Source organism: Streptococcus sp. P25B114, assembly GCF_053010325.1.
On record NZ_JBRKNW010000015.1, the window covers coordinates 1 to 47774 of the forward strand.

Genomic DNA, 47774 nt, shown 5'->3' on the forward strand with positions numbered 1-47774 from the left:
GTATTTAGGACGTTAAATGAGGTAATCGATAAACTTGAAGAGGTTATTCAAACCTTAACTGCTTATCAACTAAAATCAATTGTACATAGAGACTGGACTTCCGCTATTTTTGATTTTAACTGAGTATAAATATGCTATACTAGAGTAGTGTATTCTGCACAATCTATCAAAACAAAAGGAGAAATAATATGAAAAAGATTGATTGGATTGAATATTTTGAAGCTATCAATGGTCGTTCGCCAGAAGCTCATGAGATTGAAGCTGCTCTTGTCGCTGGAGAATTTGAAGAGGATGACCTTCAAAATGTACCTACAGAAGAAGTTGTTCAAGAAGAAAAAGTTGATGCAGAGTCTACTGTAGAGCCTGTTTCAGCTCCAGAAGACATTCCTGCCCAGCAACCAGTTCAGGAACCAGCTCAAGCCTTCGCTCAGCAAACCAATGCTCAAGCGCAACAAGCACAGCCACAGCCAATGGTACAGCAGGTAAATCCGCAGGCCTTACAACAAGCGCCAGCTGCACCATCAGCATTCGGTCTCTTCTTCAAGCAGTTTAGAGAGTGGATTGTGTCTGCTTGGAAGAAACCAACTTCAATTGCCAGCCATACCCACAAATATAACGGTTTGACCTCTCTCTTGCTCATCGCCTTTTTCGCAGCCCTGACGATTTATTTCCCAATGGTTAAGGCGGCAAACAGTGTCAATAGCTTTACAAATAGTCTGACTTCAGAACTCGGTGGTCTGTTTGAGGGCGCTAATGGCTACGATGCTTATGGTTCTTCCGCATCTGCAGTAAGTGTTGGACTGGATATCTTGTTTAAGACCTTTATCGGAATTGCTCTGATTATTTTTTCAATTGTCCTGGCAGGATTTGTGGTGAAACGTTTTATCTACAAAGAACAGCAATATACATTTGCCTACACTCTTGAATATTATGGTCGTTTGTTTGCGGTAAACGTATTGCTTTATGCAATTGCGGCCTTGTCAGCTGTTTTGGGAATTTTCTCTCTGGTTGGTGTTGCGACCTCTTTAGCCCTCTTTGCTGTGGGTTCAGCCAGCGTCTATGCCCTTGCTAACTTTACTAATACATCACAGATGGACTCTTTGTATCGCTACTTTATTGCTATTTTGGTAAATGGTCTGATTATCTTTGTATCAGGAATTATTGCAGCCTCTATCGTAGGACAAATGTTCTGGTCAAGCCTCTTTTAATCAAATAGGAGTTGAAACATGGCAACGAAAGAAAAATGGATCGATTTATTTGAAAAGGTTGTTGGTAGAAAGCCAACCCCTGCTGAATTTGTTAAGGCCAAGGAAGTTGACTTTGACTTAAAGCAAATCAAGGCCATAGCAGGATTGGACAGCGACCAACAAGTAGCTGCAGAGACTGTGGCAGAAGCAGTTCAAGCAGCCCAGCCTGTACAGCCAGTAGCGGAAGTAGTGCCTGTAGCGCCAGCCCAGCCTGTTCAAGAGGTGGAGCAGGTCCTTGTGGAACAACCTGTCTTTACCACTTATCAAACCAAGCCACAGAGCAAGAAAAAGAAGATTCTCTTTGGCTTGGGTGCTGTGGCCCTACTTGCACTCGGCGCGGGCTACTACTATATGGATTCTGTGACTGGAATGGACATCGCTGTTGATGAATTCCAAACAGCAGTTGACAGCAATGATTACGACCAGATTGCGACCCTCCTATCTTCTAATGATGACAAGTGGTCCAAGTCAGAGGCTAAGGATTTTATCCAATATTTGAACTATGAAGGCGTCGATATCAAGAGTGAGCTAGATGCCATTGAAGCATCTGGCGGAAAAAATACTTTTAACGACCAACGTGGAAATAAGTTGCTCGGATTACGTGAAAAAGGACGTAAATTGGGTCTTTTTCCAGTATACCAAGTGACCAGTTATCCGGTTGAAATTCTTGTCAATAGTGACCTGTCTGAATTATCTATTGATGACCAAAAGATTGAAGCCAACAAAGAAACATCTTTGGGTGAACATCATTTTGCCAATAAAGAATTCAAGGCTAAGGGCAAAACCAAATCTGGAGACTTTGAAACCAGCTTGCAGCCGAATCTCAGCCAAGCTGAAGAAAACAGGATTGTCATGACTCTATCGCCTGTTCAGAAAACGCTCAACCTACACCTGCCGGTCGATAACGGCTCTATCAAGGACATCAAGGTCTTCTCTGGTGATAAGGAAATTGCCAAATCACTGTCAGACAGCGTTGAAGTTCTAGACAATCAACATCTTGATTTGAAGGTTAGCTTTAATTTTGAGGGCGCAACATTTACAACGGAATCTACCAAGGTTCTGGTCGATCCAGCAGTTGGTGAAATCTATGCGGATTTGACCATGTCTTCTGAGGAAAGCAAGAAGTTAACGGACGCTCAAAAAGCTAAGGAAAGCAAGGAAGCTCAGGCCAAAGAGGAGCAGGAAACCAAGGAAAAAATCCAGACCTTCATGAATGACTATATCGAGTCAATGCGGTCTTCTATTACCCACCGTACCGTTCAGTTTGACAGATATTTCGATACCTCAAGTGAGGTATATCGTATATATGTAAACTATATTGAGGGTGGCGGTGTTGCCAGAGCCAATATTGATTACCAAACGACGATTGATTATACTGTGACGGATGTCAAGAAAGATGGAGACAATTACGTCGTGACCGTTCATAATCAATTTAGAGAAGTTTATCTCAATGGTAAATCGAGTACCTTGACGAAAAAACAAGTCTTTAATCTGAGACAAAATGGTGATTCGTTCTTGATTTATGGAGTAAGTGAAACGTGAGGCAAATAATGATGAATAAAAAAAGCTTGAGTTTTCTCTTGCTCTCCGCTCTGCTCTTAACAGCATGCGGCCAATCAGAAAGCAAGGTAGAATCAAGTAAATCAAATGACACCAGTCATTCAAGCAAGACAGCGCAAACCAAGACTGAAGTGTCATCAGAAACCAGCGAAACTGCTGAAGGGTCAGAAAACAGTAGCGATGCTAGTTCGTCGTCTGAACAGGCCGAGGAGACCATTGCTACAGATGCAAACTACAACGGCTCTTATTACAGTGTCCAAGGGAAATACGGACCAGTTGTCATTGCCAATAAAAAGCATCCTCTGGCAGCTTCCTACGCTCCAGGTGAGGACCCGCAAGCTTTGGTAGCCTTCCAGAGCCTGATTGCAGACATGCAGGCACAAGGGTTCGCTGTATCGCATTCCTATAGTGGTTTCCGTTCTTACGAGACCCAGGCTGGGCTCTATCAGTCCTATGTCAATCGTGATGGTCAGGTTGCTGCCGATACCTATTCAGCCCGTCCAGGCTATAGTGAGCATCAGACAGGCTTAGCATTTGACCTCATGGACAGCGCTGGCAATCTCTTAGAAGAGCCGACCGCAGCCAACTGGGTAGCTAAAAACGCCCACAACTATGGCTTTATCGTTCGGTATCAGCCTGGAAAAGAAGCCATCACAGGCTACATGGCTGAAGCCTGGCACCTGCGTTATATTGGCCAAGAAGCGACTGACATTTACAATTCTGGCCTGACCTTGGAAGAGTATTTCGGCGTTGCTGGCGGCGGTTATCAATAATAGAAAAAAGTATTTGACCATACAAATCAGATGTGATATGATGGTTTATCTTATAAAGTCGTTTAGTTTACTTTTAGTACTTGCATCAACAGTCTGGGAGACTGTTGATGGGTATAATGATACAGCAGATGTATTCTGCGTCAATAGTCGCAGGCATAACTGAAGTTAGGCAAGACGAGTTAACGAAGTAATAAAAGATAAACCATATGACGATAATTGGAGGAACATAATGTTTAAAGCAATGGAAGTATATTTGGTAACCAATGGTAACGGATTGGAAGCCATCGAATTTTACAAAAACTCCCTCGGTGCAACAGTTGAGCAAGTAAATTTGTTCAAGGATTTCTTGCCAGATTGTCCAGCTGAATTGGAAAATCATGTGATGAATGCACAATTCCGCTTGCCAAACGGTCAACGTTTCATGCTTTCTGATAACAATCCAGAAATGCCTTACTCAGTAGGCGACAACATCACCGTTGCCCTTATCACTGATGATGCTGAAACAGCTAAGGATTTCTACGACAAATTGTCAATAGATGCTAAAGCCATCAACATGGAGTTGCAGGCAGTGCCATGGTCACCAGCCTACGGAAATGTTACGGACAAATTCGGCATCACGTGGCAATTCAACGCAGAAGTTGAAGGCTATGGGGCGGAATACTACGCAGAAGAAAACTAAACACACAAAAAGTTCGGAGCAAATGTTCCGAATTTTTTTGGTTTATATATTATCAATAACTAGCGATTAACCATAACTGGTTGAGTATAATGTTCATGTAGAGTCCTGCCAGCTTGCTCAATAAACTCATCAAGGTAGGACGGTGATTGGATAGTTGGGTTTCGATAAAAGACAAATTCAATAGTGAAGGATGGCTCAGCAATTTCATAAATGCTGCATTTGTTAAAGTTACTAGGTATAGTTACAACCTTTGGTAGAAATATATTCCCAATTCCTTTTTTGACCATGCCAATTGCAGTGTACGTATTTGAGGTTTCATGGATACAATTGATTGATATATTTTCTTGAAAATACGCAGTATCAATAATTTTTCTAAAAACATAATGTTCATTCAATAATATGACAGGCAAGTTATGAAGTTGTTTCATATCCAATGAATTTTTTAGTAGCTCGCGCTGTCTAGTTGGTTGGAAGAGAGAGGATGATTCGGAAGCGATGAGACACATGCTGGAGTCAAAAACGTGGATTGTTTCAAAGTTGCTGTCCTCATTTCCGATACCAAATAGGAGGTCTAAATCGCCTTCATTTAGCATATTTAGAAGGACTTTTGAAGTATTTTCAACGAATTTAAATTCTACCTTGTCCATTGTATTTGTAACGATAGGATAAATAGCTGGTAGAAAAATAGGAGATAACATGGGGTTGATGCCGATACGCAACAGTCCCTTTTTTTCTTTGGCAATAGAGGATAATTGATCCAACATAACGCTGTGAAGTACGTCCACTTTTTCTAAGAAGGCTAAATAAATTTCACCAGCCTGAGTTAATTTCATTTCACGATAGCGGCGTTCAAATAGTTTAGCTCCTAACTCCTCTTCAATTTCTTTTAATATTCTCGAAATATAGGGCTGTGTTACATAGAGTGATTCGGCAGCAGCAGTGATACTTCCTAAGGAAATGATGGATTCAATGATACTTTTTTTAGAAATACTCGACATTTATATACCTCCATTTTTGTAATTGTTTTAAAATATATTAACATTTTACCATAATGATTTTGTTATGGAAAGCATTCTGTTTTGGCATTTCACAAAGTTACTATATCGTATTATAATTTGTCTATAAAGTAAATGAAGCGCTTCCAAAAAAATAAGAATTCACAAACTAACAATTATAGAAACGTATAAACTTATTTTTTAGAACATGGAGGAAATCAATGGATCCTGGACTTATTAGTCTGATAGGGGTTCTCCTATCGTTAAGTCTTCTTATTTACCTTGCTTATAAGGGCTTTCCAATACTTTTTCTAAGTATTATCAGTATGTTGCCGATGATTCTTTTATCTGGCGGAAATATAAACGAGCTGATACAGGAAAATTATATGACTGGCTTTGCAAATTTTGCTCAGCGAAACTGGCTCATTTTCTTCTTCTCAGCAGTATTCGGTCAGATGATGGGAGATTCTGGAGCAGCAAAAGTGATTGCTTATACATTTGCAGGATTTGCTCGGAAATTTCCAGGTAAGGAGCAACTAGTTGCAATTTTGACCCTGATTTTTATTTCATCGACCTTATCATATGGTGGCATCTCGGTCTATGTCTTGGTCTTTACAATGGTGGCTATTTCTAAGGAAATATTTCAAGAGCTAGATATCCCTTGGCACATGTACACTTGTAATGGATTAGCTGCTGGAGTTATTACTATGTCGATGATACCTGGAACACCCTCGATTCAAAATATTATGCCTACGGAGTATCTGGGGACTACGACGATGGCCGCCCCTATACTTGGCTTAATTCTTGCCGTCTTGGCTTTGATAATGGGTGTCGGCTATATCGAATTTCGTTTGAGGCAGGCTCAAAAAAGGGGAGAAGGATTTTATAAGACTGGTTATAGGATTGCAGAGTCAGATATCAAAACTGAGACAGATATTCCTAATATTCCATTATGGCTTTGTTTCTTGCCTTCGATTGTCTTGTTCCTTTTTATGAATATCTTGAAATTCTCGCCACCTATTAGTCTACTCATTACTATTACAGTGACTTACCTGCTGTTCTACAAGCACTTGAAAGGAATTTTTGCTACTATTCAAAAAGCGACCACAAACACTTTGAATGCAGTAGGAGCTACTTGTTCAGTGGTTGGTTTTGGTACAGTGGTGGCGGCTCTACCGGCCTTTCAGTACATCATTTCCGGTCTGGATAAGATTCCTGGTCCGCCTGTAGTCCGGTTGGTCATTGCAGTTAACATTGCTTCCGCAATTACCGGATCATCAGCAGGTGGATTGGGAGTTGGCTTGCAGGTCTTTGGTCAGCGCTTTCTTGATCAGGGAATTCCGGCTCCGGTCATTCATCGCCTAGCAGTTGTCTCTGCTGGTGGCCTAGATTCTTTACCGCATAACGGAGTTGTTATCAATTCCTTAGCTGTTATGCGCTTGACTCACAAGGAATCTTATCTAAATACCTTTGTAACATCAGTTGTGATTCCAATTATTTGTGCCTTTGTTGGTGCAATACTTTATCAAATGGGTATATGGTAACTTTTACCAAATTATTTAGACATTCAGAGAAACTTGAAGGGTGTGAAAATACCTTCCAATCTTTAGGAGGAAAATAAAAATGAGTGAAATTAAACGTGTTGCTGTCATCGGTTCAGGCTTAATGGGGCGTCAAATTGCCCTGAATTCAGCCCTCTATGGCTATACAGTCTTTTTGAATGATAAGAATGAAGAAGCTTTAGAAAAAGCAAAAGAGTGGACAGTCGATTATCTTAATGGACGCATTGCCAAAGGGAAGTTAACCCAAGAGCATATCGATGATGTCAATAAGGTTTTATTCTTTGAACCAGATATAAAATTAGCAGTAGAGGATGTAGATTTAGTCATTGAAGCCATTATTGAGGATCGCCAGATTAAGTTTGATTTCTTCAAAGAAGTGACTGAATTGGTAAAACCAGGTACTATTCTTGCTACAAACTCTAGTTTCATGGTGTCTTCCTTGTTCAAAGATGCTGTTAGAGAACCAGAATTGTTGGCTAATTTCCATTACTTTAATCCAGCTTTGGTAATGAAATTGGTTGAAGTAGTCAAAGGCGAACACACTTCTATGGAAACTGTTGAACGATTAATGGATTTTGCCCGCAATACTGGTAAGGACCCTGTCTTTGTTATGAAAGAAAATGATGGATTCTTAGCGAACTCAGTACTCCGTGCTGTTTCTCGTAAAGCCATGGAACTCTATGATGAAGGCATCGCATCATATCAAGATATTGATACAGCTGTCGAAAAAGGTCTCAATTATCCGATGGGCCCATTCCGCCTGATGGACTTGACCGGTATTGACCTAGCCTATCTAGCTGCCAAACGTCAGCAAGATGAAACTGGAGAGCGTCGTCCAGGTATTGAGTTGTTGGAGAAAATGTACAATGAGAAAAAATGGGGCCGTAAAACAGGCGAAGGTTTCTATAAATATACTAAATAAAATTTAAAAAATATATTTTAAAAATGGAGGAACATATTCATGTCTCAACAAGAAGTAGTGATTGTTGCCTATGGTCGCTCAGCTGTTGCTAAAGCGGGAAAGAAGGGGTTCTTGCGCCTACAACATCCGGTTGATTTTGCCGGCAAGGTTTTGGAAGGGGTGTTAGCAAAAGTACCGAATCTTCCAAAGGAAGAAATCTATGACGTTGTTGTCGGAACAGCCAAACCAGAAGCGGAACAAGGGAACAACGTCGCTCGTCTCATTGCTCTGAGAGCTGGTTTACCGTACAGTGTATCTGCTCAAACGATTAACCGTTTCTGTTCATCAGGTCTACAATCGGTTTCTACAGCAGCAAATATGATTTGGTCCGGTGAGGCAGATGTAGTAGTAGCTGGTGGTGTGGAATCCATGTCCAAACTGCCAATGGCAGGAAATCCTGCTACCCGTGATCAATGGATTTCAGATAATGAACCTGGTCTTTATACGCCAATGGGAATTACAGCAGAAAATGTAGCAGAAAAATATGGTGTGACCCGTGAACAAATGGATGCTTTCGCTGTTGAAAGTCACCACCGTGCAGAGGCTGCTCAAAAAGCTGGTAAGTTTGTTGACGAAATTATCCCAGTGATTGGAAATGACCTAGAGGGCAATGAGTTTGAATTCAAAGATGACCAAGGTATTCGTTATGGTTCGACCATTGAAGCTTTAGGTGCTTTGAATCCTGTCTTTAAAGAAAATGGTACTGTAACAGCTGGACAGGCATCGCAAGTTTCAGACGGTGCAGGATTTGTAGTTCTTATGTCTCGTAAGCGGGCAGAGGAATTAAACATTAAACCGGTTGCCAAATTCCTTGGTTTCAATGTTGCAGGGGTAGATCCAAATATCATGGGAATTGGTCCAATAGAGGCAGTACCACGTTTGTTAAATCGCTTGGATGTCAAAGTAGACGATATTGATGTTATTGAATTGAACGAAGCCTTCGCAGCTCAAGCCCTTCCAATCATCGATACTCTGGGCTTTGATCCAGCTAAGGTCAATCCTAATGGTGGAGCAATCGCCCTTGGTCACCCACTTGGTGCAACAGGTGCTATCTTGATTTCAAAAACAATTTCAGAATTGAAACGAACAAAAGGCAAACTTGGATTGATTACCATGTGTATCGGTGGCGGAATGGGCGCTGCTGGTCTGATTGAACTAATCGAAGATGAGACCTAGTTTCTAGAAAGTGTGTGTGCTATGGAACTAATCAGTCTTATCGGAATGCTGTTTGGGATTGGATTCTTCATTTTCTTATGTGTGAAAGGATTTAATCTAGTACTATCAGCACTACTCTCCGCTTTTATCATTATTCTGACATCAGGCTTACCTATGTTGGAATTGCTCAAAACTGCCTGGGCACCAGGGTTTGCTTCCTTTATTCAAAACTTCTTTCTTATTTTTGCCGCTGGTGCCATTTTTGGTCGTTTGCTCAATGACGGTGGAGCATCAAAGTCTATCGCTATGGGCATCTACAGAGCTATCTCTAAATTGAAGAAGAATCAAAAGTTCTGGGCAGTTGCGTTTGTACCTGTTATGTATGCCATCCTATCCTATGTTGGAGTTTCAGGCTTAGTCATTGTCTATACGGTCATTGACGTATCGGCAGAACTGTTCAAGAAATTTAATATTCCTTGGAGGCTTTATACCAATGGTGGATCGGCTGTTATTGGCGCTCTCTTTATCGGTGGGTCTCTCCAATTGACCAATATTACACCCTCTCAATTTACAGGTCAGCCTATTACAGCTGGTATGGGACTTTCCCTAATCTGTGCACTAGTTTTCTATGCCTATCAAGCTTTCTTTATCGTTTATGATTTAAAAGTTGCGGAGAAGCGTGGTGAAGGATTTGATGAAACTGGTGCTAATTTCTATGCAGGACTTGGAAATAGCAGTGCGGATGAAGATTTACCTTCTGTATCGTTGTCAATTCTTCCAATTGTTGTCATGATTGCTTTGGCGGGTTTCCTTAAAGTTGATGTACTGTATTCGATTACAGCTGGCTGTATCCTTTGTGTCATTCTTTTCTTCAAGCGTTATAAAGCCTTGGATAAGACAATTACAGGAGCTCTATCGTCCGCCTACGCACCAATTTTTGGTGTCGCTGCAACGTCAGCTATAGGTTCAGTTATCAAAGTTGTTCCTGGATTTGCCTTGGTAACTGCTGGCTTGGATATCTTTTCTCCAATGACAAAGGGTGTGCTTCTAATCTCGCTAGTATCCTTTATTACAGCAACAGGAGCAGGTGCTATCAACTCTTTTGGTGCAGAGGTAAATGCTATGTTTACTGAGCAAGCTGGTCTGACGGCAGCAACCTCCCATCGTCTTATGGCCATAGCGGCATCTACATCTATTTCGGCTCATTCGCCAGGTGTAAATAATGCCATGGAATTAGCAAAATTAGAATATCGCAAAGGGATTGTAGTCTACCTTAGGACAGGGCTTCTGGGTGGTGTTATCTCTATTATCGTCGCAATGATTCTTATCAAATTAGGAATATTTGTCTGATGTTAAATAACATTGGAAAAAGCTTGACATGTAATTGTGCAGGTCTGTCGATATTTCTACATTCGACAGGATAAAAAAATGTATTGAAAGGAGTACATATAATGAGTTTGAAAAAACCTTTAGAGGGTATAAAAGTCGTTGAATTAGGAACGTTTATAGCCGTTCCTACGGCAACCAGATGGCTGGCTGACTGGGGTGCAGAAGTTATCAAAATTGAGGGTTTGCAAGGAGATGATTGGCGTCACATAGGTCCAGGTTTCCGAACACCAAAAGCTGATGATGAAAACCCACTTTTTACCGTTCAAAACGCAAACAAAAAACTCTTGGCTTTGAATTTGAAAACCAAGGAAGGTCTGAAAATTCTATTTGATTTGATTAAAGAAGCAGATGTTTTCATTACGAATGTTCGTTTGAAATCTCTTGAGAAAATGAACATTTCTTATGAAACAGTAAAAGCAGTCAATGAAAAGATTATTTATGCTCATTTCACAGGATATGGTTATGAAGGGCCAGCAGCAAGCAGACCAGGTTTTGATATGGCAGCCTTTTGGGCAAGAACGGGTGCAATGGTTGACTGGGGCTCAAAAGGCGACTTTCCTATTAAGCCTTTAGGCGGCTTTGGAGATTCAACGGTCGCATCTGTTATCGCCCTGGGAATCATGGGTGCTTTGTATGGAAGAACTGTTAGTGGCAAAGGAACATTCTTAACATCTTCCTTGTACGGTACAGGTATTTGGTACAATGCTACAGGTGTTGTGGCCACACAAGAGCGGTATGGCGCAGAGTATCCAAAACATAAAATGGCCCCAGGTTCCCCTACGAATCATATCTATCAATCTTCAGATGATCAGTGGGTTATCATTACCCTCGGTAATTATGAACGTCAGGCCCCTGACTTCTACCGTTTGCTAGGATTAGATGAGTACGCAGAGCATCCAGATACAGAGACGATTGCTATCTTGCAAGCTCATCCGGATACCCTGAAGGAATTGATGGAAAAACTTTATCAAGTCTTTAGAACCAAGACAATGGCTGAATGGACTGCTTTATTTGATGAGGCAGATATTGTTTACGAAGTATTGAAACACAATGCAGATGTTTCTAAAGATGAACAAGCCTGGGCTAATAATTATCTTCGTGAAGTTACCTTTGAATCGGGAAATACAGCTGTTATGCCTAATCTTCCAGTATCATTCTCAGAATATGATACCTTTGATTCTTATCAACCGACTGGTCGGATTGGTCGTGATTCAGAAGAAATACTGAAAGCTTTGGGATATTCTGATGAAGAATTCAAAGCCTTTATTGATTCAAATGTAACACTTTAGGAGGGTAAGAACTATGTCTAAACCACAATTAGAATATTTACTATTGGAAGAAAAAGGCAATACAGCTATTGTGACTATCAATCGTCCAGAGGCTATGAATGCCTTGTCTACAGAAGTTTGGAGAGAGCTAAAAGCAACTGTAGATTATCTCAATAATCAAGAAGACATTCGTGCTGTCATCTTGACAGGGGCAGGGGATAAGGCCTTTGCAGCAGGCGCAGATGTAAAAAATCTCTTGGTTAAAAAAGGGAAGGAAAATCTTTCATCCTTTGCTCGCGACTTCTTATTGGGAATGCAAAATTCACGCCTAGTCTTCATTGCAGCCATCAATGGCTATGCCTTTGGTGGAGGTTTAGAATTGTCAATGTTCTGTGATATCCGCATTGCTTCTACAACTGCCTTGCTCGGTTTGCCAGAAACTAACTTGGGACTTTTACCAGGTGCTGGTGGTACACAAAAATTGGTGCGCTTGACCAATGAATCGATTGCAAAACAGGTTATTTTGGGAGGGCGAATTCTTTCAGCCGAAGAAGGTGTGGCAAGTGGATTGATTATGCAAGTAGCTGATCCTGCAGAATTATTGACTGTAACTGAAAAAGTAGCAAAACGGGTAACGGCTAAGGGACCAATTGCGGTTATGCTGGCTAAACGTGTCATCAACTCCGCAAATGATGTGGATATTCATTCAGGTTTGTTATTTGAAAATTTAGCTTTCTCTGTCCTACTTGATACCAATGATAAGGTTGAAGGTATCAATGCCTTTCTTGAAAAACGTAAAGCAGAATTTAAATCAGAATAAAAGGAGTAATCACTATGGCAACTAAAGAAGAACGGTTAAAAAAACTATTTCCAGAAGATGTATTGCGCATCTCAGAAGATTTGAGTGAAGGTGAACTGACAATTTTGGAAAACCTTTATGAACTCTTGGAGTCTAAATACCGTAAGGATTTGAATACCCATTGGTCGAATTGTACAGTACCAGAAGGATTTTTCGAAGATATGGGAACACTGGAATACAAATATAGTCCACTATTGTATGAAGGCCGCGAGGGTGCAGATACTCCAAGTCTCATCTTCCAATTCTTCTTCGCCTATACGATGGCCCGTTTCGACCCATCCCTTGCAACGCTAAACGGTGTTCACTCAGGGCTTGGTTTCTACTCATTCCTTTACGGTGGAGACGATGCCCAAAAAGAAAAATATATTAAGAAATTGGCCAACCATGAACTGAGAACCTGTTTTGCCCTCACAGAGCCTGACCATGGTTCTGATGTTGCTTGGGGATTGCAAACAACTGCTCGTCGCGAGGGAGACAAGTGGATTATCAATGGCGCTAAACGCTGGATTGGTGGTGCAAATGTGGCAGATGTCATTCCAGTCTATGCGCGTGATGTTGAGACTGGTAAGCCAAAAGCCTTTATTGTTCGCAGAGACCAACCAGGTGTAGAAGTTTCTGTCATCCAAAATAAAATTGCCTTGCGCATTGTACCAAACTGCGATATTACTTTGACAGATGTTGTGGTGGAAGAGAGTGAACGTCTACAAAAAATCAATTCATTCAAAGATATCGCTCGTATTCTTTATACGACTAGAGCTGGAGTATCCTTCATGGCGACGGGTGCAATTGCGGGTGCCCTAGAAGCTACCTTGAAATATGTCAATGGTCGCACGCAATTTGGCAAGAAGTTGTCTCAATTTCAATTGACTCAACAAAAGCTAGCTAAGATGAAATCCAACCTTACGACAGCAATGGCACTTTGTGCATCGATTGTTCGCCTGCAAGAAAAAGGTGATTACAATGAAGTGGCAACCTCTATCGGTAAATTGAATAATGCTGAAATGTTGCGCGAAGCCGTTGCACTTGGTCGTTCAGCTTGCGGTGGTAATGGTATTGTAGCTGATTACGATATTGCCCGCTTCTTTGCAGACGCTGAAGCAATCTATACTTATGAAGGTACGCATGAAATGAACTCTTTGATTGTCGGACGTTCACTGACAGGCGAAGCTGCCTTCAACTAATCCTATCAATTGGATACCAAGATTATTTCTCCTTCATTTACAAAGTCTAGTTATTGGTCTACCTCTTCATCACTAACTACCATTTTTCTAAATCAATAACTAGTCGGAGGTTGGTTCTGCCAGCCTCCTGTTTATATAATATTAGGTTAGAAAGGTTAAAATATGTATAAAACTATAGAATTAGACATTCATGATTCTATTGCGACAATCTCGCTGAATCGACCGGAATTCGGTAATTCATTTGATAAAACAATGTTTGAAGAGACAATCCAAACATTTCATAATTTGGCAGACGATGAAAGAGTGAAAATCATCATCTTACGCGCAAATGGAAAAATTTTTTCCGGTGGAGGTGACATAAACAAATTTAATAAGCTACTTGAAACTCGGGAGCCGTTTGACTTGAATCACACTCTGAATCCTGGTCGACTAGTTATGGCAATCCGTAATAATCCTAAGCCTGTTATTGCTGTCGTACAAGGTTCAGCGGCTGGAGCAGGATTTGGGCTAGCGATGGCTTGTGACTACCGTATCATTGGAAAGAAAACCAAGTTAGTTCCAGCCTTTAATGGTATCGGTTTACCCGGAGATAATGGGCTATTTTATCTCTTGGGCAAACAAATAGGACCATCAAAACTATTTCAATATTTTACAACGAATCAGATTATCCGTGCAGAAGAAGCTATGGATTTAGGAATTATCACTAAATCTGTAGATGATGAGCATTTGGATAAAGAAGCACTAGATTTTGCTAACTTCCTATTGAATACGCCTCTTAAAGTCCTTTCAATTCAAAAAGATTGGCTCAATCGATTCTTCTATCCTGATTTGGAAGCTGCTCTCGAATTAGAAGCTATGCAGACCCATTTGTCTTCTAAGGAACAGGCCCTGTTTGAAGCAGTAGGAGCCTTTTTACGCAAGGAAAAACCAGATTTTACAAGGGTCAATTAAACAAGGAAAAAGAGTTTGGAACTGTTTTCCAAACTCTTTACTTTTATATCATAATTTCTTCCAGTAGACCTTATAGAGGTAATACTGCAAGCTAGCAGCTAAGACCAGAACGAGTGTGAATATTCCTGAGCTAACATAGATTGGACCGATAGTGTTCGTCAGGATTGTTGCAATCACAAAGAGAATGGTCCCCAGAATCATGGTTGCAAAAATTGAGCCTGCAATCAACCACTGGCCAGCGCCGCGACCGAAGAGCTGATTAGAATTTTGCCAGTTAAGCATGAGGAGTCGCTGATCCCGCCAATAGAAAATCTGTCCAACTAAAATTGCTGTTACTAGGTTACCAATTGTAAAGGAGAGGGCCAAAATTGGGTTTACCTTGAGCAATGCGATTGCCAGGACCAAATAGAGCAAGGCAGGTGGCAGAAATTGGACTGCCGAGACAACCCAGAATTTCTGAATAGTAAACTGCTTAAAGTTGATAGGTAGTGTCTTGATAAAGTGATAATTTTCCTTTTCCAGCGACATGGCCACACCAATAAAGGTTGTAGCCCCTGCAAACATACTGCCCAGAATAGCTCCAGCCAGCAGAAAAATACCGAAATAATCTACTCCGAATTGACTAAAGGAATCACCATCCATAAATTGTGAGAAACTTGGAAAGAGGGCCACACCCATGATAATTGGCTGCAGGAAGGATTGAACCAGGAGATTGCTGTCGTTAAGTGTAGCCAGGTGGTGTTTAACCAGGGCCTGCTTGAGATTGCTAGGAAGTTTGCCAGATTTTTTCCTGCTCTTCTTGCTGGAAATGGTATCAATGACCAGCATTTGATTGAAATAATTAGGAATAACTGTCTTGGTCGCATAGTAAATCAGACCTAACATGACCAAGATTGGAAGAGCAAAATGTAGGAGCGTATCCAGCGACAAGGTCTTGCTGACTAGATAGTGGAAACCAACAAAAACAGGAATGGTCGGAAATTCCACAAAGCCATCTGTATCAAACGACCGTACTTGTTGGCTTTGGATGTACATCATGGCCCCAACAGAAATCAGGGACGCTCCAGTTGTCAAGATGGTTGAAATCAAGGTCTTACGAGGACTTTTTGTCAGAATAGTTCCAATAAAATGTACCATGATTAGGTTGACCACATTGACCAGTAGCCAGAGGATGGCAAAGGAAAGCAGGGCAAGTGGCAGCAGGGTCAGTCCTCCGATTTGATAATAGGTCACACCCAGTAGAGTCAGGTTGGGCATGAGGAAGGGCAGAACCATTCCTTGAGCCGACAGAACCTTGGCTACAAAAACCTCACTGGCTTTGACAGGTAGAGCCAGATAGAGTTTGGTGTCCTTGCTGTCATAGAAGACGGAGAAAAAACCTGTAAATCCATAAAGGATAGCCATGACCGTAAAGATTCCCAGCTGCATAGAGAAGAAACCAACCGAGCGACTATAGTCAATTCCAAGGAAAAAGACAGTGTAGAGGACGGCAAAGCCCACTACCATAAATCCCTGTTGCCAGAGGATACTCTTGTAGGCTGAAAAGGAGGCATCCTTGCGCTTGCTTTGCTTTTTCTTGACCTGGGCCAGCAATTGCGGATTGGAGTTGAGGATATTGATTTTCACCAATTCCCAGATGATAGACTTGTTCATGCCTCCTCACCTACCTTTTCCTGCTGGCGGCCAGCCAATTCCAGGTAGATAGTTTCCAGGTCCTTATCAGGATACTGGGATTTTAATTCTTCCAGGCTACCTACGAAAATCAGACGACCCTTTCTCAGAATGCCAATGCGGTCACACAGTTGCTCAGCAACGGACAAAACGTGCGTTGAAAAGAGAACCGTATTGCCACCTCTGGCATGTTCCTTCATCATCTGCTTGAGGTCAAAGGAGGCTTGCGGATCCAGTCCAGTCAAGGGCTCATCCAAAATCCAAATATCTGGATTGGGTATCAGAGCGCCAATGATAATGGTCTTCTGCCGCATACCGTGGGAGAAACTATCGATAGGTTCATGCTGGCGGGCGGTCATGTCGAAAAGAGTTGACAGGGTCCCGATGCGCTGGTCTACGTCCTCCTTCGGCACATCATAGACCTTACCGAGGAAGTGCCAGTATTCAAATGCTGTCAGATTGAGGAAGATATCTGGCGAGTCTGGAACGTAGGCAATCCGCTTTTTAATCTCATCCCGATGCTCAGCCAGAGTGAGATTGTCCACCAAAATATGACCTTCCGTCGCCTCAATAATGGAGGTCAGCAGGCTAATGGTCGTGGTTTTTCCGGCACCGTTGTGGCCAATCAACCCAAAAATCTCACCCGATTCAATGGTCAAATTTAAGTCATCCAAGGCAAGATTGTCACCGTAAGCCTTGGTAATGTGGTCGAATGTAATCATAAGTTCCTCCTTAATCGTTCAAATAATATATAGACTTATTATACTGCTGTCTTAGGACAAAAACAAGAGTTTCTAGAGGAAAAATGTAAAAAAAATCACATTTTTCCTTTATGAAATTTTTGGTCAAAACTGCTATACTAGACCTATGAACGATACCATTAAACACAAGTTGGAGCTGCTTCCGGACAGTCCGGGTTGCTACCTCCACAAAAACAAGTACGGAAAGATTATCTATGTGGGCAAGGCCAAAAACCTGCGCAATCGGGTTCGGTCTTATTTTCGTGGTGCCCATGATACCAAGACAGAGGCTCTCGTAGCGGAAATTGCTGACTTCGAGTTCATCGTGACAGATTCCAATATCGAGGCCCTCTTGTTGGAAATTAATCTGATTCAGGAAAACAAGCCTCGCTATAACATCATGCTCAAGGACGACAAGTCCTATCCTTTTATCAAGATCACCAAGGAACGTCATCCAAGGCTGATCATTACTCGGCAGATTAAGAAGGATGGCGGTCAGTATTTTGGTCCCTATCCAGATGTGGGTGCGGCCAATCAGACCCTCAAGTTGTTGGATCGACTCTATCCATTTCGCAAGTGTAAATTACCTGAAAATCAGTTCTGTCTCTATTATCATTTGGGACAATGTTTGGCGCATGGCGACAATATGCCAAGTATTGCTGACTATGATAGGATGGCCAAGGAAGTAGCCCAGTTCTTGACAGGGCATGATGATAAGATTGTCACTGATTTGCAGGAAAAGATGAAGGTGGCGGCTGGTAATCTGGAATTCGAGCGGGCTGCGGAATACCGAGATGTCCTTCAATCCATTTCCACCCTGAGGACCAAGCAACGTGTGATGGCTCATGACTTGCAAAATCGAGATGTCTTTGGCTACTATGTGGACAAGGGCTGGATGTGTGTGCAGGTTTTCTTTGTTCGGCAGGGGAAACTGATTGAGCGGAATGTCAATCTCTTTCCTTACTATAATGATGCGGATGAGGATTTCTTGACCTATATCGGCCAGTTTTACAGGGACCAGCAACATTTAATACCGTCTGAGGTTTTGATACCGCAGGATATTGACCAAGAAGCAGTCGAAGCTTTGGTCGCCACAAAGGTCATCAAGCCCCAGCGTGGTGAGAAGAAGCAGCTGGTGAATTTGGCGACGAAAAATGCGCGTGTCAGTCTGGAGCAGAAGTTTAATCTGCTGGAGAAAAATCTGGAGAAAACCTACGGTGCTATTGAGAACATTGGCCAGCTTTTGGGGATTCCGACGCCGGTTCGTATCGAGGCTTTTGATAACTCCAACATCATGGGAACCAGTCCTGTGTCGGCCATGGTGGTCTTTGAAAATGGGGTGCCCAATAAGAAGGAGTACCGCAAGTACAAGATTAAGACAGTTGAGGGGCCGGATGACTATGCCTCTATGCGGGAAGTCTTGCGCCGCCGTTATAGTCGCGTCCTCAGAGAAGGCTTGGTGCCACCCGATTTGATTATCATTGACGGTGGTCAGGGACAGGTCAATGTGGCCAAGGAGATTATCGAGCATGAGTTGGGTATGACCATTCCGATTGCGGGCTTGCAGAAGAATGACAAGCACCAGACCCACGAATTGCTGTTTGGAAATCCGCTTGAAGTGGTTGAACTGCCTCGTAACTCGCAAGAATTTTTCCTCCTGCAACGCATTCAGGACGAGGTACACCGCTTTGCCATTGAGTTTCACCGTCAGGTTCGTTCGAAAAATTCTTTCTCATCAAAATTGGATGGTATTGAGGGCTTAGGACCAAAGCGCAAGCAGGCTCTGATGAAACATTTCAAATCCATTGGCAATATCCAAGCAGCAAACCTACAAGAAATCGCCGAAGCAGGTGTGCCTTATAAGGTAGCGGAGAAGGTCAAGGAGAAGTTGAACAATGAAAATTGAACGCTCTGCCATTTTATGGTAAAATAAAGGATAATGACTGTAGAAGGAGAAAGCAATGGCTTTTGGAGAAGAAAAACACAAGAAAACTTTATTTGAACGCTTTACATTATTGATTGTTATTATTATGGTGGTTGCCACGATCGCTGGTTTAATTTTCCCTGCAATCAATGCATTGATGAACTAAAAAGGCGCTTTTTAGCGTCTTTTTCAGAGAAAGATTAGGTAGATTATGAGTATGTTTTTAGATACTGCCAAGATTAAGGTCAAGGCAGGTAAGGGTGGCGACGGGATGGTTGCCTTCCGTCGTGAAAAATACGTTCCCAACGGCGGTCCGTGGGGTGGTGACGGTGGTCATGGCGGTCACGTTATTTTCAAGGTAGACGAAGGCTTACGTACCCTCATGGATTTTCGTTACAACCGCATTTTCAAGGCGGATGCCGGTGAAAAAGGTATGACCAAGGGCATGCACGGTCGTGGTGCGGAAGATTTGATTGTGCGCGTGCCGCAGGGAACAACCGTTCGTGATGCGGAGACTGGCAAGGTCATCACCGACTTGGTGGAGCACGGTCAGGAGTTCGTCATTGCCCACGGTGGTCGTGGTGGCCGTGGAAATATCCGCTTTGCCACGCCGAAAAATCCTGCGCCTGAAATTGCTGAGAATGGTGAACCTGGTGAGGAACGCAATCTGGAGTTAGAACTAAAAGTTCTGGCGGACGTTGGTCTGGTTGGTTTCCCATCTGTTGGGAAATCCACTCTCCTCAGCGTTATTACAGCTGCCAAGCCAAAAATTGGTGCCTACCATTTTACAACCATTGTACCGAATTTGGGAATGGTGCGAACTAAATCAGGCGAATCCTTTGCGGTTGCCGATCTGCCAGGCTTGATTGAGGGAGCTAGTCAAGGTGTCGGCCTGGGGACGCAATTCCTCCGTCATATTGAACGGACGCGTGTTATCTTGCACGTTTTGGACATGTCAGCCAGCGAAGGCCGTGATCCCTATGAGGACTATGTGGCCATTAACAATGAATTGGAAACCTACAATCTTCGTCTCATGGAACGTCCGCAGATTATTGTTGCCAATAAGATGGACATGCCAGATGCGGAAGAGAATTTGAAAGAATTCAAGAAGAAGCTGGTAGCCAACTATGACGAGTTTGACGAACTGCCACAGATTTTCCCGATTTCCGGTATTGCTCATCAAGGATTGGAAAACTTACTGGAGGCGACAGCAGAATTGCTTGAGAAAACGCCAGAATTCTTGCTGTATGAAGATTCTGATTTCCAAGAGGAAGAAGCTTACTATGGTTTCAATCCAGATGAGCCTGAATTTGACATCAGCCGTGCGGATGATGCCAGCTGGATCTTGTCTGGCGACAAGCTAGAAAAACTCTTTACCATGACCAATTTTGACCGCGACGAATCTGTCATGAAATTCGCCCGTCAGTTGCGTGGAATGGGTGTTGATGAAGCCCTCCGTGCGCGCGGTGCCAAGGACGGTGACACTGTCCGCATCGGTAAATTTGAATTTGAATTTGTTGATTAACGTAGCAGTTTGGCTGCAAGTTAACTTGCTAGTCAAACTACGCCAAGTCCTATGGGATCTTGGCTAGCTACCTTACTAACTACACCCAAATGGTAGTATCGCCCATTTGGGTTCCGTGTCGTAACCTGTTTAGTGGACTTTTTCAGCTGGTCTCCCAGAAACTGGACGGGACCATAAGACTGAGTGTCCCGCTATTATTCAATAATCATCAACCTGAGCTTGTGTTTCAGGACTACATTTTATTCCTCAAGGAGGTATGCAATGGGTGATAAACCAATATCCTTCAAGGATAAGGATGGAAATTTTGTTTCGGCAGCCGATGTTTGGAATGCTGAAAAATTAGAAGAGCTTTTCAATAAACTCAACCCCAATCGTAAACTTCGTTTGGAACGCGAGCGATTGGCCAAGGAAACTACGGAATCATAAAATATTACCTGCCAATATCTGTTGGCAGGTTTTTTCTTACTTCTATCTTTGTAAATTTTCTTGAAAATACTTCAACATATAAAGAAAACTTATAGGATATTTTCACAGTTTCGTTTTACATTTTCTATGTCGTGTGATACTATTGGTTCATTCCAATGGAAAGTTAAGGTATAAACAATGACATCAACATTCAATCAAATCTCTGAAACTAATCGTTCAGAATTTATCCAACGTCTATTTGACACAAATATGACAAATGAAGAAGTTGCGCCTCTTTTGTCTCTGACTGAGGAAGAAGTTGCTGTTTTGCGTTTGCAAACTGCATAAGAAATATTAAAATCATACCTTACATAGCTTTTATCAATTTTATTGGAAAAAGATGATATTATGATGAAAAATTATGCAGTTTTCTATTGACAAAAGTCTTGAAAACAGGTATGATAGTTACAAAATAAACAGTGAAAGGAAACAAGCTATGCTGAAAAAGAGTCGCATGACTATGCTTGCTCATACTTATTTCTACGGCTATTTTAGATAGTGTTTGTAGACATGGTAGACATGGATGCAAACACAAAATCGTAAGGTTTGTATCTATGTGGCTGTAGTTGTTTTGACCTGTGCCCATAGATGATACATCTAAACGGCACGCAGCATTCATCTTGTTTTCAAAATGCAGTTGAATAGTGGGGACCGTTTAGAGTGATTCTAGACGGTCTTTTTCTGGTTTGATTGCTTCATTGTATAATTATTAAAAGGAGATAAATCATGAGATTTAAAAAGTTGATTCTTAGTTCAGTGGCAGTTTTATCTGCCGTGACTCTTGCTGCTTGTAGCGCAAATGGTTCAGATGACCAGACGACAAAAGTCGGCATTATTCAATACGCAGAGCATGAGGCTTTGACCGGTGCACGTAAGGGCTTTGTGGAGGCACTTGCTGCAGCGGGTTATAAGGAAGGTGAAAACCTGACCATTGACCTGCAAAATTCGCAAGGTGACCAAGCTAACTTGCAGACCATGGTCGAGCAATTGGCTGGGAAGAATGACCTCAACTTTGCTATTGCAACACCAGCAGCTCAGGCTATGTTGAATGCTGACAGTGAGACTCCGAGCGTCTTTACAGCTGTTACAGATCCTGTTGAGGCAGGTTTGGTTGAGTCGCTTGATGCACCCGGTGGAAGTATGACGGGTTCGATAGACGCGACGGATGTAGAAGGGCAGATTGATATGTTGCTCAAAGTCGTACCGTCAGCGAAAACAGTTGGTATTTTTTATAATTCAAGCGAAGTGAATTCAGAAGTACAGGCTGAGCAAGCTAAGAAAGCTTTGGAGGCCAAGGGGGTTAAGGTTGAAGTCGCAACTGTTACGACAACAAATGATGTGCAACAGGCTATTACTTCATTAGCTGGTAAGGTCGATGCCATTTACCTGCCGACGGATAATACCGTAGCGTCAACTGCGTCAACTATTGGTGAGGTGCTCAAGGAGGCAAAAGTTCCGTCTATCGGAAGTGATGCTGCTTACTTGGAAGGGGTTCTCTTCACTTACGGTGTGGATTACCATGCAATCGGTGTTCAGGCAGGTGAATTGGCTGCCAAAATCTTGGATGGAGAAAAACCGGCTGATTTGCCTGTTCAAAAACCACAAACTGCAGCTATCGCTATCAACGAAGAAATGGCTGTAGCAGTAGGGATTGACCCAGAAACCATTAAAGCATTAGAAAAGTAAAAACGTGTAAGGTAGGGAAGAGAGAATGAAATTAGTAAAAAAATTGACAAGTGTAACCTTGCTGGGTGCAGGCTTGTTGGCTTTGGCAGCTTGTTCATCTGGCTCGGAGGAAAAATCGACAGAAGGTGCCGTTAAGGTTGGTGTCCTTCAGTACATGGAACATGAATCTTTGACGGCGGCACGCGAAGGATTTGTGGCAGAACTGGCTGATAATGGCTACAAAGAGGGTGACAAATTGGTCTTGGATTACCAAAATGCTCAGGGTGATCAGGCCAACTTGCAAACTATTTCAGAGCAATTGATTGACGGTAATGACCTTGTCTTGGCCATTGCAACACCGGCAGCGCAAAGTTTGGCAACGGTATCGACTGAAACACCGATTTTATTTACCGCGGTAACGGACCCGATTTCAGCAGACTTGGTGGAAAGCCTTGAAAAGCCGGGTGGCTTGTTGACAGGTACTTCTGATCAGGCTCCAATTGATAAGCAGGTTGAATTGTTGGGCCAAGCAGTTCCCGATGCTAAAACAGTCGGTATTCTGTATACGACGAGCGAACGCAATTCGGAAGTCCAAGTAGAACAAGCTGAGAAATTGCTCAAGGAGGCTGGCTACAAGGTTGTACTGAAAGGAATTACCAGCTCCAACGAAGTACAAGATGCGACAACGAGCTTGATGAAGGATGTGGATGCTGTATTTGTGCCAACGGACAATACTGTTGCTGCGACCATGTCTATGATTGGTGAATTGTCAGCTGAACACAAGGTTCCAGTTATCGGTGGTTCAACAGACATGGTTGACCAAGGTGGTCTTTTGACATACGGTACCAACTATGAGGCGCTTGGACGTCAGACAGCCAAAATGGCCATTAAGATTATCGAAGGCGAGAAAGTTACCGAGGTTCCTGTAGAATATCCAGAAGCGGTCAATCTTCATGTCAATGAAGAAATGGCGCAAAAACTGGGAATTGACACCTCAAAACTATCCGTTTCTGAGTAAAAAATGGGAGCATGACAGGACCTAGCATCGCTAGTCCGTTGTCATGCCCCCGCACAGTTGATTAGGGCAGGTTCGGAGCGCAAATCGCAAGTTGTTATGGCTTGCTAAGCAATCCTTATCTCCAACCTTTCACAGTTCCCTAAACTGTGAAAGCCAATCAACCACTGCGCTGAGATGTTGTATGAATAGAAGTGGGTGCTCGGCGCTTATTTAACATGAAACTTTTAAGGAGAAAATTGTGGATATAATTTTATCAAGTATATCGCAAGGGCTACTGTGGTCCATTATGGCGATAGGTGTTTACTTGACGTTTAGAATTTTAGATATTGCTGATTTGACGGCAGAAGGTGCCTATCCTCTGGGTGCTGCAGTTTGTGCGACAGGGATTGTCAATGGGCTAAATCCTCTTGTATCGACCTTCCTTGCCTTGTTTGCAGGTATGATTGCAGGATTGGTTTCTGGGCTCTTGCATACTAAAATGAAAATTCCAGCCCTGTTGACAGGTATCGTGACCTTGACAGGTTTGTATTCGATTAACCTGAAAATCCTCGGCAAAGCCAACGTTGCTCTCTTGAAACAAGTGACCTTGGTGACGCAATTGCAGGACTTAGGCTTGTCTAAGATAAATGCGGTTCTCTTGATTGGTGCGGTCTTTGTTGTGGCAGTCATTCTGCTGTTGACGCTCTTGTTCAACACGCAAATTGGGCTGGCCATTCGTTCGACAGGGGACAATATTCCCATGAGTGAGGCCAACGGTATCAATGTGGACAAGATGAAGATTTACGGCTACATGCTGTCCAATGGTCTGATAGCTCTCTGTGGTGCACTTTTGACCCAAAACAATGGCTATGCGGATTTGAACTCTGGAACAGGAACCATTGTTATCGGATTGGCATCGGTGATTATCGCAGAAGTTGTTTTGCGGAACTTGCGTTTGGGATGGCGTCTGGCATCTGTGGCTCTGGGTTCGGTTATCTATCGCTTGATTATCCTTGCGATTTTGGAAATTCCGGGCATGGATGCGGACCTTGTCAAACTCTTCTCAGCGATTTTGTTGGCAGTTGTCCTGTATGTGCCTGAATTGCAGAAGAAGCTCAATATTCGCCGTCCAAAATTAAACGGAACTGCATAGGAGGTTCAGATGAGTACAATTTTATCAATACAAAATATTCATAAGACCTTCGAGGCGGGTACAGTCAATGAGAACCATGTTCTGCGTGGTCTGTCGCTTGATGTTCAAGAAGGTGATTTTATTTCCATCATCGGTGGTAATGGAGCAGGGAAGTCAACGTTCATGAATTCACTTGCTGGTGCTTTGACGGTGGATTCTGGCGACATTTTGCTGGAAGGCAAGTCCATTAAGCATGTGCCAGCAGCTAAGCGTTCAAAAGACATTAGTCGTGTTTTCCAAGATCCGAAAATGGGAACTGCTTCTCGTTTGACCATTGAGGAAAATATGGCCATTGCCTACCGTCGTGGATTGTCTCGTGGCCTGGGTTGGGGTGTCAAAGAAAGTGAACGCGCTATCTTTAAAGAAGCTCTCAAAGAACTTGGTCTTGGACTCGAAAACCGGATGAAGGTCGACACGCAATTCCTATCGGGTGGTCAACGTCAAGCCTTGACACTCATGATGGCATCGCTGGTTAAGCCCAAAGTCCTACTTTTGGATGAGCATACGGCGGCCCTCGATCCTAAGACCAGTGATATGGTGATGGACTTGACCAAGAAAATTGTTGAAGGTCAAAAATTGACAGCCCTCATGATTACCCATAATATGGAAAATGCCATCCAGTACGGTAATCGTCTGGTCATGCTCCATCGTGGACAGATTGTTGTCGATGTCCAAGGTGAGGAGAAGAAGAACCTGACCGTGCAGCACCTCATGGACCTCTTCTATAAAAACAGTGGTGAAAAGATAGCTGATGACGAAATGATTTTGTAAAGACAGAAAAATGAGGTTGGGCATAAAGTCCAACCTCATTTTTTTTGATTATATGACTTTTAGTCCGTCACGCTCCGTAAGGTGCGTGACAAATAAACCACCCACTATGCGGGTGCGCGACGAAGGTTATACCAAAAAAACTCCAAACGCGATACAATAAAGGTGTTCAAGCCTATTGTAAAGCGAAAGGAGAAAAATATGGCGCAAAAGGCACATAGTTTATCACATACAAAGTGGCTGTGTAAATACCACATTGTCTTTACCCCTAAGTATAGACGAAAAATTATCTATAATCAATATCGAAGTAGTCTTGGAGAGATATTTCGACGATTGTGTAGTTATAAAGGTGTTGAAATTATCGAAGGTCATCTGATGCCAGACCATGTTCATATGCTTGTCTTGATACCCCCAAAACTTGCAATTTCCGATTTTATGGGATATTTGAAAAGTAAAAGTGCTCTAATGGTATTTGATAAACACGCTAATTTGAAATATAAGTACGGGAATCGTAAGTTTTGGGCTAGAGGCTACTATGTTAGTACGGTTGGGCTGAACGAAAAGACAGTTGCGAAATACATTCGCGAGCAAACAACTAATCTGGGAGATTAGTTGTTCAATGACATTGCACTTGATTCTTGAGTGTCAAAGAGTATGAAGCTCCATTTTCAGATGGCAGTTTTAGAACAAGATAAAAGCCCGTTGTTACGGGCATTAGTCAAGTAATTATAGCACTAACCTGAACGAAGTTCAGCGAACGTCTTTAGACGTCGCTGGAGAGAAACAGCTTATAGCCGGTGTACAAGCCACCCGTTCTCACGGGTGGTTATGACTTTTTATAAATGTGAATAAATATCAAAATATTAATAATTGAAAATAAATAATCGTAGTGATATAATTTGGGGTATGAGAATAGACTTTATTTAGAGTAGGGGAATCAATATGGGTAAATTATTAGCAACTCGAATGCGTAGTCGGAGAAAAGAGTTAGGCTTATCTCAGGTTGAGTTGGCTTCCGGAATTTGTGAGCAGGGACAGATTAGTAAAATCGAACGCGACATAGACTATAGTCCTGGAGCTGATGTGGTATATGCCCTAGCTAAAAAGTTGAATGTAACAATGGATTACTTTTTTGATGAGGAAATTCATGTTGAGTCAGACTTTTTGACTCAATTTCGTAGCGTGTCTAAAAAGTTTTTAGAGAGACGAGATTTTGAGTCGTTAAAATATATCTATGAGTTGGAAACTGCAAAGATGGTGAAACTACCGCTCTCAGATCAGTTATATCTTCAATGGATTGAAGCTATTGTTCTGTTTAATTATGATCACAAGCAGGATGAAGCCATAAAAAAACTTGAAACTATCTTGTCGAAATACAGTGAATATGATTGGGAATACTTGAATATTTCAAATAGTTTGTTGCATTTCTACTTCAAAACAGCCAATAACTCAAAATTTGAAGAAGTTTATAGTCATATGACTTCACTTTTTAAAAGTGTTAAGGCCCGAACGATTGAGCAGTTAGAGATATTGATTAAATGTCGGTATAACTTTTGTCGATACCTATGGTTAAACAAACAAGCAGAGAGAGCGATAAGTGAAACACTTGAAACAATTGATATTTGTCTCAAGAACAATAGTTTCTATTGTTTAGCTAATCTTTACTGCTTACTTGGAAATGTTAGTGAAGGTTTTTCAAGGACTGATAAAGTAAAAGAATACTTTGTGACCGCTCAAAATATATATCAACTTGAGAGAAATGATAAGATGGCTTTAGAAATTGAACGATTCATTAGCGAGACCTTTCAATGATATATAAAATAAAATTGTCCAAGCAACTCAGTGTTCAACGGGTTGCTTTTCTTGTACAGTCATTATAGGGTATAACACCTTTTAATTCAATCATATTTTATTCGTTTAAAAATAAAAAACAGAAAATATAAAAATATTTATAAAAATAGTTGACGAATAATATATTCAAATGATAAAATATAATCAAGAAAAAGGAAAGGGGTTGCAGATTATGAAAAAGGCAACTAAAAAGTTTATTGTCGCAGTTTTATTGGTGGGTTTATTGGTTATTGTTGGTAAACCATCTGGTAATACCACTCCAGCCCCTTTAGGCTTTGATCCAGGTGAATTATATACTGTAAATATTTAAAATAAGGATTGTACAATTTTAAATAAAGTCGACAAATATTGTCGTTGAAAGAAAGGAGAGATTCTAATGTACTAATCGAGATATTTTTGGATACTTTAAATTGTTATGTGGCTTTGTTAGAGAAATGAGGTAATCAAAATGGTTTTAAGTATTTTTGATAATATTTATCTATACTTGTCTGATAAGTATAATAAAATAGTTCGTAATCATGCACTTGTTTGGATTTTTGTCCTTTTAATCGTCCTATACTTTGCATATGCATTTTACTGCACTAGTCGAGGCTATACATTCTCTGGAATGGCTAACTTCTTTAATGGTGGTGTTAGTATTGGTTGCTACAAATAAATCTTGATGTTTGATTTTCTAGATTGTAGTTTAATTAGACAGTGAGGCGGATAAACTATGTTCTAGAGAAGAATATAGTTTATCCGCTTTTAACTTTTAGAGAGTCCAGTTCTAATTCTTCAAATTGTTAGTCATCATTTTTGGAGGTAGTATGCTTGAAGTAAAAGAATTATGTAAATCATTTGGTAGCCATTGTGTTTTAGATAGCCTATCGATAACATTTGGAAAAACAGGTATCACAGTTATTGTAGGTTTAAATGGCTCTGGAAAGACTGTTTTTCTAAATTCGGTATCAGGAATTATTCAGTACGATAGTGGTGAGGTGTTATTGGATGGTAATTCTAATGGAAGTGATACTTTCAAAAAGAACATTTTTTACATTCCTTCTGACTCCTATCTACCAGAATATTTAACTGGCAATGAATATGCAGATTTTGTCCAGTCACGATATGAAAACTCAAGTAAGTCCATCTTTTCTGAGATATCTTGCCTTTTAGATATGACTGAAGCGTTGGAAAAAGCAATAGAGTCTTACTCATTTGGTATGAAAAAGAAACTTCAAATTGCTTTGGGACTTTCATTGAATGTGGGGTATCTTCTTGCTGATGAAGTTTTTAGTGGACTAGATTTAGAAACAGTTATTCTTACCCAAGAGTTATTTGGACTGTATGCCAAGAAACACAAGGTCTTGCTCGTTTCTCATGAGCGGAATATTATAAACCAATTTTCCAATGATATCTTATTAATGAGGAAAGGGAAACTAACGGAGTTTAAGGGTACAGCAGATGAACTTTCTGAATACATCTATCAGCAAGGGAAAATTGCTGAGAAACTTCAAAAAATTAAAGAACTCATTTGATCTGGTGTCATTTTATTATAATGATGCTTTAAAAGGTTTTTTGAACAGGCCATTTTTCAAAAAAAAGAGAAATCAATTCCTCGTAGCCATTATTGGTTTTGTCCTATATTTTTGGTATTTCTTATCTAATGTCCGTGAGATTGGACGTTTAGGTGAGGGTGCTAGAGGGTTGGATTTAGAAATATTTACAGAACTAACTCGTATAACAATTATGAGTTATGTCAATATGTGCATCATTCTATCAGTTGCTCTGTTTGTTTTTGTAAATTCAATCATAACATTAACTAAAAGCTCAGTCTATATAACGAATATACTCCCTTACAGTAGAAGAGAGATATTAGTTGCTCAAAAATTATTCAAAATAGGAGTAGCATTAGCAGGTTATGAGTCGATTTTGCTCTTAGTATTCCCACTATTTGGACAATTACCTATTATCAAAGTAAGTGATCAATTGATGTTGCTATTATTGTTTCATAGTATTTTTGTAGCTATTTTTTCAATAATGGATGCATTGTATGCTATTTTTGCAAAGGTAGCGACAAAATTCGCTAAATTTTCAGTTGCTTCAGTGTTATTTGTTTTAGACATATTTTTTACCTTATTTTGTGCAACATATCTGGTATATTTCAAAATAGGTATAGACACATATGTAGGAAGAATCTCAATTGCTCTTACAGATCTAATTGTGATCATGCTTTTAATAGCTCTTATTATTCTCATTATTGTGATGTTTTTGAGTTATAAATTTACTTTAAATATTCAAGAGTATAAGAAGTTGTCCTATGGTTTGATTAGATTGCCAATGATTAAACTTAATTTGAGTACAACTTTTCCAGCTATTTATCGACATAAAAGTTTTATTCATTCATTAACATTAATCACAATTTTTTCACTTATTATTACTTACCAATTAGGTTTAAGAAGCGGATTAGAGACACTCGCTAATTTAAATTCCCTTCTGGTATTCTCTGCTATAAGCTATGCGGATGCAACAGCTAGAATTAGAAAATACTATGATTTTTATAGGGTTGGTCTGATTGAAGAAGTAATTTCATTGGTGTTGGGAGGAATAATACTATCTGCGGCGCCTTTAGTTATCGCAGTTTACCTGAAAGGATCGATGTTACCATTTTTCATGTCCATGGCAATTTATTTATGCGCTTTGATAGCGGGGCTTCTTTTTCCAACTACTCAGGGTAATCTTAACGAGACAGCATCAACAACTACCACAGTCTTTCTATCCATAGTACTCTATCTTGTTTTAAGGAATGATAATGTTTTTCTTTCATCGGCTATATTAGTAGTGTTATTACTCATACTGAGTGTATTTCTAGCAAAAGAAAGAAGGTATTGAAATGAACAAAAAATTACTCAATTACTTCAAATGGGGAAATATCGCTTATCTATTTTTAGTGGCTATTGATTTAATTGTAGAACTTTTTCAAATTAATGAAAGTGGAACAGTTTTGACACTTTTTGGAGTAAAAATTATTAGTAGAATTACTCCAAGTGAATTAAATACGACTTTTTTACTACACCATAGATTGATTATCTCCTATATTGTGACTATGGCAGTATTCTTACTAACAGGCTATCTCTTAAATAAAAGAAAATTAAGAGAGAATCCAGTATGACAGTTTGGGAAATCATAGTACAACTTCCACTAATTTTACTAACCGTGGTCGTTCATGAGCTATTACACTACTTGACTGCGTATTTCCTTGGATATAATCCTAAATTTGAATTTGAAAAATTTCTTGTTCCCTCAGTGAAGTTTTTAAATAAGGGCAGAGATATTGATAATTTTATGATAGCATTAGTTGCTCCTGTTGGTATGGTACTGATTGGACTTCTAATACCAGATAATAATGCTTTTTTGGCTTTAGCAAGAATAGTTTGTTTCTTGAATGTTTTACACATTTTTCCGTTTTGTACAGATGGGCAAGTTATTCTATTATCATTACTGAATATAGTGAGAAAAGGAGGAAAGGCATGAAGAGATTCTTTAAAATTATGCTAGTTGGTGTTGCAGTGTTAGTGTGCTTCATAGTAGGATATCAATGGGCTATAGGTGCTGATAAGGCTCCTGAATATAATACGAATACAGCACAATTTATTCATGAAGAACCAGAGAGTGTAATCAATAAAATCGAAGATGGAGAAGAAGGGATTTATTACTTTGGTTTTGCAGCATGTCCTTGGTGCGTAGAATTAATTCCGATTCTAGATGATGCGTTGGTGACAACTAATCAGAAGGCTTATGTTGTAGATACAAGAAGTAAAGGTTTCACAGATACTCTTCGTAGTCGATTGAAAAAAGTATATGAGAAACATCATGATGATGAACTATCTGTCCCATTTTTAGTAGTTATTGCAGAGGATGGTTCAGTTCAAACACACGTAGGAACAGTAGAAAACCATGATGCTCACAAGGAAAAACTAACGGACGGGCAGAAAAAGGAGTTAAAACAATTATTAGTGGGCATGCTTCAATGAACGTATATTTGATTATCATGTTGCAATTGTTAATTTTAGTATAAAATGAAATGAAGACTTTGTTATGACGAAAAGCATTAAAAAGATTACTGGAATTGTAGGAAAGCGCCTATGATATACAAAACCATCCATTTCATAAGAAAACTGTCCCTATCCTACATTGTTTTAAAGACGAGACGGTGACGTGGCATTAGTTAGAATTTCAGGATTTTAGAACTTGTCTGACTCAGTGATTCAGCATGGAGTTCACTAAAATATAAGAAAAAATACATTGAGGTCATGCTCGATGTATTTTTGGGCTCTTTGTCACTGTAGTGGGTTGATGTCAGCTAACACCTAGAGAGGACGAACTTCGTTCTCTCTTTCTTTATCTCTTTCTTGTTTTTAGGAGGTAAGCTGAAAAGGGCTCTTCCCAGCCCTTTTCACTGCTCAAAGCAATTAAAATCCGTTTTTTAAAGTTTTCATCTTCCTGAAACCAAAGGCATTTCTCTTAATGTCTTTGATGAGATTATTGGTAGCTTCCAGTTTGGCGTTTGAATAAGGCAATTCTAGTGCATTCAAAACCTTGTCTTTATCCTTTAGAAATGTCTTAAATACCGTCTGGAAAATAGGATTAACAGTGGCTATTTCTTGTTCAATTAGGTCAAAGAAATGGTCTGAGTTCTTCTCTTGGAAATGAAATAAGAGAAGCTGATAGAGTTCATAGTGCTGTCGTAGTTCCTCGGAGAAAGACAGGAGTTTTTCTAGGATTTCCTTGTTAGTCAAATGCATTCGAAACATAGGGCGATAAAATCGTTTATCGCTGAGTTTACGGCTAACTTGTTGAAATAAATCAGTCCGGTGGACTGATTTAGCCTGAGCCTAGAAATAAGAAAGCGAGGTTTCCAGTAGCGTTTCAAGGCTCTGTATTCCTGCGATGTTCTGTCGAATTGATTCATAATTTGAATACGAATACGGTTCATAGCACGGCTAAGGTGTTGCACGATATGAAAGCGGTCGAGTACGATTTTTGCATTGGGGAGTGAAACAGTCTGGGAATAGACTGTTTCAGCCTGAGCTTAGAAATTGGAGAGCGAAGGGGTTAGCCACTACAGAAATTATAGAGCCAAAAATAGACTACTGATTTCATGCAAGTCAGTAGTCTTTTTCTTATAGTTGTAGAAATTCCAGCATTTCTTCCATTGGGATTTGATGGATGGCTGCCTGGCCTAATTGTGGTACGATGACAAGTTTGATAGTTTTACCTCGTGCTTTTTTATCTCGTGTCAAGGCAGCGTATAGCTGGTCTACATTCCAAGGTTGGTGAGCAGTTGGCAAGCCGAATTTTTCACACATGGCGATGATTTTTTCAGTGATACCAGCTGGCATGAGTCCTTTTTTCTCAGCTACACGTGCAATCTGTACCATACCGATGGCAACAGCTTCACCGTGCATGACTTGGCCGTAACCAGCGGTCGCTTCAATAGCATGTCCAATCGTGTGACCGAAGTTGAGGTAGAGTCTGACACCGTTGTCTAATTCATCTTCGACAACAACCTTGCGTTTGACTTCACAGGAGTGGTAGATGATATAGCCAGCATGCTCCAGAATGCTCTCGACAGATCCGTCTAATTGGTCTAGGGTTTCCCAGAGCTCCACATCATCTATTAAGCCGTATTTGACAACCTCACCCATGCCTTCAATCAATTCACGTTTGCCCAAGGTTTCTAGGGTGTTAGGGTCAATGAGAACGCCATCAGGTTGGCAGAAGGTACCGACCATGTTTTTGGCAAAGGGAGTGTTGACACCCGTTTTGCCCCCGATAGACGAATCAACCTGAGCGGTCAGGCTAGTTGGGACTTGGAGGAAATGAATGCCCCGCATATAGGTTGAGGCCACAAAGCCAGCCAAATCACCTACGACACCGCCACCAAGGGCTAAGATGCCGTCACTTCGGGTCATGCCTTCTTGAACAAGAAACTCATAGGCTTGGTTGACCGTGTCCAGATTTTTGGATGCTTCACCTTCTGGAAAGGCAAATGTGATGGTTTCAAAACCAGCTTTTTCAAGACTAGCTCTGGCCGTTTCCAGATAGAGTGAGGCAACATGGTCATCCGTAATAATCGCAATTTTTTGTGGCTTCCAGAGTGAGCTTGCCCAAGCACCGACCTGCGCTAAGCTTCCTTTTTCGATGAGAATATCGTAGGGATTTTGGGGAAGATTGACAGTTAGTTTCATGCTGTGTCCTCTCTAGTTGATGTCATATTTTTCGACTAATTGTTTCCAAATCAAGTCCGTCGGCATTTCTTTGCCTGTCCAAGACTCAAAAGCCTCAGCAGCTTGAAAGAGTAACATACCCAAACCATTGATGCTTGGAATGCCTTGTTCCTTGGCTAGTTTGAGTAAGGGCGTCTCAAAAGGTTGGTAAATCACATCTGCCACTAAACTGTTTTTTGGAAATGCAATGGTTTCCTGAATTGGCAGAGACTGACCATCCATGCCGACGCTGGTTCCGTTGACGAGCAAGTCAGACTTTGTAACATGCTCCTGAACCAAGTCCTGGTTGTCAATCGGCAATACCTGAATGGAGCTACCAGTTGCTTGGACAATACGGTCAGCAGTAGTTTGTGTTCTGTCCAGACTTTGTTGGCGACAGAAAATGCTGATTTCCTTGGCACTGTCCAAAGCAGCTTGGGCAATAATAGCCGTAGAAGCACCGCCTCCGCCCAGAATGGTGAGACTTTTGTTTGCCACATGGAAATTCAGTTGTTTTTCCAAACTCTTGAAAAATCCGATGCCGTCTGTATTGTGCCCAATCAATTGGCCATGGCGGTGAATGACCGTATTGACCGCGCCGATTAAGCGAGCAGACTCTGTCAATTCGTCTAGGTAGGGAATAACCGCCTGCTTGTAGGGCATGGAGAGATTGATACCAAACATGTCGTAGCGCTTAATGTTGTCAAGTGTGACTGGTAGGTCTTGCTCTGCTATTTCCCAAGCCACGTAGACCCCATTGACCCCAGTTTCTTCAAAGGCAAGATTGTGAATGAAGGGAGAAATGGAGTGTTTAATGGGTTTGGCTACCACAGCAGCCAGACGAGTATAGCCGTTAATCGTCATGTGAGACCTCCCAAGTGTATCAGTAGATTAGAGGGTTTCATGGATTTCACGAATCAGTGCTTCAGTTTTATCCCAACCAAGGCAAGGGTCGGTAATGGATTTACCAAAGGTTTCTGGGCTATCCTGACGACCGTCTTCCAAGTAGGATTCAATCATAAAGCCACGAACATACTTGCGAATATCGTCGTTCCAATCGCGGTTAATCAGGGTTTGACGGACAATGCGGATTTGTTCCAAATAATTTTTACCAGAATTATCGTGGTTGGTATCAATGATAATAAATGGATTAGCCAAACCGAATTGTTTGTAGAGGTCAATGGTTTCCAAGAGATTATCGTAGTAGTAGTTTGGCAGGTATTTGCCACTTTCTGTCACTGCACCACGCAGGATAACATGAGCCAGCGGATTTCCAGATGTTTCAACCTCTGTGTTGTTGAAGAGGAAGGACTGCTTTTTCTGAGCCGCGAAAATACCGTTAAACATGACCTTGAGGTTACCAGATGTAGGGTTTTTCAAGCCAGTTGGCACATCAATTCCAGACGCCACAAAACGGTGTTGCTGATTTTCAACCGAACGGGCACCAACGGCAATATAAGATACCAAATCATCAACAAGTGGCAGGTTTTCGGGATAAAGCATCTCGTCGGCCGTCGTCAAACCAGTCTCGGTAATGACACGGTAGTGGAGGTTGCGGACAGCCTTGATACCGTTGATGAGACTAGGTGCTGCATCGGTCTTGGGCTGGTGCATGAGACCCTTGTAGCCGTCGCCGTTGGTACGGGGCTTAGCCGTGTAGACACGCATGACCATAAAGATTTTGTCCTTGACTTCTTCTTGAAGCTTGGCTAAACGATGAGCATAGTCTAGAACAGCTTCTTCATTGTCAGAAGAGCAAGGTCCGATGACCAAGAGCAGACGGTCGTCTTCGCCTTTTAAAATAGCCTCTAACTCACGGTCGCGCGCTCCTTTTTTGGCTAAGGTTTCTGGGGATAATTTTGAATGGTCTCTTACATCCTGAATATCAATTTTTTCGCTAATTGGTGTAAACACTAGATAATCTCCTTGATTGATAAAATTTCTTTTTATTATACCATGAAAGCAGCTATTATTAAAACCATATCTATGTTTTTCGAAAAATTTACAGTAAATTCTGAAAATTTTATCAAATATAGGTATTTTCAAAGATAAAATGGCATAAAAATCTGAAAATATTCTGCAAATGTGGTAGAATGAAAGGGAAACTATGTGAGGTATGGAAATGAAATTAAGAACAAATGCAAGAGCCTTAGAAGGTACGATACGCGTTCCGGGTGATAAATCCATCAGCCACCGTTCCATTATTTTTGGATCCTTGGCAAAAGGCGTAACTCGTGTTCATGATATTTTGCGTGGTGAGGATGTCCTCTCGACCATGCAGGTTTTTCGTGATTTAGGCGTGACGATTGAGGATAATGGGGATGTGGTTGAGGTTCACGGTGTTGGCTTTGATGGCTTGCAGGCTCCTAAAAATGCCCTTGATATGGGGAATTCAGGGACATCTATTCGTTTGATTTCAGGTGTCTTGGCTGGTCAAGAGTTTGAAGCGACCATGTTTGGCGATGATTCGCTGTCAAAGCGTCCTATGGATCGTGTGACGGTGCCGCTCAGCCAAATGGGTGTAACCGTTTCTGGTCAGACAGACCGTGATTTGCCACCTTTGACCATCAAAGGTACCAAGTCCCTCAAGCCGATTTCCTATCAATTGCCAGTAGCATCTGCTCAGGTAAAATCTGCTCTCTTATTTGCAGCTTTGCAGGCAGAAGGTGAGTCTGTTATTATCGAAAAAGAAATCACTCGTAACCACACGGAGGATATGATTGTCCAATTTGGGGGTCATTTGTCTGTTGATGGCAAGGAGATCCGTATCACAGGTGGGCAGGAATTTACAGCGCAAGAAATTGTTGTCCCTGGAGATATTTCCAGTGCGGCCTTCTGGTTGGTGGCTGGACTAGTTGTGCCTGGTTCAAAAATTACCCTTGAAAACGTCGGCGTCAATGAAACACGGACGGGGATTTTGGACGTCATCAAGGCTATGGGTGGCAAGATGACCTTGTCCAATGTGGATGAGATTGCCAAATCAGCGACCATTACGGTTGAGTATTCTAGCTTGCAGGGAACGGAGATTGCTGGTGATTTGATTCCGCGCTTAATTGACGAATTGCCGATTATTGCTCTCTTGGCGACGCAAGCCAATGGCACAACTATTATTCGCGATGCTGAGGAGTTGAAGGTTAAGGAAACAGACCGTATTCAAGTGGTGGCAGATGCCTTGAATAGCATGGGAGCTAAGATTGAGCCGACTGCTGATGGTATGATTATCGAGGGCCCAACGCCTTTGCACGGTGCGACGGTTAATACCTTTGGCGACCACCGTATTGGTATGATGACAGCTATCGCAGCCCTCTTGGCACAAGATGGCGAGGTTGTTCTTGAGCGCGCTGAGGCCATTAATACCAGCTACCCAGCCTTCTTTGACCATCTTGAAAGTCTAGAAAAATAAGCTCAGTAAGGAGGAGAGAGAATGCCAATCGTATTACTTGGTTTTATGGGAGTTGGAAAGACCACGACTGCTAAACTCTTGGATATGCCACTCTATGACATGGACCAAATCATGGAAGAACGGATTGGCATGTCCATTGCGGATTTCTTCCAATCAGAGGGTGAAGATGCCTTTCGCCAGTTGGAAACCCAAGTCTTGGAAGAGTTGATGGACTTGCCCAATGATTACTTGGTTTCAACGGGCGGTGGTGTGGTCAAATCCGCCAAAAACAGGGAGATTTTGCTCAAAAATAAACCCAATAATGTTCTTTTGACTGCCTCCTTTCCAGTGGCATATGAGCGGATTAATCAAGATCATCAGTCGCAACGTCCCTTATTTTTACAGCACAGCCGAGAGGAGTTTGAGGCCATTTACCAAGAACGAATGGCTTTATATGAAGGACTAGCTGACCTGGTCATTGACACAGACCAACTCAGTCCGGAACAAGTAGCAAGGAAGATTCTATGCAAGTAGCTTATTTGGGCCCGCGGGGGTCCTTTACTCACCAAGTTGCCCAGCAGGCCTTTCCGGAGGCGGATTTGCAGGCTTTTGGTACCATTACGGAGGTCGTCAAGGCCTATGAGACTGGCTTGGTGACCTATTCGGTTATTCCGGTTGAGAATTCGATTGAAGGTAGTGTTCACGAGACCATTGACTACCTTTTTCATCAGGCGGAAATCCATGCGGTGGCAGAAGTGGTTCAGCCCATCGCCCAGCAATTGCTAGCGACGACGCCTCATAAGGAAATCGAGGTCATCTATTCTCATCCGCAGGCCATTGCGCAGGGGAAAAAATATGTTCAGGAGCATTTTCCGAAGGCTCGTTTGGAGTTGACAGCAAGCACGGCCTACGCAGCCCGATTTGTAGCGGAGCATGCGGATCAGCCTTTTGCGGCTATTGCACCGCACGCTGCGGCTGAAGAGTACGGCCTGCAGGTCATTGCCCAAGACATCCAAGAAATCGCGGAGAATTTCACTCGTTTTTGGATTTTGGGACATACTGCGCCTGAATTGGGATTGCGGAAAACAGATCGGAAGGTTTCTTTGGCCCTGACGCTACCAGATAATCTGCCAGGTGCCCTCTATAAGGCTATGTCGGTCTTTTCGTGGAGAGGAATCGGTTTGACCAAGATTGAAAGTCGGCCGCTGAAAACGGCGCTGGGTGAGTATTTCTTTATCTTAGATATTGAGAATAATTCAGATGAATTAGTTGGCTATTCTTTGGAGGAATTGAAAAGTTTAGGGATTTTTTATAAGATTTTAGGAAATTATAAGGTTTATAGTGTGTAATAACCTTAGAAAGGAGTGAATATGGCGAAACATCCCTTATCACATCATGAAGAGCTACGCTTGGACTACCTGCGTAAAAATATTCACTACTTAAACGAGAAGGAAAAGACGGAGCTGGATTACTTAGAGTATCTTAAAAAGGGTGAGGAGCAAGTTATTGCGCCTTCGCCACTTGAGGAGGAGGCTTCTAATCTTCCAGAGTTTTCACTTGAGGATTCTTGGAGAGAGGTTGTGCCCCTTGTAGAGGAAGAGGAGCTCTTACCAGCCTATCCGACCTTGAGTCGAAAAGAAAGGTTAAAAAAATCTAAGAAAAATAAGGCGACTTCAGTAACTGAAGATAGTAGTAGTCAGCCACCCAAGAAACCTTTTTTCAAACGACTTTTAAGTTTTGTCTTCTGGGGATTACTGATATTGCTGCTTGCCTTGGGCGCTATGTTTGTCAAAGGGATGATTAGCGTGGATAACAAGCCTGCTACCGAACAATTTGCTGGTCAGGCGACACAGGATGGCATCAATATTTTAATCTTAGGAACAGATGGTCGAGTTGGACAAAGTACCGGTGAAACTCGAACGGATACTGTTATAGTCCTGAATGTCAATAATAGTAGCAATAAGATAAAACTAGTCAGCTTTATGCGGGATACGCTGGTTACTATCGGTGGAGAAGGTGACTACAAACTCAATTCTGCCTACACTTTTGGTGAGCAAAATGGTGGTCTTGGGGCTGAAAATGTTCGGCAGGTTTTGAAGGAAAATTTTGATATTGATATTCAATACTATGCCCTTGTTGATTTTGCGAGTTTTGCATCTGCTATTGATACGCTCTTTCCATCAGGTGTGGCCATTGATGCTCAATTTTCAACGATTGATGGTGAAACGGTGTCTTCTGTTGATGCACCCAACGACCTGCGTCTGGAGGAAAATGCACCAGCTTATCAAACCATTCAGGTCGGTCCACAGCAGATGGACGGGAAAACCTTGCTCAACTATGCTCGTTTTCGTTCGGATGACGAAGGAGACTTCGGTCGGACAAGGCGGCAACAAGAGGTTTTGGATGCAATTATTCAGCAGGCACAAGATCCCACAAAGCTCTTCTCTGGTGCTGAGGCGCTTGGAAAAATTTACTCTATGACCTCTACCAATGTCCCACTAGCATTTCCGTTGCTTCGTGGTCCAGGTATTTTGCTGGATGCACCTAATGGAATTGAACGAGTAACCATACCAGAAAACCACGATTGGATTGATGAGTATGATAATTATGGTGGTATGGGACTAAAAATTGACTTCTATAAATACCAAGAAGTGCTGAGAGAACTGGGTCTAAGGTAAGAATGCGCCAGTTTTCTTGTGAAATGTGCTATACTTAAAAGTGACTTCGGTCACTTTTTTCGTGACCTCATTTAGAAAGTAGAACAATGTTAGAAAAAAATCAAATTGTTGAAGTGGAAATTGTGGACCTGACCCACGAGGGGCAAGGAGTTGCCAAGCTAGATGGATTTGTCTTTTTCGTGGATAATGCCCTACCAGGTGAGCGTATCAAGATGAAAGTTCTAAAGCTAAAAAAGAATATAGGTTTTGGTAAGGTGGAAGAATGGCAGAGCTTCTCACCAGACCGTAATCAAGACCTGGATTTGACCTATCTGAGAACGGGTATTGCAGATTTGGGGCATTTGAATTACCCAGCCCAGCTTGAATTTAAGAAAAAGCAAGTTGAAAATAGTCTACGCAAGATTGCGGGCATTTCAGAAATAGAAGTAGAACATACTCTTGGTATGGACAGTCCTCTTGCCTATCGAAACAAGGCGGCAGTTCCTGTTCGTCGAGTTAATGGCCAATTGGAAACTGGTTTTTTCCGTAAGAATTCGCATGATTTGGTTCCGATTGAAGATTTTTATATCCAGCATAAGGAAATCGATGCCTTGATTCTTGCGACTCGTGACCTATTCAGAAAGTTAGATTTGAAGCCTTACGATGAGAAAGAACAGACAGGACTGATCCGCAATATCGTCGTTCGTCGTGGTCATTATTCGGGTCAGTTGATGTTGATTTTGGTCACAACTAGACCAAAGATTTTCCGTGTTGAAACCCTTATTGAGCGTTTGACAAGCCAGTTTCCAAATCTGGTTTCTATCATCCAGAATATCAATGACCAGAATACCAATGCGATTTTTGGACAAGAATTTCGTCTGTTGCATGGCAGTGAAACCATTGTCGACACCATGTTGGGTAATGAATTTGAGATTTCAGCTCCGTCATTCTATCAAGTCAATACAGAAATGGCGGAAAAACTCTATCAGACAGCTATTGATTTCGCAGAATTGTCGGCAGATGATATTGTCATTGATGCTTATTCAGGTATTGGGACTATCGGCCTGTCTTTCGCCAAACAAGTTAAGCATGTTTATGGTGTAGAAGTCGTGGAAAAGGCTGTCCTTGATAGTCAGAAAAATGCTGCTCGAAATGGGATTGACAATGCGACCTATGTCTGTGATAGTGCCGAATCTGCAATGAAAAAATGGGTGGCAGATGGTATTAAACCGACAGTCATCTTTGTCGATCCGCCGAGAAAAGGTTTGACAGAAAGCTTCATCAGGGCAAGTAGCTCGGTAGCTCCAGAGAAAATCGTTTACATCTCTTGTAATGCGGCAACTATGGCGCGTGATATTAAGCTTTATGAGGAATTGGGCTATAGATTGACCAAGGTGCGGCCAGTAGATCTTTTTCCAACCACACATCACGTCGAGACTGTTGCACTATTGTCCAAACTTGATGCTGAGCATCATATTAACATTGAAATTGATGAGGAAGATTTTAGTTCCATTAATATAAAAAAAGACGCAACATATCCAGAGATAATATAGAAAAAATAAACGAGGAGTATGTAAATGAGATCAGAAAAAGAAATGATGGATTTAGTACTTTCTTTAGCAGAACAGGATGAACGTATTCGAATTGTGACCCTTGAGGGGTCACGCGCAAATATTAATATACATAAAGATGAATTTCAGGATTATGATATTACATATTTTGTAAGTGATATAGAACCGTTTATATCTAATGATGACTGGCTTAATCAATTTGGGAATATAATAATGATGCAAAAGCCGGAGGATATGGAATTATTCCCACCTGAAGAAAAGGGATTTTCCTATCTTATGCTATTTGATGATTACAATAAAATTGATCTTACCTTATTGCCCTTGGAAGAGTTAGATAATTACCTAAAGGGCGATAAATTAATAAAGGTTCTAATTGATAAAGATTGTAGAATTAAAAGGGACATAGTTCCGACTGATATAGATTATCATGTAAGAAAGCCAAGCGCAAGGGAGTATGATGATTGCTGCAATGAATTTTGGAATGTAACACCTTATGTTATTAAAGGATTGTGCCGTAAGGAAATTTTATTTGCTATTGATCATTTTAATCAGATTGTTCGCCATGAGCTGCTGAGAATGATATCATGGAAGGTCGGCATCGAAACAGGCTTTAAATTAAGTGTAGGCAAGAACTATAAGTTTATTGAAAGGTATATATCCGAGGATTTGTGGGAGAAACTTTTGTCCACCTACCGGATGGATTCCTATGAAAATATTTGGAAGTCATTATTTATATGCCACCAATTGTTCAGGGAAGTGTCCAAAGAGGTAGCAGAACTACTGGGGTTTGATTATCCAGAGTATGGTAAGAACATAACAAGATATACCGAGGACATGTATAAAAAATATGTTGAAAATGACTATTTTTAAAGATTAGCAAAGATTATTAACCATAAGCAAGGGGTGTAAATGTATGGAAAGTACTGATGTTATAAATGAGATTAGAGGTATATTACCTCGTAACTCAATTGGAAAATATGATTTACTAACTATTTTTACACATAAAACCGTTTTTGATAAAATTGTAAAAGTACTATCATTGGATTTTCAAAATAAAGTAGATTATGTGGCTGCCCCAGAAGCAATTGGATGGATACTAGGCACTGCCATAGCCAAAGAACTTGGAGTGGGGTTTATTGGAGTAAGAAAAGGTGATAAGCTGCCATACGCAAAAGAAGAGATTATTTCGACACATTTTACCGACTATTCAGGTCAAGATAAAAGCTTTGAAATATCTAAGAGTTCTATTGTGAGGAACAAAAGAGTTTTGATTGTAGATGATTGGATAGAGACAGGTTCTCAAATGAAGGCTTTAATAGCTTTGTTAGAGAAATTGGATTGCAGCATTATTGGGTTGGCTACTATTGGGATTGATATAAATGAGGTTACTCAAAAATGGATAGACAGCAGTTTTGTAGCTTATATTGGCTCAAACATATAATAAACCGAAAGAAAATCTTGAATCAAAATTTTGGATGGCGTTAATTTACAATACAACGAAAGATGTTTACTCTTTTTTTTATAAATTTTAAGTCCCGCGTTGTAAAATGAAGTGCAACAAAAAAGACATGTTCGTCTGATATACTAGAATTCCCCAACTCAGTATAGAAAGCAGATGAACATGTCCAACACTCATTCTACCAGAAACTCATCCTATTCTCATCTCTCAGCCACAGAACGTGGTGAAATTGCTGCTTATCTTAAAATGGGAAAGAAACCAATTGAAATCGCTCGGCTTCTGGGTCGTCACCGGTCTACAATCTGTCGAGAAATCAAACGTGGTTCAGTAGATCAGGTACAGGATAAAAATGGGAAACGAACTTATTTCAGCGCCTATTTCGCTGATAGTGGACAACGTGTCTATGAGACCAATCGCCGAAAGTGTTCTTATCTCAAGTTGAAGGACTGCTCCGCTAGGTTCATTGAACAATTAGGAGATGCCTTGAAGGCTAACATCCGTCTCCATAGCGTAGATAGTTTTGTTCAGACTTATAAAGCAAGCCATCCTGAAGAAGTCGTACCCTCTACCAAAACGATTTATCGTTATATCAAAGAGGGGCTGTTAGCTGTTAAACCAATCGATCTGCCTAAGATGGTTAGTATCAGAAAACGTTCTAAGAAAGTCACGAAGATGAATCGGAAGACTTTAGGTAAGTCTATCGAAGAACGTCCAGAGTGTATCAATGACCGTTCTGAATTTGGGCATTGGGAGATTGATTTAGTTCTTGGCAAGAAAACCAAAGGTGAAGCAGTTATTTTGACCTTGGTAGAGCGCCAGACACGCTATGCACTGGGCGTTAAGCTAGAAGACAAACAGTCCCACACCATTAATAGTGCTGTAAGGCATCTCACCAGTCTGTATCCTATTGCATCCATCACAGCAGATAATGGTGCGGAGTTTAGTTTACTCTCAGACCTGGAAGCCGTTGATGTTTACTTTGCACATCCTTATTCTTCACATGAGAGAGGAACAAACGAGAACTTCAATGGTCTACTCAGAGAATATATCCCTAAAGGAGTCTCACTTAATTTACTAACCTCTGAAGAACTGGACAAGTATATCACTGCCATCAATGAGCGCCCCAGACGACTTCTTCAATATCAATCCTCGAAATTTCTGTTTGGGCTAGCCCAGACAGCTTAACCTCTGGATCTCTAGTTATCAATGAACTTGTTGCACTTGACTTGACAATGTGCGTTTTTCTTTTTCCAAATTTGATAGAGTAGTTTGCCATATTCTTGCACCCAACGATAAATCGTCGTATGAGAAACGTTAATGCCACGATCATATAAGATTTCTTGAACTTCACGATAGCTAAGGTTATAACGAAGATAGTAGCCCACGGCTACAATAATCACATCCTGCTGAAATTGCTTTCCTTTAAAATGATTCATCGTCATTCCTCCTGCTATCTTTTTCTATTATTCTACCTTATTTGATAGTAGATTTAAAACTTTGCAACAGAACCAGTCAACCCAACGGTGGGACAGCACAAAGTGATCCAAAAGCACTTGAAGCTGTACGAGGAGACCTTTTTGAAAACTCTATTCCAGGAGGTGGTGACGGTATGGGATATGCTTACGGCCAATGTACTTGGGGAGTCGCAGCCCGTATCAACCAACTGGGTCTAAAACTCAAAGGTAAAAATGGTGAGAAGATTCCAATTATCAGTACCATGGGCAATGGCCAAGATTGGGTGCGTACAGCCGCAAGTCTCGGTGGAGAGACAGGGACAAGTCCACAAGAAGGAGCTATCCTTTCCTTTGCGGGAGGAGGACATGGCACCCCAACAGAATACGGACATGTGGCTTTCGTCGAAAAAGTCTACCCAGATGGCTCATTCCTTATCTCCGAAACCAATTACAATGGCAATCCCAACTACACCTTCCGAAAATTATCTGGAGTGGATAGTAGCTTGAGTTTTGCTTATACGACGAAATAAAAAAGGATATGCTAACAAAATGAATAAATGTTAGCATATCTTTTGTGTTTTTTTGTCACGATTAATCAGAATTTATAGAAATGAGAACTGTTATGAGACGAATCATCTCATCAAGAACATCTGCAAGTGAAATCCCCTTTGTATAGCTATATTTTTTTGAATAATTTTGCCATTGTTTATTCTGAATAGGGTCAGATTTGAACCTTTCGAGTAGTTCAATAATCTTTTCAAAATCGAGTTCTGTTTCGCGATATGAAAATGTTCTCTGACAGGCATTTTTCAATTGAATGAAGTCAATGTCTTCTTTCTTCAGTTTTGAAAGAATATAAACATCGTAAAAATCTTTGCTTCTGCTGTTCAAGAAGTTGCGTGAATAGATGGTTTGAAGTTTTTCAGCTAGAATTGTTTCAATTGTATAAGCAATGATTGGAAAATTGTCTTCATCAAAAATAGCTTTATAGTTGTATGTAATCGGCTGAGGAGTTACAACATCACCTGTCGCAATATCCAAATGGATAACTTGTTTAATATTCTCAAGTTGGCACAAAATGGTTGCACGATAGCCACCATAGTCATCACTTTCTTTTATAGCTGTGATAGATTGAATTGTGAAAGAAATACCTTTTTCAGAATCTGCTAAAACTTCTTCAAGTTGCTGTTTAACAGTTTCTTCTGATAGTGTTATTTGATGGAATAAAAAGTCAATATCAACAGTGCTACGAGATTCAACTCCGATGACATTCGAAAGTAGGAATCCTCCTTTGAAGATATAGTGATTTGAATAAGAACTTTGACTTAATTTTTTCAAAATCACTTCAAGAAAGTAATAGGTCATCACGGAATTAAAGGTTAAACCAGTATTCTTTGATATTTTATGACAGAGTGCTGTTAATTTAGCTTTGTTCATATTAGAACCTCCAGAGTTTGTTTAACTTTTTCTAAAGTATTCATTTTTGTCGCATATTCATAGAGTTTTGCTAGATTTTTTTTAGGATAGTTCCCATAAGATTGAAGTGTCTTGACAAAGAGTTCGGAATCAATCTTTTCTCGATGTATTACAAAATCACAAATAATACGTTCAAAATCATATACCCTTACGTTGTTTCCCATAGGAGTAGGTACAGTAGTCATTCCCAGCTCGCTGTATTCTTTAGAGACAAAGTGAATATTTAGATTAGCTGGAGGAGTATTAAAGCGGTAGCCTCTAGGAACTGTCACATCAAAATATTGTGGAATTTCATCTGTAAACTGTTGTAGATACAGTGCCGAAATATAAGAGAAAATAGCCTTAGGAAAACGATATTGAAAGAAGTAGTATTCATCATAGTCTCCGTTTTGGGTTAGGAAAATACCTTTTTCAACTCGGAAGATAATGCCTTCTTTCTCTAGTCTTGTCAGATATATTGTTGGAATACCTAGTGCTTTACAATCTTTGTTTGTGACAATTCCATTGTTCTTTTCTATAAAATCGAGTAGAATCTCTTTTTTTGACATACGGCCTCCCACTTGTTGCTTTTACACTACAATTTTACAATATTTGTGGTATAAAAGCAACATTTTCTTTTCCCTCATTTTATTGTGATAACAAAATCAAGCCTTCTTTTTTATGATGGTATTGAACTTGGGCTACGAGCTGTACAAAAAAGAGAGTTTCTCCTAGAACGGAAAGTTCTTCGTCAAAACTCCTATTTTTGTCGTGCTCGCTTAACGCCCTCGTATCTAATAAAGAGTGACAGTTTGTTGCTACATAAAAAGAAAAGAAGGACTATTTATGACCAAAACATGTAATCATCACTTTCTTGTCAATCAAGAAAAAGGCGAGAAACACGTCTTTCGCAAGAGTAAAAAATATCGCACTCTATGTTCCGTTGCCCTTGGAACCATGGTGACGGCTGTTGTTGCTTGGGGAGGAACGGTTGCACATGCTGATGAAGTTACAACTTCAGTTGACACCACCATTCAACGAACGGAGAATCCAGCCACGAATTTACCAGAAGCACAACCAAACCCTGTATCTGAACAAACTGAAAGTATGGCATCAACTGGACAATCTAACGGTGCGATTGCTGTTACCGTACCACATGATACGGTAACACAAGCAGTTGAAGAAGCAAAGGCTGAAGGTGTTTCTACGGTTGAAGATAGTCCAATGGATTTAGGAAATACAAGATCTGCGGTAGAAACCAACCAACAAATTTCAAAAGCAGATGCAGATACCCAAAATCAAGTTGAGGCTATCAACGAAGTTACTGAAACCTACAAAGCTGACAAAGCAGCTTATGTGGATGAAAAAGCTCGCATCGAACAGGAAAATAAGGAGCTGTCACAGGCCTACGAAGGGGCCAACCAAACTGGTAAAGAGACAAATACTTGGGTTGATACCAAAGTCAAAGACCTAAAAACTCGGTATGCAGATGCTGATGTGACAGTAAAAGAACAAGTAGTCTCATCAGGAAACGGAACATCTGTACTGGACTATACAAACTATGGCAAGGCTGTTGAAACTATTCAATCAACTAACGAACAAGCTGTAGCAGATTATCTAACAAAGAAAACCAAGGCAGATGATATTGTTGCGAAAAATCAGGCCATTCAAAAAGAAAATGAAGCTGGACTTGCTAAGGCAAAGGCAGATAATGAAGCCATTGAAAGGCGTAATCAGGCAGGTCAAGCAGCTGTTGATGCTGAAAACCGTGCAGGTCAAGCCGCAGTAGATCAAGCTAATCAGGAGAAACAACAATTAGTTTCAGATCGTGCAGCCGAGATTGAAGCTATCACAAAACGTAATCAAGAAAAAGAAGCCGCAGCCAGAAAAGAAAATGAAGTGATTGATGCCTACAATACCAAAGAAATGGAACGCTATCAACGTGACTTGGCCGAGATTTCGAAAGGTGAAGAAGGTTATATTTCTGAAGCCCTTGCTCAAGCCCTCAATCTCAATAACGGTGAACCCCAAGCACAACATGGAGCAATTACCCGAAATCCTAATCAAATCATTTCAACTGGCGATGCCATGCTGGGTGGCTACTCAAGAATTTTGGATTCAACAGGATTCTTTGTCTATGACAGCTTCAAAACAGGTGAGACTCTTAGTTTTA

45 protein-coding genes and 4 pseudogenes are annotated in these 47774 nt (G+C 41.0%); 39 read left to right on the top strand and 10 right to left on the bottom strand.

What is annotated here, in order from left to right:
• Window positions 1-188: 188 nt before the first annotated feature.
• The 4 genes from ACVC7T_RS08015 to ACVC7T_RS08030 all read left to right on the top strand — a co-directional run bounded on the left by ACVC7T_RS08015 (window position 189) and on the right by ACVC7T_RS08030 (window position 4259).
• The gene (locus tag ACVC7T_RS08015) at window positions 189-1208 is read left to right on the top strand and encodes a DUF6574 domain-containing protein (RefSeq protein ID WP_447262762.1); all 1020 of its coding nucleotides are present in this window, start codon (window positions 189-191) and stop codon (window positions 1206-1208) included.
• Window positions 1209-1226: 18 nt separating this feature from the next.
• Window positions 1227-2789: a TcaA second domain-containing protein gene (locus tag ACVC7T_RS08020; RefSeq protein ID WP_447262763.1), complete on the top strand. Its 1563-nt coding sequence runs from the start codon at window positions 1227-1229 to the stop codon at window positions 2787-2789.
• 11 nt (window positions 2790-2800) lie between these two features.
• Window positions 2801-3580 (top strand): LD-carboxypeptidase LdcB/DacB, encoded by a 780-nt coding sequence (gene ldcB / locus ACVC7T_RS08025; protein WP_398599432.1) that lies wholly within the window; start codon window positions 2801-2803, stop codon window positions 3578-3580.
• A gap of 229 nt (window positions 3581-3809) precedes the next feature.
• A complete protein-coding gene (locus ACVC7T_RS08030) occupies window positions 3810-4259 on the top strand; it encodes a VOC family protein (protein WP_105161298.1) in 450 nt (149 codons plus the stop codon).
• A 59-nt stretch (window positions 4260-4318) separates the two neighbouring features.
• Here ACVC7T_RS08030 and ACVC7T_RS08035 read toward each other — a convergent pair whose 3' ends face one another.
• Window positions 4319-5257, bottom strand: coding sequence for a LysR family transcriptional regulator (locus ACVC7T_RS08035; protein WP_105161299.1), 939 nt, complete (start codon window positions 5255-5257; stop codon window positions 4319-4321).
• A 383-nt stretch (window positions 5258-5640) separates the two neighbouring features.
• Between ACVC7T_RS08035 and ACVC7T_RS08040 the strand changes: the two genes are divergently transcribed.
• From ACVC7T_RS08040 to ACVC7T_RS08075, 8 genes are all read left to right on the top strand, one after another.
• Entirely contained in the window at window positions 5641-6798 is a 1158-nt protein-coding gene (locus ACVC7T_RS08040) for a GntP family permease (protein WP_447262764.1), read from the top strand.
• Window positions 6799-6877: 79 nt separating this feature from the next.
• The gene (locus ACVC7T_RS08045; protein WP_202850082.1) at window positions 6878-7738 is read left to right on the top strand and encodes a 3-hydroxyacyl-CoA dehydrogenase family protein; all 861 of its coding nucleotides are present in this window, start codon (window positions 6878-6880) and stop codon (window positions 7736-7738) included.
• A 39-nt stretch (window positions 7739-7777) separates the two neighbouring features.
• Window positions 7778-8953, top strand: a complete 1176-nt coding sequence (locus ACVC7T_RS08050; RefSeq protein WP_105161301.1) for a thiolase family protein — start codon at window positions 7778-7780, stop codon at window positions 8951-8953.
• 21 nt (window positions 8954-8974) lie between these two features.
• Window positions 8975-10282 carry a GntT/GntP/DsdX family permease gene (locus ACVC7T_RS08055; protein WP_153056081.1) on the top strand — a complete coding sequence of 436 codons (1308 nt, stop codon included), beginning with the start codon at window positions 8975-8977 and terminating at the stop codon, window positions 10280-10282.
• 101 nt (window positions 10283-10383) lie between these two features.
• On the top strand, window positions 10384-11610 hold the full coding sequence (locus ACVC7T_RS08060; protein WP_105110829.1) for a CaiB/BaiF CoA transferase family protein: 1227 nt from the start codon (window positions 10384-10386) through the stop codon (window positions 11608-11610).
• Window positions 11611-11623: 13 nt separating this feature from the next.
• Window positions 11624-12409 (top strand): enoyl-CoA hydratase/isomerase family protein, encoded by a 786-nt coding sequence (locus ACVC7T_RS08065; protein WP_447262765.1) that lies wholly within the window; start codon window positions 11624-11626, stop codon window positions 12407-12409.
• 14 nt (window positions 12410-12423) lie between these two features.
• Window positions 12424-13629, top strand: a complete 1206-nt coding sequence (fadE, locus tag ACVC7T_RS08070) for an acyl-CoA dehydrogenase FadE (RefSeq protein WP_172023349.1) — start codon at window positions 12424-12426, stop codon at window positions 13627-13629.
• A 162-nt stretch (window positions 13630-13791) separates the two neighbouring features.
• On the top strand, window positions 13792-14580 hold the full coding sequence (locus tag ACVC7T_RS08075) for an enoyl-CoA hydratase/isomerase family protein (protein ID WP_172023347.1): 789 nt from the start codon (window positions 13792-13794) through the stop codon (window positions 14578-14580).
• A gap of 48 nt (window positions 14581-14628) precedes the next feature.
• On the opposite strand, the gene ACVC7T_RS08080 is transcribed toward ACVC7T_RS08075, so the two are convergent.
• Together ACVC7T_RS08080 and ACVC7T_RS08085 are read right to left on the bottom strand one after the other, a co-directional pair.
• The gene (locus ACVC7T_RS08080) at window positions 14629-16233 is read right to left on the bottom strand and encodes a permease (RefSeq protein WP_447262766.1); all 1605 of its coding nucleotides are present in this window, start codon (window positions 16231-16233) and stop codon (window positions 14629-14631) included.
• A complete protein-coding gene (locus tag ACVC7T_RS08085; protein WP_105161306.1) occupies window positions 16230-16973 on the bottom strand; it encodes an ABC transporter ATP-binding protein in 744 nt (247 codons plus the stop codon). Before ACVC7T_RS08085 ends, ACVC7T_RS08080 begins: the two co-directional genes overlap by 4 nt.
• Window positions 16974-17118: 145 nt before the next feature.
• Here ACVC7T_RS08085 and uvrC point away from each other — a divergent pair, with 145 nt between their 5' ends.
• The 17 genes and pseudogenes from uvrC to ACVC7T_RS08170 all read left to right on the top strand — a co-directional run bounded on the left by uvrC (window position 17119) and on the right by ACVC7T_RS08170 (window position 31388).
• Entirely contained in the window at window positions 17119-18897 is a 1779-nt protein-coding gene (gene uvrC, locus ACVC7T_RS08090) for an excinuclease ABC subunit UvrC (protein ID WP_105161307.1), read from the top strand.
• 55 nt (window positions 18898-18952) lie between these two features.
• On the top strand, window positions 18953-19081 hold the full coding sequence (locus ACVC7T_RS08095) for a DUF4044 domain-containing protein (protein ID WP_105137515.1): 129 nt from the start codon (window positions 18953-18955) through the stop codon (window positions 19079-19081).
• 45 nt (window positions 19082-19126) lie between these two features.
• Entirely contained in the window at window positions 19127-20440 is a 1314-nt protein-coding gene (gene obgE / locus ACVC7T_RS08100) for a GTPase ObgE (RefSeq protein ID WP_105110837.1), read from the top strand.
• A gap of 261 nt (window positions 20441-20701) precedes the next feature.
• A complete protein-coding gene (locus ACVC7T_RS08105; protein WP_105101249.1) occupies window positions 20702-20866 on the top strand; it encodes a hypothetical protein in 165 nt (54 codons plus the stop codon).
• A gap of 177 nt (window positions 20867-21043) precedes the next feature.
• On the top strand, window positions 21044-21193 hold the full coding sequence (locus ACVC7T_RS08110) for a hypothetical protein (RefSeq protein WP_161497988.1): 150 nt from the start codon (window positions 21044-21046) through the stop codon (window positions 21191-21193).
• A gap of 438 nt (window positions 21194-21631) precedes the next feature.
• Window positions 21632-22591, top strand: a complete 960-nt coding sequence (locus ACVC7T_RS08115; RefSeq protein WP_105110838.1) for an ABC transporter substrate-binding protein — start codon at window positions 21632-21634, stop codon at window positions 22589-22591.
• A 25-nt stretch (window positions 22592-22616) separates the two neighbouring features.
• Entirely contained in the window at window positions 22617-23588 is a 972-nt protein-coding gene (locus ACVC7T_RS08120) for an ABC transporter substrate-binding protein (RefSeq protein ID WP_105160470.1), read from the top strand.
• Between the two features lie 238 nt (window positions 23589-23826).
• Complete coding sequence (locus tag ACVC7T_RS08125; RefSeq protein WP_105160469.1) at window positions 23827-24720, top strand: ABC transporter permease; 894 nt, start codon at window positions 23827-23829, stop codon at window positions 24718-24720.
• Window positions 24721-24729: 9 nt separating this feature from the next.
• Window positions 24730-25530, top strand: coding sequence for an ABC transporter ATP-binding protein (locus ACVC7T_RS08130; protein ID WP_105160468.1), 801 nt, complete (start codon window positions 24730-24732; stop codon window positions 25528-25530).
• A 198-nt stretch (window positions 25531-25728) separates the two neighbouring features.
• Window positions 25729-26222 (top strand): annotated as a pseudogene (gene tnpA, locus ACVC7T_RS08135) (IS200/IS605 family transposase).
• A gap of 247 nt (window positions 26223-26469) precedes the next feature.
• A complete protein-coding gene (locus ACVC7T_RS08140; RefSeq protein WP_105110843.1) occupies window positions 26470-27339 on the top strand; it encodes a helix-turn-helix domain-containing protein in 870 nt (289 codons plus the stop codon).
• A 169-nt stretch (window positions 27340-27508) separates the two neighbouring features.
• Window positions 27509-27688 carry a hypothetical protein gene (locus tag ACVC7T_RS08145; protein WP_153047868.1) on the top strand — a complete coding sequence of 60 codons (180 nt, stop codon included), beginning with the start codon at window positions 27509-27511 and terminating at the stop codon, window positions 27686-27688.
• A gap of 496 nt (window positions 27689-28184) precedes the next feature.
• Window positions 28185-28892 (top strand): ATP-binding cassette domain-containing protein, encoded by a 708-nt coding sequence (locus tag ACVC7T_RS08150; RefSeq protein WP_002940085.1) that lies wholly within the window; start codon window positions 28185-28187, stop codon window positions 28890-28892.
• On the top strand, window positions 28819-30246 hold the full coding sequence (locus ACVC7T_RS08155; RefSeq protein WP_238143428.1) for a hypothetical protein: 1428 nt from the start codon (window positions 28819-28821) through the stop codon (window positions 30244-30246). Before ACVC7T_RS08150 ends, ACVC7T_RS08155 begins: the two co-directional genes overlap by 74 nt.
• 1 nt (window position 30247) lies before the next feature.
• Window positions 30248-30526 carry a hypothetical protein gene (locus ACVC7T_RS08160; protein ID WP_105110846.1) on the top strand — a complete coding sequence of 93 codons (279 nt, stop codon included), beginning with the start codon at window positions 30248-30250 and terminating at the stop codon, window positions 30524-30526.
• Window positions 30523-30888 carry a metalloprotease family protein gene (locus tag ACVC7T_RS08165; protein ID WP_105110847.1) on the top strand — a complete coding sequence of 122 codons (366 nt, stop codon included), beginning with the start codon at window positions 30523-30525 and terminating at the stop codon, window positions 30886-30888. Before ACVC7T_RS08160 ends, ACVC7T_RS08165 begins: the two co-directional genes overlap by 4 nt.
• The gene (locus tag ACVC7T_RS08170) at window positions 30885-31388 is read left to right on the top strand and encodes a transporter (RefSeq protein WP_105110848.1); all 504 of its coding nucleotides are present in this window, start codon (window positions 30885-30887) and stop codon (window positions 31386-31388) included. Before ACVC7T_RS08165 ends, ACVC7T_RS08170 begins: the two co-directional genes overlap by 4 nt.
• 329 nt (window positions 31389-31717) lie before the next feature.
• Here ACVC7T_RS08170 and ACVC7T_RS08175 read toward each other — a convergent pair.
• The 4 genes and pseudogenes from ACVC7T_RS08175 to ACVC7T_RS08190 form a co-directional block, all read right to left on the bottom strand.
• Window positions 31718-32407 (bottom strand): annotated as a pseudogene (locus ACVC7T_RS08175) (transposase); the annotation flags it as partial.
• 130 nt (window positions 32408-32537) lie between these two features.
• Window positions 32538-33605, bottom strand: coding sequence for a 3-dehydroquinate synthase (aroB, locus tag ACVC7T_RS08180; protein ID WP_105160467.1), 1068 nt, complete (start codon window positions 33603-33605; stop codon window positions 32538-32540).
• A gap of 12 nt (window positions 33606-33617) precedes the next feature.
• On the bottom strand, window positions 33618-34487 hold the full coding sequence (locus tag ACVC7T_RS08185; RefSeq protein ID WP_105160466.1) for a shikimate dehydrogenase: 870 nt from the start codon (window positions 34485-34487) through the stop codon (window positions 33618-33620).
• Between the two features lie 27 nt (window positions 34488-34514).
• Entirely contained in the window at window positions 34515-35537 is a 1023-nt protein-coding gene (locus ACVC7T_RS08190; RefSeq protein ID WP_447262767.1) for a 3-deoxy-7-phosphoheptulonate synthase, read from the bottom strand.
• Between the two features lie 208 nt (window positions 35538-35745).
• Between ACVC7T_RS08190 and aroA the strand changes: the two genes are divergently transcribed.
• The 8 genes from aroA (at window position 35746) to ACVC7T_RS08230 (ending at window position 43877) form a co-directional block, all read left to right on the top strand.
• Entirely contained in the window at window positions 35746-37026 is a 1281-nt protein-coding gene (aroA, locus tag ACVC7T_RS08195) for a 3-phosphoshikimate 1-carboxyvinyltransferase (RefSeq protein ID WP_394733850.1), read from the top strand.
• A 21-nt stretch (window positions 37027-37047) separates the two neighbouring features.
• Window positions 37048-37539, top strand: coding sequence for a shikimate kinase (locus ACVC7T_RS08200; protein WP_394731315.1), 492 nt, complete (start codon window positions 37048-37050; stop codon window positions 37537-37539).
• On the top strand, window positions 37530-38354 hold the full coding sequence (gene pheA, locus ACVC7T_RS08205; RefSeq protein WP_105122515.1) for a prephenate dehydratase: 825 nt from the start codon (window positions 37530-37532) through the stop codon (window positions 38352-38354). The genes ACVC7T_RS08200 and pheA overlap by 10 nt, the downstream gene beginning before the upstream one ends.
• 21 nt (window positions 38355-38375) lie before the next feature.
• Window positions 38376-39683, top strand: a complete 1308-nt coding sequence (locus ACVC7T_RS08210; RefSeq protein ID WP_394733237.1) for an LCP family protein — start codon at window positions 38376-38378, stop codon at window positions 39681-39683.
• Window positions 39684-39769: 86 nt separating this feature from the next.
• The gene (gene rlmD, locus ACVC7T_RS08215; protein WP_394733849.1) at window positions 39770-41215 is read left to right on the top strand and encodes a 23S rRNA (uracil(1939)-C(5))-methyltransferase RlmD; all 1446 of its coding nucleotides are present in this window, start codon (window positions 39770-39772) and stop codon (window positions 41213-41215) included.
• A gap of 24 nt (window positions 41216-41239) precedes the next feature.
• Window positions 41240-42103, top strand: coding sequence for an aminoglycoside 6-adenylyltransferase (gene ant(6) / locus ACVC7T_RS08220; RefSeq protein WP_394733848.1), 864 nt, complete (start codon window positions 41240-41242; stop codon window positions 42101-42103).
• A gap of 43 nt (window positions 42104-42146) precedes the next feature.
• Complete coding sequence (locus tag ACVC7T_RS08225) at window positions 42147-42674, top strand: phosphoribosyltransferase family protein (protein ID WP_002294507.1); 528 nt, start codon at window positions 42147-42149, stop codon at window positions 42672-42674.
• Between the two features lie 180 nt (window positions 42675-42854).
• A complete protein-coding gene (locus tag ACVC7T_RS08230) occupies window positions 42855-43877 on the top strand; it encodes an IS30 family transposase (protein ID WP_447262770.1) in 1023 nt (340 codons plus the stop codon).
• Window positions 43878-43930: 53 nt separating this feature from the next.
• Here ACVC7T_RS08230 and ACVC7T_RS08235 read toward each other — a convergent pair.
• A pseudogene (locus ACVC7T_RS08235) lies at window positions 43931-44128 on the bottom strand (IS6 family transposase); the annotation flags it as partial.
• A gap of 74 nt (window positions 44129-44202) precedes the next feature.
• On the opposite strand from ACVC7T_RS08235, the pseudogene ACVC7T_RS08240 reads away from it, so the two are divergent.
• Window positions 44203-44676: pseudogene (locus ACVC7T_RS08240) on the top strand (CHAP domain-containing protein); the annotation flags it as partial.
• Window positions 44677-44737: 61 nt separating this feature from the next.
• Here the strand turns inward: ACVC7T_RS08240 and ACVC7T_RS08245 are convergent.
• On the bottom strand, window positions 44738-45583 hold the full coding sequence (locus ACVC7T_RS08245; protein ID WP_447262768.1) for a nucleotidyl transferase AbiEii/AbiGii toxin family protein: 846 nt from the start codon (window positions 45581-45583) through the stop codon (window positions 44738-44740).
• The gene (locus tag ACVC7T_RS08250; protein WP_000037239.1) at window positions 45580-46170 is read right to left on the bottom strand and encodes a type IV toxin-antitoxin system AbiEi family antitoxin domain-containing protein; all 591 of its coding nucleotides are present in this window, start codon (window positions 46168-46170) and stop codon (window positions 45580-45582) included. The genes ACVC7T_RS08245 and ACVC7T_RS08250 overlap by 4 nt, the downstream gene beginning before the upstream one ends.
• 277 nt (window positions 46171-46447) lie before the next feature.
• On the opposite strand from ACVC7T_RS08250, the gene ACVC7T_RS08255 reads away from it, so the two are divergent.
• The coding region (locus ACVC7T_RS08255; protein ID WP_447262769.1) for a putative cross-wall-targeting lipoprotein signal domain-containing proteiin at window positions 46448-47774 on the top strand (1327 nt) is incomplete at its 3' end.

Excerpts from the sequence above, each read along its gene's own strand:
- ACVC7T_RS08060 (WP_105110829.1), top strand. The coding sequence starts at position 10,384 with ATGAGTTTGAAAAAACCTTTAGAGGGTATAAAAGTCGTTGAATTAGGA.
- ACVC7T_RS08165 (WP_105110847.1), top strand. The coding sequence starts at position 30,523 with ATGACAGTTTGGGAAATCATAGTACAACTTCCACTAATTTTACTAACC.
- ACVC7T_RS08245 (WP_447262768.1), bottom strand. The coding sequence starts at position 45,583 with ATGAACAAAGCTAAATTAACAGCACTCTGTCATAAAATATCAAAGAAT.
- ACVC7T_RS08120 (WP_105160470.1), top strand. The coding sequence starts at position 22,617 with ATGAAATTAGTAAAAAAATTGACAAGTGTAACCTTGCTGGGTGCAGGC.
- ldcB (WP_398599432.1), top strand. The coding sequence starts at position 2,801 with ATGAATAAAAAAAGCTTGAGTTTTCTCTTGCTCTCCGCTCTGCTCTTA.
- ACVC7T_RS08250 (WP_000037239.1), bottom strand. The coding sequence starts at position 46,170 with ATGTCAAAAAAAGAGATTCTACTCGATTTTATAGAAAAGAACAATGGA.
- ACVC7T_RS08015 (WP_447262762.1), top strand. The coding sequence starts at position 189 with ATGAAAAAGATTGATTGGATTGAATATTTTGAAGCTATCAATGGTCGT.
- ACVC7T_RS08035 (WP_105161299.1), bottom strand. The coding sequence starts at position 5,257 with ATGTCGAGTATTTCTAAAAAAAGTATCATTGAATCCATCATTTCCTTA.
- ACVC7T_RS08020 (WP_447262763.1), top strand. The coding sequence starts at position 1,227 with ATGGCAACGAAAGAAAAATGGATCGATTTATTTGAAAAGGTTGTTGGT.
- ACVC7T_RS08145 (WP_153047868.1), top strand. The coding sequence starts at position 27,509 with ATGATAAAATATAATCAAGAAAAAGGAAAGGGGTTGCAGATTATGAAA.
- aroB (WP_105160467.1), bottom strand. The coding sequence starts at position 33,605 with ATGAAACTAACTGTCAATCTTCCCCAAAATCCCTACGATATTCTCATC.
- ACVC7T_RS08115 (WP_105110838.1), top strand. The coding sequence starts at position 21,632 with ATGAGATTTAAAAAGTTGATTCTTAGTTCAGTGGCAGTTTTATCTGCC.
- ACVC7T_RS08210 (WP_394733237.1), top strand. The coding sequence starts at position 38,376 with ATGGCGAAACATCCCTTATCACATCATGAAGAGCTACGCTTGGACTAC.
- ACVC7T_RS08140 (WP_105110843.1), top strand. The coding sequence starts at position 26,470 with ATGGGTAAATTATTAGCAACTCGAATGCGTAGTCGGAGAAAAGAGTTA.
- ACVC7T_RS08150 (WP_002940085.1), top strand. The coding sequence starts at position 28,185 with ATGCTTGAAGTAAAAGAATTATGTAAATCATTTGGTAGCCATTGTGTT.
- ACVC7T_RS08185 (WP_105160466.1), bottom strand. The coding sequence starts at position 34,487 with ATGACGATTAACGGCTATACTCGTCTGGCTGCTGTGGTAGCCAAACCC.
- ACVC7T_RS08030 (WP_105161298.1), top strand. The coding sequence starts at position 3,810 with ATGTTTAAAGCAATGGAAGTATATTTGGTAACCAATGGTAACGGATTG.
- ACVC7T_RS08055 (WP_153056081.1), top strand. The coding sequence starts at position 8,975 with ATGGAACTAATCAGTCTTATCGGAATGCTGTTTGGGATTGGATTCTTC.
- ACVC7T_RS08095 (WP_105137515.1), top strand. The coding sequence starts at position 18,953 with ATGGCTTTTGGAGAAGAAAAACACAAGAAAACTTTATTTGAACGCTTT.
- ACVC7T_RS08040 (WP_447262764.1), top strand. The coding sequence starts at position 5,641 with ATGACTGGCTTTGCAAATTTTGCTCAGCGAAACTGGCTCATTTTCTTC.
- ACVC7T_RS08170 (WP_105110848.1), top strand. The coding sequence starts at position 30,885 with ATGAAGAGATTCTTTAAAATTATGCTAGTTGGTGTTGCAGTGTTAGTG.
- ACVC7T_RS08110 (WP_161497988.1), top strand. The coding sequence starts at position 21,044 with ATGACATCAACATTCAATCAAATCTCTGAAACTAATCGTTCAGAATTT.
- uvrC (WP_105161307.1), top strand. The coding sequence starts at position 17,119 with ATGAACGATACCATTAAACACAAGTTGGAGCTGCTTCCGGACAGTCCG.
- ACVC7T_RS08230 (WP_447262770.1), top strand. The coding sequence starts at position 42,855 with ATGTCCAACACTCATTCTACCAGAAACTCATCCTATTCTCATCTCTCA.
- ACVC7T_RS08080 (WP_447262766.1), bottom strand. The coding sequence starts at position 16,233 with ATGAACAAGTCTATCATCTGGGAATTGGTGAAAATCAATATCCTCAAC.
- aroA (WP_394733850.1), top strand. The coding sequence starts at position 35,746 with ATGAAATTAAGAACAAATGCAAGAGCCTTAGAAGGTACGATACGCGTT.
- ACVC7T_RS08085 (WP_105161306.1), bottom strand. The coding sequence starts at position 16,973 with ATGATTACATTCGACCACATTACCAAGGCTTACGGTGACAATCTTGCC.
- rlmD (WP_394733849.1), top strand. The coding sequence starts at position 39,770 with ATGTTAGAAAAAAATCAAATTGTTGAAGTGGAAATTGTGGACCTGACC.
- ACVC7T_RS08225 (WP_002294507.1), top strand. The coding sequence starts at position 42,147 with ATGGAAAGTACTGATGTTATAAATGAGATTAGAGGTATATTACCTCGT.
- ACVC7T_RS08160 (WP_105110846.1), top strand. The coding sequence starts at position 30,248 with ATGAACAAAAAATTACTCAATTACTTCAAATGGGGAAATATCGCTTAT.
- ACVC7T_RS08050 (WP_105161301.1), top strand. The coding sequence starts at position 7,778 with ATGTCTCAACAAGAAGTAGTGATTGTTGCCTATGGTCGCTCAGCTGTT.
- ACVC7T_RS08065 (WP_447262765.1), top strand. The coding sequence starts at position 11,624 with ATGTCTAAACCACAATTAGAATATTTACTATTGGAAGAAAAAGGCAAT.
- ACVC7T_RS08130 (WP_105160468.1), top strand. The coding sequence starts at position 24,730 with ATGAGTACAATTTTATCAATACAAAATATTCATAAGACCTTCGAGGCG.
- ACVC7T_RS08105 (WP_105101249.1), top strand. The coding sequence starts at position 20,702 with ATGGGTGATAAACCAATATCCTTCAAGGATAAGGATGGAAATTTTGTT.
- pheA (WP_105122515.1), top strand. The coding sequence starts at position 37,530 with ATGCAAGTAGCTTATTTGGGCCCGCGGGGGTCCTTTACTCACCAAGTT.
- fadE (WP_172023349.1), top strand. The coding sequence starts at position 12,424 with ATGGCAACTAAAGAAGAACGGTTAAAAAAACTATTTCCAGAAGATGTA.
- ACVC7T_RS08200 (WP_394731315.1), top strand. The coding sequence starts at position 37,048 with ATGCCAATCGTATTACTTGGTTTTATGGGAGTTGGAAAGACCACGACT.
- ACVC7T_RS08155 (WP_238143428.1), top strand. The coding sequence starts at position 28,819 with ATGAACTTTCTGAATACATCTATCAGCAAGGGAAAATTGCTGAGAAAC.
- ACVC7T_RS08045 (WP_202850082.1), top strand. The coding sequence starts at position 6,878 with ATGAGTGAAATTAAACGTGTTGCTGTCATCGGTTCAGGCTTAATGGGG.
- obgE (WP_105110837.1), top strand. The coding sequence starts at position 19,127 with ATGAGTATGTTTTTAGATACTGCCAAGATTAAGGTCAAGGCAGGTAAG.
- ACVC7T_RS08075 (WP_172023347.1), top strand. The coding sequence starts at position 13,792 with ATGTATAAAACTATAGAATTAGACATTCATGATTCTATTGCGACAATC.